The sequence below is a fragment of the Pseudohongiella sp. genome, assembly GCF_040877505.1.
Lineage (GTDB): Bacteria > Pseudomonadota > Gammaproteobacteria > Pseudomonadales > Pseudohongiellaceae > Pseudohongiella.
Window position 1 is genome coordinate 197,802 of record NZ_JBBDNQ010000006.1, and the last position, 57,671, is coordinate 255,472.

The window sequence follows — 57,671 nt, forward strand, 5'->3', positions numbered from 1 at the left end:
TCAGTGGTCCGGGCGTGCGTGTATTTAGTGATATTCATTAGTTGATAATAATTCTTCAAATCAGCGTGTTGCGCATAAAAATTCAAGTAATGCCTTCTGTGCATGAAGGCGGTTTTCAGCTTCGTCCCACACCACGCTGTCGCCGGCGTCCAGGACCGCAGCGCTGACTTCTTCGCCGCGGTGTGCCGGCAGGCAGTGCATAAACAGTGCGTCTGATTTTGCTTGTGCCATCAGCTCAGTGGTCACTTCGTAACCAGTGAATTTCTGAATGCGAAGTCTGCGTTCTTCTTCCTGGCCCATGGACGCCCAGACATCTGTTGCCACCAGGCTGGCACCGGCCACTGCTGCCGCCGGATCGCGCACGATACGCACCCGGTCTTTGTTGGCCTGCAACATGTGATCATCCGGATCAAATCCTTCAGGGCAGGCAATCACAAGCTCAAAATCGAACTGGCGCGCTGCGTTGATGTAGGATTGGCACATATTGTGGCCATCACCGACCCAGGCTACCGTGTGGCCGGCGATATCCCCGCGATGCTCAAAAAATGTCTGCATGTCAGCCAGCAGCTGACAGGGATGAAAATCGTCAGTCAACGAGTTGATCACTGGCACTTTTGAGTGGCTGGCAAAAAGCTCGAGTTTGGCGTGTTCGAAGGTGCGAATGGTAATCACATCGACCATGCGCGACAGAACTTTAGCGCTGTCCTCTATGCTCTCGCCGCGTCCCAACTGGGTGTCAGACGGGGACAGGAACAATGCGCTGCCGCCGAGTTGATTCATGGCGACCTCAAAAGAGACGCGCGTGCGTGTTGATGATTTCTCAAAAATCATCGCCAGCGTTTTGTTTTTCAGGGTTTCTTCACGCAGCGCAGGACTCTTTTTCAAGGCGATAGCACGGTGAATGATGTCGCGGAGTTCGACCGGGCTGAGATCCAGCAAGGTCAAAAAATGTCGTGTTGCCATAGCAGTACTGGTTTCCCGGAGAACGTGTTACCGGTTGCATGCAACCGGTAACAGGCCGAGACTGGGTTTGTATTGAGGGCTCAGTGCTCAGCAAAAATTAAAAAGGGCAGCACCTGCTACCCTCTGACCAAGCCCGCTATCTTATATTACTTTACCGGATGCGGGCAATTATCGGATAACGGGCGCTAATGATGTAGAATATGCCATCTTTTCCCCAGGGGCGATGGCACCCTGACATTCAGCAGCACTTTGAACAGTACAGGTAGATATATGAGTAACGAACAGTCGAGCATTGAACAAACTATTCGCGATCAGATCAGCGCCAACAGCATCCTTCTTTACATGAAAGGCTCGCCAGACCAGCCACAGTGTGGTTTCTCCGCCCAAGTAGTGCAGTGCCTGATGGGTTGTGGCAAGCGCTTTGCCTATGTTGATATCCTGGCAAATCCGGAGATTCGCTCAACACTGCCGGTGATCGCCAACTGGCCAACGTTCCCGCAGCTCTGGATAGACGGTGAACTGGTGGGCGGCTGCGACATCATCACGGACCTGCACAACAAGGGCGAACTGAAACCCCTGATTGATGCAGCAGGCGCCGACGCTCCCACTGACAGCTGACACACGGCGTCCCGATCAACGAAGTGGCCAGCCGCCCAGTTTTTGCCACTTGTTGACAATGCCACAGAACAACTGCGCAGTTTTTTCCGCATCGTATTTGGCCGAATGCGCCTCATTGCCATCAAACTCGATGCCGGCGACCTCACAGGCCCTGGCCAGCACCGTCTGGCCATAGGCCAGCCCGCTCAACGTGGCGGTGTCAAAACTGGAGAAGGGGTGGAACGGATTGCGCTTCAGATCATGCCGGGCCACGGCCGCATTAATGAAACCATGATCAAAATGAGCATTGTGCGCGACCAGAATCGCTCGTTTACAACCATTCGCCTTCATGGCTGAACGAATCACTTTGAACAGATCCTGAAACACATCACGTTCGCCACGTGCCACCCGCAACGGGTGCCAGGGATCGATGCCGGTGAATTTCAGCGCAGCATCCTCTATGTTCGAGCCCTGAAACGGGACCACGCGGTGGAAATAGGTCTGTTCCACATCCAGGATGGATTTTTCATCCATGCCCAGAATGACGGCGGCAATTTCCAGTATCGCGTCGGTTTTGGCGTTAAAACCACCACATTCGATATCAACCACAACCGGCAGGTAACCGCGGAAGCGGGATGCCAACAAACTTTCTGTCACATCGTCATCATCATAATCGTACATCAGGCAGTCACCCCTTTGATCCGCCAGTGAATTTGTTCGCCGGCGCGCAAGGGCACCAGAGTACTGTCGCCAAGCGGATAGTGTGCGGGAACATTCCAGCTCTCGCGCTGCAGCGTAACGGTATCGGTATTACGCGGCAGGCCGTAAAAATCCGGTCCATGAAAAGAGGCAAAACCTTCCAGTTTATCCAGCGCACCGGCCTGGTCAAAGGCCTCGGCGTAGAGCTCCAGCGCGGCATGGGCGCTGAAGCAGCCAGCGCAACCACAGGCGGTTTCCTTGTCAGGCCGGGCGTGGGGTGCGGAATCGGTTCCCAGAAAGAATTTTTTATTGCCGCTGGTGGCTGCTGCGATCAGCGCGTTTTGATGAGTGTTGCGTTTGAGCACCGGCAGGCAATAAAGATGTGGCCGAACACCGCCCACCAGCAGGTGGTTGCGATTGTACAGCAGGTGCTGCGGTGTGATGGTGGCAGCAACATTGTCGCCCGCTTCGCGCACAAAGTCGGCCGCATCGGCGGTAGTGATATGCTCGAGCACAATTTTCAGCGTCGGGAACCTTTGGCATAAAGGAGCCAGCGTTTTGTCGATGAACATTTTTTCGCGATCGAATATGTCAACCTGGCTGTCTGTCACTTCACCGTGCAGCAAAAGCGGCATACCCAGTTCGGCCAGAGTCTCCAGCGCGGGGTAGGCGTTTTCGATGGCGGTAACACCGCTGTCAGAGTTGGTCGTAGCGCCTGCCGGATAGTATTTGACTGCCCGGACATGCCCGGATTCCCAGGCCTGCCGTATCTCTTCCGGTGCCAGGGTGTCAGTCAGATACAAAGTCATCAGTGGTTCAAAATCCAGCCCTGGCGGCAGTGCTGCAAGAATACGCTGCCGATAGGCAAGAGCCGCCTGGGTGCTGGTGACGGGTGGTTTCAGGTTGGGCATGACGATGGCGCGGCGGAAGGTCCCGGCAGTGTGTGCCACCAGATGCGCCAGCACCTCGCCATCGCGCAGGTGCAGGTGCCAGTCATCGGGTCTTGTCAGGGTCAGCGTGTTTGTTGTTTCGGGGCGGGCAGTCATGGGGCAGGCATACCTGTTCGGATTGATACGTCAGCGTCCCTGTTGGCAACGCCTGAGATGTCTTGTGCTGGTAAAGTTTGCTGACAAGTGGCCGATCAATATAGGTGACGAGCTCTCATCAAACGACGGAATTCATATCCAGCGAATGAAAACACGGTGTAAGTTTACCTTATCTTGGCTCTTGATGCTCTCTGTGACTTTTGTGACGTCAACGGCGTCAGCAGGCACAGTTTCATCCTATTATGCCGATATTGATGTCGCGGGCTGGCAGGCAGACTCGTCCGTCTTTGAGTGTCTGCTGGTACAACAGATACCGGGCCTGGGTCAGGCCGTGTTTTACCATCAGGCCGGTGACCCGCTCAGTTTTTATCTGCAGACACCCAATACCCCCATGCAGGCAGGTCGTGCCTTGCTGACATCCCAGCCACCGGTCTGGCGCCAGGAGCTGGAGGTACGGGACCTGGGGTATGTTGATGTCGCAATCAGCCAGCAGCCGGTCACACTGGACGCTCAGCGCAGTCGCCTGCTCATGGCGGAGCTTGACCGGGGCATGGTGCCGACGCTGATGCGCCGCGCCTGGTTTAATGATCAGGAGTCGATTCACGTCGGGCTGTCGCCGGTGCATTTCAGTGACGCCTACGCGGAATATCATCAATGCATCGCCGGGTTGTTGCCGGTCAACTTTGCCCAGATAGAACGTTCCACCGTGTTCTGGCAGCCCAATCAGCGAGAACTGACTGACGACATGAAAGCCCAGCTTGATGACATCATCACCTACACTCAGGCCGATCCGCGGGTCTCCGGTTTTGAAGTCAATGGTTTCACGGATGGCGCAGGCAACCCGCGGGAGAATTTCGAGCTATCCAGAATCAGAGCTTTCGCTGTGCACCAGTACCTGGTGGAAAATGGCATCAACGAGGACATGCTCAATACCCGTTTCTTTGGTTCTGCACCCCAGTTCCGCATTGTCGAGCAGGAACGCTCGGCTGCTGATCGCGACCGTAACCGACGGGTCACGATTCGCCTGCTGCGGGACTGAGCGCCTTCCTCAATTTCTGATCCAGTCAACATGACATAACGCTACCTGTCGAATTTACAGGGCGGAACGAGTACAATAACCGCCTTTTTACAGACTCGCAGACAGGAGCAAACATGTCGGGCATCAATAAAGTTGTGCTGGCCTATTCCGGCGGCCTGGATACATCAGTGATTGCGAAATGGCTGATGGAAACCTACCAGTGTGAAGTTGTGACCTTTACCGCTGATCTCGGGCAGGGCGAGGAACTTGAACCGGCGCGCGCCAAAGCCAAAGCCATGGGTATCAAGGAGATCTACATTGAAGATCTGCGCGAAGAATTTGTGCGCGATTTTGTTAATCCCATGTTCCGTGCCAATGCTCTGTACGAAGGCGAGTATCTGCTGGGTACCTCCATTGCCCGTCCGCTGATCGCCAAGCGACTGGTTGAGATAGCCACTGAAACCGGCGCTGATGCCATCTCCCACGGCGCCACCGGCAAAGGCAATGATCAGGTGCGCTTTGAGCTGGGTGCATATGCCCTGAAACCAGGTATTCACGTCATCGCTCCCTGGCGGGAATGGGATCTGAATTCGCGTGACAAGCTGCTGGCCTATTGTGAACAGCACGGCATCCAGGTGGAGAAAAAACGGGGTACCAAATCGCCGTACTCCATGGATGCCAACCTGCTGCACATTTCCTATGAAGGTGACATTCTGGAAAATCCGGGTGCCGAGCCGGAAGAAGACATGTGGTTATGGTCGGTGTCGCCGGAGGCGGCGCCTGATACTCCTACCTATATCGAGCTGACGTACGAAAAGGGCGATATCGTTGCTATCGACGGTGAGAAAATGTCACCGGCAACCGTGCTGGCATACCTGAATAAAGTGGGCGGGGCCAATGGTATCGGCCGCGCCGATATTGTCGAGAACCGTTATGTGGGCATGAAGTCGCGTGGCTGTTATGAAACTCCCGGCGGCACCATCATGTTGAAGGGGCACCGGGCTATCGAGTCAGTGACACTGGATCGCGAACTGGCGCACCTCAAGGACGAACTGATGCCGCGTTATGCCTCGCTGGTATATAACGGCTACTGGTTCTCGCCGGAGCGCAAAGCGCTGCAGACACTGATCGATTATTCCCAGCAGTATGTCAATGGCACGGTCCGCCTTAAATTGTACAAGGGCGGTGTCGCTGTGGTTGGTCGGGAATCGGCTGACTCGCTGTTTGATGCCAGCATTGCAACCTTCGAAGATGATGCCGGCGCGTACGATCAGGCCGATGCCGGCGGATTCATCAAACTCAACGCTTTGCGTTTGAGGATTGCTGCCAACAAAGGTCGCAAGATCTGAGGTGTTGCATGCTGGTTGGATGATAGGTGGATGATAAGTGGTTGATGAGCGCGTGATGAGCGGACGGGTTCGCTGATGGAACACCAGATGATGAACATGTTTGCGGTGCCGTTGTATCGGGCATCGCTGGGCAGAGCGTTCACCGGTGAAGAGATGCAGTTCTTCAAAGCCGAGCTCAGCGATCCGGTGCTTGCCATCACAAATCATGCGTCAAAGAACAAGAAGGTGCTCGACGCCGCCCCGATGCAGGCCATCCGGGCGGTATTGCAGGCGCACCTGGATCAGTTTTTCAAAATCACGTTCAATACCTCCAATAATGTGTCCCTTCAGGTCACCCAGTCCTGGCTGACGCGCTCTCAGCAGGGGGATTCGCATCATACCCACACACATCCCAACAGTGTGGTCAGTGGTGTGCTGTATATCAACCTGGCCCCTAAAGACGGCATCAATTTTTATCGCAACGAAGACAATATCTGGTACGAATTGATCAGGCAGGAAGACAGCTATTACAACGCTTTTCGTTACTTTATCCAGACCGGTATCGGCGACATCATACTGTTTCCATCCAATGTCAGGCATGGTGTTAACGAAGTCACGGAAAACATTGATCGGGTCAGCTTGTCCTTCAATACGTTTTTCTCGGGCGAGTTGGGCCGAGAAGAGTTCTCCAATCAACTGAATATCCGCCTGGCTTAAGCATTCCGTATGGATGCGCCTGTGGTGCAATTGATGGTCAATTGACTTGAATTGGTGTCCCGCCGATGACAGCCCGCTTCAGGCTATCTTGAACCGTCCAGCCTGCTCAGCCGCTGCCTGGTCTGCTCGGTCAGTAATCCCACCGTGTTCATGTTCAGCATCAGTTGACGGAACAGGTCGTGGCGGGATTCCGGTTGCTGAATACGGCTTTGCCGCAGGTGGTAACGCAATTCCCTGACGCTCCAGTCAAATCTCTCGGCAATTCTCGTGTAGATGTTCATCGCGTTGCCCAGTCGCAACACATGATCAACCACAAAATCACTGCGCGCCTGCAGTTCGTCGGCACTGAGTGTTGACAGGTGCCGACGCAGTATCTCGGTGCCAAATTTGACGTGCCGTGCTTCGTCTGCGCTGATGAAGTCGATGGCATAGGCCAGCACAGGCACCAGGGTGGCGCGGCGAATGTCCTGCAGGCGCGCCAGCGCCAGGCTTTCGATCAGTATCTGGCAGGCAATAAACTTGTAGTCCCAGCGCGGGTCGTTGACCATGATTTTTATCAGGTCAGCAACCGCATCGCTGGGTGGCTCGACGTTGCCGACGACCTCCAGCAGGTAGCGGGAAAAGAACTCCACATGGCGTGCTTCATCCGATACCTGGGAGCTGGCGAACAGTTTTGCTTCCACATCGGGCATGCACGACACCAGTTGCGATGAAACCAGCAGCGCGCCTTGTTCGCCATGCAGTATGTCGCTGATTTCAAGCGCATGCCGGTACCAACTGGTGCTGATTTTCTGCTGTGGCGGCAGGGCATCATATGGGGCAAACCCGGACAACGGTTCGAACTGACGGCGACTGGGCGGCAGGGATTTATCTACCAAAGCCTCCCATGGTGCCTCGCTGGTTTTCCAGACTTTGTTTTTTGCCAGCTCGTAGAGGCTGTGCACACGGGTTTTGTTTTCGTCATAGTCCCAGCGAATATGGCCGTGCAATTGCGTATCTATGGTACTTAAAGTTGAGGTGTTCATGACATCGGTTCCTTGATGAGGGCAGTGGCGCCATAGTCCCTGGGCCATTCCTGTGTGTTTGGACATTACTGAACATGTGAGTATGAAATTCCGAAGACGGTTTATACCAGTAAAAGGGGTTGCAGTGCGCGCTTTGGCAGTCGTGGTCACAGGGTATATTTACAGCTTGTGCGCTGGATCACAGATTTTATTGTCTGTACCAAATTGCAGAGTAGGGTCCTGTCTCAGCAACTAAAGTGATTGTGATCTTGATACAAACCTGTAAATCATTACGTCAGATATTGGTAATACCATGGATGGTACCTTGCTAGACCTGCTCGAAGAAAAAGTGACGGCTGCGCCGGACAAGCCTCTGTACTCGTTCCTGGACAGGGATCTGGTTGTCAGCACTTCACTGAGCTATCGTGATGTCCATAGCCGGGCGAGAAGGTTTGCCCGGACGCTGCAATACCATCATTGTGCCGGAAAACCCGTCTTGCTCTACTGTCCGCACGGACCGGAATTTCTGATCGGCTTTTTTGCCTGCGTCCTTGCCGGAACCTGGGCAGTTCCGGTGGCACGACATCGGGCCAGGTCTCAGGTTGGCCTGGCGGCGCTGTGCAGAGTCAGCGGTGCAACCACTATCATCAGTACGTCCGCCCGGGCAAGCAGCCTGTCCCGGGCTCTGGCGGGGACAGAAATCATGATGCTGTCCGTCGACCAGGACTGTGTGGCGGCAGAAGACTATCGACGCCCGGCAATTACCCCCACTGATATCGCCTTCATTCAGTTTACCTCAGGCTCAACATCGTCACCCAGGGGCGTGGTGATCAGCCATGCCAATGTCATGCATAACGCTGACCAGATACGTCAGGCATTTGCCACCACTGCCGATGATGTCGGAGTGACATGGTTGCCGTTTCATCATGATATGGGTTTGATCGGCCATGTTATCCAGCCCCTGTTTGCGGGCATACACAACTACTTCCTTAACCCGATGGATTTTTTGGCCAGACCTGCTCGCTGGCTGCAGGCGATTTCCGACTTTGGCGGCACCATCAGTGGAGGGCCCGATTTTGCATTTGCCCTGGCCACGGACAAAGTATCCGAGCATGAACTGACGGGTCTGACGCTGGCCAAATGGCGTCTGGCCTATAGTGGTGCGGAGAAGATCAGGCCTGAAACCCTGGCCCGGTTCGCGCATAAATTTTCAGCAACCGGTTTTGCCAGTGATTCATGGTTTCCCTGTTACGGTCTCGCAGAGTCAACCTTGTTTGTCACCGGTCAGTTCGGTGTGGAGGCCTGCAGACCCTCCGGGCCGCAACGCTGTCGCTCATCTGTGTGCGTCGGTAAACCCGTGGCAGACACATCGGTCATGATCAAGCATCCGGGCAGTGAAGATAATGTTGTCGACGGCAATGCAGGCGAGGTGTGTATCAGCTCTCCTTCTGTGGCGGTCGGCTATTTCAATGACAAAGTTGCCAGCAAAAAAACGTTCAGAACCTTAACGGACAATGGCCGTCACTATGTTCGAACCGGTGACTGTGGCTTTATGCGTGACCAGAGACTGTATCTGCTGGGCCGCTACAAAAACGTCATCAAGCGCAGGGGTTGCAGCTATCACGCCGAAGACATCGAGGCCGCCCTCAAGATCGGTCTGGGTGAGTGGGGAATACAATTATGTGCCGCCTTTGCAGTCGACGTTGATGACACCGAAAGACTGGTGTTGCTGCTTGAACAAGGCCGCAGGCTGACTAGCACCGAAAAAAAACCACATCGGCAATTAACTGAAACGGCAGCGGCATTGATCGTTGATCAGTTCGGTATTGCCCCTGACGATATCCAGATTGTGGCGGCCAATACCCTGCCGCTTACCAGCAGTGGAAAAATTCAACGGCATGCCTGCGTTGATTTTTATCAGCAGAGAACCAAAAAAGCGGACAGGTTGCAAAAAACAGAGGTGAGTGATGACGGACTGCAAGCTTGATGTCTGGCACCAGGTATCACATAAAATATTCCGTGCTCAGGGCGGCGAAGGTACACCACCGTTGATACCGGCAGAAAGAGCGTTGGCCGAGATGGGTCTGGACTCGTTGAAGTTGATTGAAATTGTGTATGAACTGGAAACATTTTACCAGCTTGATGTTGATGAAGAGTTGTTGGCTGAGCTGGAGAATATAGAGGATCTGATCATGATGTTCACCAGTGCGCTTGCCGCCAGGGATGGGGCAGGTAAACAAAAATGTTGAGTATGATCCGGACCAGCAATGACTCGATTGATACCCGTTTGCAGGCGGTCCGCGAAGCATGCAATCACGGTGATATTGCGACGGGAGTCAGAATGCTGTGTGCAGCGTTTGAACGAGTTCTGGCCTCACGTAGCGTAAGCATGTCCTGGCAGACGCTGACTGCAAACCCCATACCTGTACACTGGTTGGGGTTTGTGCGCACAGAATCCGGGTTGAAACTGCGCTTGCTCAGCGACGATTTTTCCAGTGAAGAATGCAGGTTGATGATTGACTATGTCGCCGGGTTTAATGCCGGGTTGCCTCGATTGACCATTGCTGAGCGCATGGAGGTGTGGGCACGGCGTTGCACCGAACGCAGCATGCGAATTGATGCTGATTTGTCGACAAAAAGACGGCAAATCTGGCTGCTGACAATTGTCCGCTTTTGGTTGTCGTCGCGCCAGGCCAGCGCTGACAGTCAATTCTCCGGTCAGTTAATAGTGCTGGGATATCTGTTACATGAGCCGCAGACGCAGGTAAGAACGATATGCCGGCAACAATTGTTCTGGTTCCATTTCAACTTTGCCAGGCGCTTGCTGCACCTGGACAACCGACCCGAGAGTGAGTGTTACCTGCAAAAATTTGATTGGCCAGATCGAAATGACTACTGCCGGCTGATAGCCAACAATACTGATTCCCGGGTTCTGGCAAGCATTCATATGGGCGATTTTTTTGGTGCCTTCAGGGTCCTGTCTGCATCGTCGGACCCAGGGCGCTGTGCCATTTCCCTGCGCAGGGATATGACGGACAATCATGGCATGCAGAATTTTTCTGCTGACCGTATCTCGCATCGTGTTATCTACCACGAGCAACAGCAGCCTGCCACTATTGTCAGTGCTTTACGGCGAGGCCAGCACACGCTGGCGATACTCTTCGATTTGCGCGAAGACTTTGGCAGTACGGTCACGGTCAATTTTTTCGGGCACCGTGCACGCTTTGTTAAAGGCCCTGCGCAACTGGCGATTCTTGGTCGCAGTAATATCATCCCGTTTGTCACCTTCGAAAGTAGGGGCAGGAATCGTATATTGATGGCGCCGGTGATCGAAACCCGGATGCAGCCGGGCGAAAGCCTGCAGCATGCCACCGTCAGAATTACGCAAAAACTGGCCGAGCTGGCAGAAAACTGGATTCGACAATGGCCCGAACAGTGGAAGTACTTGCCTTTGTTGCCAGCCTATCTGGAAGCGGAGCGCTGAGATGAGCACACCACTGTTTCGCCCGGAAGTGTTTGCTGCGCAACAAGGCTCAGGCTTTGGGCAAGCCGTATTCTATCAACCCCTGTCTGTCAAACTGATGGTTTTGGTTATGTTGGTCCTGTTTGCCTGCTTTGTGGCGTTTGCGGCCAGCGCGAACATAAAACAGACGGAGCGTGTCAGGGGTTATCTGACTTCAGCGGGAGGCGAAGTCAAGATCTATGGTAGTCGAACCGGGGTGCTGGCGGAGGTTCTGGTTAGTGAAGGCGAATTTGTTGAAGCCGGCACCGTTCTGGCTGTCGCGACAGACGCCCAGTTTGATCATCAGGGGCAGCAGGCGATGGCTACAGTCATGCAGCAGATTGATATCCAGTTGCAACAGCTGGCGCGCCGTAAAACCGTGCTCGCGTCCCGGTTCGAGGCGCAGGAAAAACAGATTCGCCAGCAACTGGTCGGCCTGCGCGACGCGCTGAATCTGTTAAAACAGGAACAGCAAATTCTTCTGCGCCGTGTGGTCCTTGCCGAACAGGATTACAACGCCAGTCAGCAGTTGTTGGCGGTCAAAACCATTTCCGAGCATGAGCACAGACAGGTCTCGTCGGCGCTCTATCTGTTGCAACAACAAGCCACGGCCGGGGAACTTGCCATTGCCAGACATTTGCAAACAATCGAGCAGGCCGAACAGCAGCTTGCACAGCAACCGTTGCTGGCCCGGGAGGAGCGGCTGGTTCTGGAAAACACCGTGTCGCAGTTACTGGCTCAGCGTCATGAAGTGCAGGCTCAGAGCAGATTCACGATCACAGCAACGCGCGATGGCATTGTGAGTAACTTTGTCATGCGCAGCGGCGATGTTATTGATCCGGGTGAACCAGTGTTGACCTTGCTGCATGCTGACAGGGAGCTTGAGGCCTGGCTGTATTTGCCCTCGCGTGCACTGGCGAATGTGCGTCCGGGCATTGCTGTCATGATTTCCTATGACGCGTATCCGTATCAAACCTATGGTAGCTTCCCGGCACGAATAGTCAGTGTTGCCGAATCGGTCATGGATCCCCGGGAATTCCTGTTCCCGGTTGACGTGCGCGAGCCGGTTTATCTGGCCAGAGCCCGCGTCGCTGATCAGAGCCTCAGCGAAAATAAGAGCCTCAGCGAAAATAAGAGCCTCAGCGAGAATAAGAGCCTCAGCAAGAATATGAGCCTCAGCGCTACCAGCAGCCTCAGCGAGGACAAGGCCATTGCCGCGAATGCAAGCTCCGGCAGGCAATTCAGGCCGGGCATGCAATTTTCGGCTGACATCGTGACCGGAGAACAAACCGTCCTGCAAAAGCTGATCTCGCCTATGAGTGATCTGGGCAGGCGCCTGTGATCAGTTCACTGTTTGGCAGGCAAAATACCCTGCCTCTGATTCTGCAGGCCGAGCGAGCAGAATGTGGACTGGCCTGCATTGCCATGATCTCCGGTTATTTCGGCCAGAAGACCGATTTGAACAGTTTAAGGCGTGATTATCCTGTATCGGCCCGTGGCGCAAGTCTGGCTGATGTCATGGCAACTGCGCAAAGCCTGCAGATCAGCCCAAGACCACTGAAGCTGGATCTTGATGATTTGCGAAACCTGCAAGTTCCGGCGATATTGCACTGGGACATGACACATTTTGTTGTGCTGAAACGCGTCAGTCGCAAAGGTGTGGTGATACATGATCCGGCGATCGGTGTGCGCAGCTATACTCTCGCGGAGTGCAGCCGACATTTTACCGGCGTTGCTCTGGAGGTGACGCCCGGCCTAGAGTTTGTTGCGCAAACCCGGACGTTGCAATCCCGCCTGACGGATTTGTTTCGCAAGTATCCCGGTTTCTACCTGGCTGTCGGTCAATTGTTTGTGTTGTCGCTGTTTCTGCAGCTTGCGTCGATTGGCAGCGCTTTCTATATGCAGCTGGTCATTGATGAGGGTCTGGCGAAGCAGGATCGTGACATAGTTGGTGTGTTGGCGATCGGATTTTTCCTGCTGGCATTGAGTAACGTTGCCATGACCTTTGCGCGTTCGACCGTGCAACTATATTTTTCCAACCAGCTCGGCTTTCAAATGGCAGGTAATGTGTTCAATCATTTGCTGAGTCTGCCCGTCGATTATTTTGCCAAACGCCATGTCGGTGACCTGGTGTCACGCTTTGGTTCGATTCGCGAAATCCGGCGCATTATCACTGAAGATCTGATCACCGTCGTTCTTGATGGGGCTTTTGCCCTGATAACACTGGCAGTGATGTTCTATTTCAGCCCGTTGCTGGCGTTTGTCGTGCTCGGTTTTGTCGGATTGGTCACGGTGTTGAAGCTGGGGTTGATCCCCAGAATTCAGACTATGCAGGAACAGATCATTGTCGCCGAAGCGAAGACCAGCACAAGCCTGATGGAGAATATGCGGACCATAGAAATAATAAAATTCTATTGTCGCGAACTTCAGCGGTTGACCTTATGGCGTAACCTGTACGCTGAACAGATCAATACCCAGGTCGCTTTGAGCCGTTTTACCATCAACCTTGATGCGATTTATGGATTGCTGTTCGCACTGGAGAATATCCTGGTGATTTATCTGGCCGCAATGCTGGTGCTTGATGGTGAAATCACCCTGGGTTTTCTCACTGCGTTTATCGCATTAAAAGGCAATTTTTCCACCTCGATACGCTCGTTCGTGGAAAAGGTGGTACAGATACGACTGGTAAAATTGCAACTCGAGCGGGTATCGGATATCAGTTGTGCAGAGAAAGAGGTTGAGTCGTTGAATCTGCCGGTCATTCGCAAACCGGTGGAGGGAACGTTGAGCCTGGCGCAAGTAAGTTATACGTATCCGGGCACTGACAGCGAAACGCTGAGCGATATCAGTGTCGATCTGCAGCCCGGTGAGATGCTTGCCATTGCCGGGCCGTCAGGTTCAGGCAAATCAACCCTGATGAAAATCATGGCAGGGCTGTTACCCGCCCAGCGTGGAGTCGTCAGCGTAAACGGTACAGACATCAGGCAGGTGGGGCTGCGCCAGTTTCGTGACTGTTGTGCGGGCGTGCTGCAAGGTGATCAGTTGCTCTCCGGCACCATCATGGACAATATTACGCTGTTCGCAGGCGATGTTGATTACGACAGAGTGGAGCAGGCAGCGGCGATGGCTCACATTGATGACTTTGTCAGCCACCTGCCAATGGGGTATAACAGTCTGATCGGTGATATGGGGTCAATCATGTCTGCCGGTCAGGGACAGCGGATCTTGCTGGCACGGGCATTTTACAAGCCGGCGCGATTTCTTTTTCTTGACGAAGCAACGGCGAATCTGGATCCTGCTACCGAAGCGGCGATACTGGAGCAGTTACGTAAACTGGATGCCAGCATCGTGTTTGTGACTCACAGGCCGGCGCCGCTGGAAATGGCAGATCGTGTGATTCGTCTGACGGCTGCGTGAAAAATCACCATCAGAAAATAATGAGACTAGTGTGGAAAAAAATTCAGAAAAAATGACAATTCGTCCGGCCGTGATCAATGATGTGCCGGTCATACTGGCGTTCGTACGTGAGCTGGCGATTTATGAAAAGCTGTTGCATGAAGTTGTTGCAACCGAGGCCTTGTTTACCGACTACCTGTTTGGCGACAGACCGGTTGCCGAGGTGATCATCGCCGAGTGGGAGCACAAACCTGTCGGATTTGCTTTGTTCTTCCCCAATTTCTCTACATTTCTGGGCCGCCCCGGCATCTACCTGGAAGATCTGTTTGTGCTCACGGAGATGCGCGGGAAAGGTATTGGCAAAGCGATGCTGACCTATCTGGCGCATCTGACCCGTCAGCGTCAGGGCGGTCGGCTGGAGTGGTCGGTGCTGGACTGGAATGAACCCGCCATCAGGTTCTACCGTTCCATCGGCGCCGTTGCCATGGATGACTGGACGGTGCAGCGCCTGACGGGTGACGCGCTTGAAGCCCTGGCCGCTCAGCATAAAGGCTGATGGTATTGACCGCTTGACTGGGATACGATGGGTTGCGCGTGCTGACCAACAGTCGGGCACTGATCAAGTGGCTGTTGAAACAGCATATCGGAAATGGATTGTGACGGAGAGTACAACATGCGTGGAAATATCGGGGCAATAAAATCAATGATGTTTGTCGGCCTGTTCAGTGTCGGCGTGGCCGGTCTGGCTGCATTCACACCGGGTGGTCAGGCCACTGCTCAGACCAGCACCGGCGAGAGCACCATGCCGATGCCGGAATTTACCATCTATCACCTGGAAGGTCGGCGATCCGAACGTCTGGTATGGATGATGGAAGAGCTGGGGCTGCCGTACAACCTTGCTTTTGAACGCGGCGACCTGATGGCGTCCATGGCGGCCATTCGTGCCATCAACCCGGGCATGCCGGTGGCGCCGACAGTGACCTATGGGAATCAGGTGCTGGTCGAATCAGGTGCCATCATGGAAATGATTCTGGCACGCCATGGTGATGGCCAGCTGGTGCCGCCGCTGGATTCGCCTGATTTCGCGACCCACCTGATGTGGATGCATTATTCGGAAGGGTCACTGGCCGCACGTGCGATTGCGGATTACCGGGTCTGGCAGATACAGCCACCGACACAACGCTCGCCGCTCGTTGACTCCGAACAGGTGGTGCAATTTGCTGAAGATTTCCTGACTGACAAACCCTGGTTCGGTGGCGCTGACTTTTCGGCTGCCGACATCATGATGTTATTTCCACTGAATTTTGCTTTCCAGCTGAACATTGTTGATGCCGGATTGTTCCCGCAAACTACCGCGTGGATGGAAAAAGTTCAGGCCCGGCCGGCCTATCAACGCATGCTGGAAAAGGCGCGGCCAGATGGCATGGTGGGCTCTCTGCCAGCGCTGCCGGCACACGCACCGTCAGGACCGCGCAACCGCTGACCGGCAGGAAGCCCGTTACCGGCTGAACCAGCCTCAGTCTACCGGGGTTTTCTGCCGGTATTCGCATAAATCGTAGATCACGCAGGCCGCGCAACGCGGCTTGCGTGCGATGCAGATATACCTGCCGTGCAGAATCAACCAGTGGTGCGCATCCAGCAGATAGTCTGCAGGCACCAGGCGCATCAGTCTTTTCTCCACTTCCAGCACGTTCTTGCCAGGTGCGATACCGGTGCGGTTGGCGACCCTGAAAATGTGAGTGTCTACGGCCATCGCGGCCTGCCGGAAGGCGGTGTTGAGTACAACATTGGCAGTCTTGCGGCCAACTCCGGGCAATGCCTCAAGCGCCTCACGGGTGTCCGGTACCACGGAGTTGTGTTGTTCAACCAGGGCGGCGCAGGTTTTGATAATGTTTTCGGCCTTGGTGTTGAACAGGCCGATTGTCTTGATGTAAGTTTTCAGACCATCCACGCCCAGTGCCAGAATCGCCTCCGGTGTGTTCGCGATCGGGTAGAGTTTTCGTGTGGCCTTGTTGACACCGACGTCGGTGGCCTGCGCAGAAAGAATGACGGCGATCAACAATTCGAAGGTGGAGCTGTATTCCAGCTCAGTTACCGGATTGGGGTTCTCCGTGTGCAGCCGCCGGAAGATCTCCAGGCGTTTTTCTCTGTTCATGAAATTTTACCTGTCACACGTACACGTATGGACGGATCAACCTGGTCAGCGTCCGGTTCACGTTGGTGGCGACCACTCAGCAGTCTGTACCCGGCTGTCAGCAAACCGGCCATGATGAAACCAAGAGGCACCAGGAGCCATAAAAGCTCGCCCGTAAAAATGCTCATTCTGTCTGCTCCGGCGTGCCTGGTTTGTTGTCAGCCTGCAATGCGGCTTTGCGCGCTCGCGTTCGCGCAACCGCGGCTGCAATTTCCGCCTGGATCTGCGCCTGGGTTTTGCCTGCCACCGATGTAGCGGCATTAGTCTTGGCCGGGTCATGTCGTGAAACGGATTCGCCATCGGCCAGGGCTTTGGTTTTGCTTTGAAGTTTCTGCAATTTGCGCTCCTGCAGCGCCAGAGCATCATGTTGGCTGCGTGCCTGGTGGCGTTCAAAGCGTTGCTGCCAGTGTGCAGAGTCGGCGTCAGTATACGCCTGTCCCTGTCCCTGTCCCTGTCCCTGTCCCTGTCCCTGCCCTTGGGCTTCGGGCAGCGACACCATATCGATGCAATCGACAGGGCAGGGCTCAACACAAAGATCGCAACCTGTGCAGTCCCGCACGATAACCGTATGCATGCGTTTGGGGGCTCCCACGATGGCGTCCACCGGACAGGCCTGGATGCATTTGGTACAGCCGATACACTCATGCTCGCGGATAAAGGCAACCTTGCGTTCGGATTCGACACCGTGGCGCGGATCCAGTGGCAGTAACGGTTGCTCCAGCAGGTTTGCCAGCCGCCGGATGGTGTTGGCACCGCCAGGTGGACAGCGGTTGATGGCGGCACCGGTGCTGATGGCCTCCGCATAAGGGCGGCAGCCGGGGTGTCCGCACTGTCCGCACTGCGTTTGTGGCAGCAAAGCGTTGATGCGCTCGATAATATCTGAGCGCTTGCCGGCGGCACTGCCTGTTGCCCTGGAGCGGGTCAGCCGTTTGTACAGGGCCATGCAAACGATGGCCAGTGCGGCGATATAAACCAGCAAAACAACCCAGGCCGCCATCATGAAGCCAGCCCCCGCGCGGGACTGAGTACAATCAGAGCAAGAATGCCTGCGGATATCAGTTCAACAGGCAAGCCCCGCCAGGAACCGGGGACATCGGGAGCGTTCAGATGACGGCGCAGGCCGCCAAAAATTACTACTGATGTAACAATGCCGACGGCCGCGCCGAATACCCAGGCCAGGGTTGGCCAACGCAGAAAATCCGGGCTTGCCAGCAACAGGATACTGGCAAGAATGGTGGCCTCCAGCGCGGCAACCGGCAGCAGCAGGCGCAAGCGTCGATACTGCAGGGTAAAGTGGGTGCGTATCAGAGCAGTGACTGGTAATAACAAAAATCCCGCCGTGACTGCAGGCAGTGCGACACTCAGCCAGGGTGGCAGCGTCATGCCTGCAAATTGGGCTGCGACAGCGAGGACACTCATGCTGAGCAGTGTTGTCATGACCAGCAATCCGGCGGCATTCAGGGCGAACAACATGGCCACACCCGGATTGTGAAGGGGGCTGAACCACGAAGCCGGGCCCGTTATTCGACTGAGACCGACACAGTTGATCAGTGCGATGGTCGCCAGCACTACATAGAATTCATTCACGCGTTGATCGCTTTAAATCAGGTTTGCAGGGTTAGGGCGCAGTTTAGCATGGCCCATGCTTTTGCCCATAACGGCCCTGATCAAGTATCATCTGCACCCCGGTACCCGGCACTGGCAGCCAGTGGGAGAGGGTACGCTGATTTAAAACCTGAACTGACAGACAGAGAATGGCCCCGGAATATGAAAAAATGGCAGTGTATTGTTTGTGGACTGATTTATGACGAAGCCGAAGGCTGGCCTGATGATGGCATCGCACCCGGTACTGCGTGGGAGGATGTGCCCGATGACTGGATGTGCCCTGAGTGCGGCGTCGGTAAAGAAGATTTTGAAATGATTGAACAGCCCTGAGCGCGAAAACAGTCTTGAGCGAATTAACAGCCTTGAGCGAATTAACAGCCTTGAGCTTAGAAACAGCCCTGAGCGGATAAACAGCCCTGAGCGGATAAACAGCCTTGAGCGGATAAACAGCCTTGAGCGCATAAAAGCCCTGGCTTTAAAAAAGGAAACAACACTGTGTCAAACCGTAAAATTCTCGTCACCAGCGCCTTACCATACGCCAATGGCCCCATCCACCTGGGTCACGTGCTGGAGGCGGTGCAGACCGACATCTGGGTGCGTTTTCAGAAATTGCGTGGCGAGGACTGTGTCTATGTCTGCGCTGATGACGCTCACGGCACGGCCATCATGTTGCGCGCTGAGAATGAAGGCATCACCCCCGAGCAGTTGATTGACCGGGTACGTTCCGAACACAAAGCCGACTATGATGGTTTTCTGATCGACTTCGACAATTACCATTCCACACATTCGCAGGAGAACCGGCATTATTCGGAGTCAATCTACAAAGCACTGCGCGCCAATAACAGGATCAATGTCCGCACCATCAAGCAATTGTTTGACCCGGAGAAAGAGCTGTTTCTGGCGGACCGCTTTGTCAAGGGAAGCTGCCCCAAATGCCGAACACCCGATCAATACGGGGACAACTGCGAAGCCTGTGGTGCCACGTACACGCCCGCTGAACTGATTGAACCGTATTCCACTCTGTCGGGTGCGACACCGGTCGAACGCGAATCCGAGCATTACTTCTTCCGCTTGCCGGAATTCACCGACATGCTCAAAGCCTGGACCCGAAGTGGCACTCTGCAGGATCAGGTCGCCAACAAACTCAGCGAATGGCTGGACTCGGGACTGCAGGAATGGGATATCAGCCGCGATGCGCCGTATTTCGGTTTTGAAATCCCGGATGCACCTGGCAAGTACTTCTACGTCTGGCTGGATGCACCTATCGGTTATATGGCCAGTTTTCAGAATCTGTGCGAGCGCAGTGAGTACAATTTTGATGACTATTGGAAGCCTGGTTGTGATACCGAGCTGTACCATTTCATCGGCAAAGACATCATCAATTTTCATGCGCTGTTCTGGCCGGCCATGCTCAGCGATGCCGGCTACCGCACACCAACGGCGGTGTTTGCTCACGGTTTCATGACCGTCAATGGCAAAAAGATGTCCAAATCACGTGGTACATTTATCAATGCCGGGACTTACCTGGCGCATCTGGACCCGGAATACCTGCGTTATTTTCTGGCCTCACGCCTCGGGGCGGGGGTGGATGACCTTGATCTGAGCTTCGACGAATTCAGCCAAAAAGTGAATGCCGACCTGGTTGGCAAGGTGGTCAATATCGCCAGCCGCTGCGCCGGCTTCATTGCCCGTGGCTTCGACGGGAAACTGTCAGAGCAACCGTCAAACCCGGCATTGCTTGCTGAATGTCAGAGCGCTGCCAGCGACATCGCCAGTGCCTTCGAGCAGCGTGAATTCAGCAAGGCTGTGCGCCAGATCATGGCATTGGCCGACAAGGGCAACCAGTATATTGCTGAGCAGCAGCCCTGGGTACTGGCGAAACAGAATCCGCAAGACCCGGCAGTGCAGGCGATCTGCACAACAGGTATCAATCTGTTTCGTCTGTTGATGATCTACCTGAAACCGGTATTGCCGGCGATGGCGAACAAGGCGGAAACCTTTCTGAATGCAGAGGTATCGAGCTGGGCGGATGTTGACCGCCTGCTGCTGGGGCACCGGATAAACGCGTTTACGTCGATGATGACACGTGTCGACCCGGCCAGCATCGACGCCCTGCTGGCCGCGAGCCGCGCTGAAGTCAAAGAGGCGGTGAACAGCCCTGAGCGAGGAAACAGCCCTGAGCGAGGAAACAGCCCTGAGCCGATAAACAGCCCTGAGCCCATCGCCAACGAACCCATTGCCGACGAGATCGAGTTTGCTGACTTCGTCAAGGTTGACCTCCGGGTGGCTCTCATATCAGCAGCGGCCTACGTAGACGGCGCCGACAAACTTCTGCAACTGACCCTGGACCTTGGTCCTGGTCAGGATGGCAGCCCCGTTCAGCGCAACGTCTTCTCCGGTATTCGTTCCGCCTACAAACCAGCGGACCTGGAAGGGCGACTCACCGTGGTGGTGGCAAACCTCAAGCCACGCAAGATGAAATTCGGGCTTTCTGAGGGTATGGTGCTGGCGGCCGGTCCCGGAGGCGCCGATATCTGGCTGCTCAGCCCTGATCAAGGGGCACAACCGGGAATGCGTATTTTATAAAAGCATTTGACGCCGGAGCGATTTTTCGGGTTTACTCGGTCAACGGTCCGGTACACATAATATAAACGACAAGGGGATATCTGATGGCTGCAGCAGACTCTGCCGCAATCGCGACGCGGCAATCTCTGTCTGCGGCGCTGGTTTTTTGCTGGCTGCTCCTGGTCAGCAGCGCAGCCAGTGCACAGATCAGCGAAGAAATCCGTGAAATAGAAAGCTCTATTGTTAAAATTTATACAACGGCTGCTGCGCCCGACTACTTTACCCCATGGCGCCTGTTGACACCCTCGCAAAGCAGTGGCTCCGGCGCTGTCGTAGACGGGCAGCGTATTCTTACCAATGCCCATGTGGTTGCCAATGCCAGCTACGTTCAGGTGCAAAAGCACAACGACCCGCAGCGTTATCAGGCAAGCGTGCGGTTTGTTTCACACGCGTCCGATCTTGCCCTGCTTGAGGTTGAAGATCCGGCATTTTTCGATGACACACCAGCGCTTGCTATCGGCGACTTGCCGGAGCCCAACACGGAGGTATTTGTGTTTGGTTATCCGGTTGGTGGGCGCACCCTGAGTGTCACCAAAGGCATTTTGTCCCGGGTAGAGCAACAGGTCTATGCACATTCTGGTGAATACCTGCTGGCCGGTCAGATCGACGCGGCAATAAACCCGGGCAACAGTGGCGGGCCGGTGATCGTTGACGGCAAAATCACAGGCGTGGTCATGCAATCGGCGGCCGGCGGGCGCACTGAGGCGCTGGGCTATTTTGTGCCCCCTGATATATTGCGTCACATGCTGACGGACGCCCGCGATGGCCGCTACGATGGTTTTCCCGATCTGGGCTTCCGCAGCCAGGATCTTGAAAGTCCCGCCGCCAAGGCCGCTTATGGCCTGCAGGAGGACCAGAGCGGGGTGCTGGTGATCAAGGTGTTCAGCAATTCGCCGGCCGATGGCATTCTGCAGGAGAATGATGTGGTACTGAGCATTGACGGAGTGGCTATCGCCGGAGACAGCACCATCAGCCTGAGCCGTACACTGCAGACAAATTACAAACACGCGATCGATCTCAAACAGATTGGTGAAGACGTCGAGCTGACGCTGTCACGTCATGGTGAGGTGCGCACGGTCACGCTGACCGCGCAACGGCGGCAGGAAAACTACAGCCTGGTCCGGGCGGAGGAATTCGACGCACTGCCTGAATACTACATTTACGGTGGTATCCTGTTTGTGCCGCTGAACATGAACCTGATCAAGCGCTGGGGTGCCGACTGGACGCGCAGTGCTCCGGTAAATCTGCTGCATGCGCGCAGTCAATGGAGTTCACCAGAGCGTCGGGAAATGGTGGTGGCGCTGCAGGTACTGGCGGCCGACGTGAACCTGGGTTATCACGATGTCCGGAACTGGATTGTAGATACCATCAATGGCGAGCCGGTGCGCGATTTTTATGATTTTGTCCGACAACTGCGTGATAACAACGATGAGTTCGTGGTGTTTCGTAGCGATTCCGGTTTTCAGCTGGTCGTAGATCATGACGAAGCGATCACCAGCGAAGGCGATATTCTGCAGCGCTACCGGATTCCGGCAAGCTACTCCGAGGGGCTGTTCGACGAACCCCGGCTGGTAGCACAGTAACGGCTTTTTGTATCTCCCCTATAGTGAACTGAGGCGCAATCCATCGTATGATTGCGCCTGGTTTTTTTTTGAGGCAGGACACAGTATGAGTATCAAGTCTGACCGATGGATTCGTGAAATGGCGCAGAAACACGGCATGATTGAGCCGTTCGAGCCGGGCCAGGTGCGTTATATAGACGGCAACAAGGTTATCTCGTATGGCACCTCCAGCTACGGTTACGATGTTCGTTGCGCGTCAGAATTCAAGATTTTCACCAATGTACACACGACCAGTGTGGTGGATCCGAAAAATTTTGATGAAAGCAGCTTTGTCAGCATCGATGAACCTTACTGCATCATTCCGCCGAATTCCTTTGCGCTGGCCAGAACCGTGGAATATTTCCGCATACCCAGTGATGTGTTGACGGTCTGCCTGGGCAAATCCACCTATGCCCGCTGCGGTATCATTGTCAACGTTACGCCACTGGAACCGGAGTGGGAAGGGCATGTAACGCTTGAGTTCTCCAACACCACGACTTTGCCTGCCAAGATATACGCCAATGAAGGTGTGGCGCAGATGCTTTTCTACCAGTCAGACGAGCAGTGCGAGGTCACTTACAAACAGCGTGGTGGCAAATACATGGGGCAGACCGGCGTTACTACGCCCAGGGTTTGACTGTTCGTCAATCTGCCCGTCAATCTGCTCGTCTTCTGCATCAAGCCCGCGTCAATGAATCGTCCTGCCTCCTGTTGGCGCGGTCAAATATTTGACCTTGCCGTCGATTAAAATACATAACCCGTTGATATTTATATTTATAAATAGATGGCATAGACATTGCTTTCTCAATCCTGATACCAGATTAAACATAATCAACAGGATCAGGCATCAATGGCGCTCTCCAGACTACAATCCGTTCAACAGATTTCCGATGCTCAGCGTGACCATCACGGGGCCAAGGCCCTTGAGCTGGCATTCAAGGCGTTCAATGAGATATCCGGTGAGCTGTCACATAGCTACCAGGTCCTCGAAAACCGGGTTCTTGACCTGACCCGTGAGCTGGAAGCCGCCAATGCGCAACGATTGCGCGAGTTATCGGAAAAAGAGCGTATAGCCCGTCGCCTGCAGAATTTACTGCAGCTGTTACCCGGCGGTGTACTGGTGCTCAACGGCAAGGGCGTGGTCTCCGAGTGCAACGCCGCTGCCGTGGCCCTGCTGGGTGAACCACTGACGGGTTTACCCTGGGTCAATATTATTCGCGACCGCTTTGCACCGCGCAGTGACGATGGTCATGAAATATCCCTGGGCAATGGCAAGCGCGTCAGTTTGTTGTCGCGTTCGCTTGAGGAAGAGCCCGGCCAGATTATCCTGATAACCGACCAGACTGAAACCCGTCGCTTACAACAGCATCTGAGCCGCCATCAACGTCTGCTGGAAATGGGCAAGATGGTCTCGTCACTGGCACATCAGATCCGCACGCCGCTGTCAGCAGCAATGCTTTACGCGGGCAACCTGTCTGCGTCGGCGGACGGTGATCAGGGCCGTAACGTGCGCACGCATGAGCGGTTGATGTCGAGATTGCACAACATGGAGCGACAGGTGCGCGACATGCTGATTTTTGCCCGTGGTGAAGCCATTCTGGATGAAACACTGCCAGTCCATCAGATTCTCGACGAGGCGCGCGTGGCGGCGGATGTCATGCTGTGCCCCGATTCCAGACACGATGCGCTCAGCTGCGAGTGGGTCAATTCTCTCGCTGAGTGCCAGTTGTCATGCAATAAGGAATCGTTGATTGGCGCCTTATTGAATCTGCTGGAAAACGCTATCCAGAATGCGGGCAGCACCGTGCAGCTGCAGGTCAGAGCAGACCGTGCCGATGAGCAGGGCCTGATCCGTCTCTACGTGCAGGATAATGGTCCGGGTATCGATCCTGCTGTTATAGATCAGGTGACTGAAGCCTTCTATACCACGCGGGCACAAGGTACCGGGCTGGGGCTCGCGGTGGCTCAGGTTGTGGCGCGTGCCCATGGTGGCAGTTTTTTTATTGAAAATATTGCGGATAGCCATTCCGATTCCGACAACACCGGCGTACGGGCGGGATTTATTCTGCCCTGTGTTCACGACACAAACCGCGCCTCGGCAACAGGGAGCAGCAAATGAGCAAGGCGAGTATTCTGGTAGTGGAAGATAACTGGGACCTGCGTCAGGCCCTGAGTGATACGCTTGAGTATGCGGGTTACCAGGTCCAGACCACCGAATCGGGGGAGTCGGCATTGCAGATGCTGACACAATCGCGTGTTGACATGGTGGTGTCCGATATCAATATGGATGGCATGGACGGCCATGAATTGCTACAGCAGCTGCGCGCCAGGTTTCCGGTTATGCCGGTGGTACTGATCACCGCATTTGGCAGCATAGGCAGTTCGGTTCGTGCCATGAGAGAAGGGGCGGTTGACTATCTGCTGAAACCCTTCAAGCCGGAACAGCTGCTGGCTACCGTGGAAAAGTATCTGACCCAGAAAGTTGCGGGGCACTCGGAACCCATCGCTATCGAACCCTCCAGCCAGCAATTGCTGGGGCTGGCGAAGAAGGTGGCGCAGTCGGATGCGACCGTGCTGATCTCGGGCGAAAGCGGCACAGGCAAGGAAGTGCTGGCACAATACATTCATCAGCAATCAAAGCGTGCCAATGGTCCCTTTATTGCCATCAACTGTGCTGCGATCCCTGAAAACATGCTGGAAGCCACCTTGTTTGGTCATGAAAAGGGCTCGTTCACCGGTGCTTACCAAAGCAGTCCCGGCAAATTCGAGCAAGCCGAAGGTGGCACCATACTGCTTGATGAAATTTCGGAAATGGATATCGGCTTGCAGGCCAAGATTCTGCGGGTTCTGCAGGAGCGCGAAGTTGAGCGGCTGGGTAGTCGCAAGACCCTGCAGCTTGATGTGCGAGTGATCGCTACGACCAACCGGGATTTGCGAGCATGCGTGCGAGATGGCCGTTTCCGTGAGGATCTGTTCTACCGATTGAGTGTTTTTCCGTTGGCCTGGCAGCCATTGCGGCAGCGCCGTCAGGATATTGTGCCGCTGGCAGAACGTCTGCTGCAACAACATGCTGCGCGCATGGGGCGGGGAGTGACGACGCTGGACCAGCGTGCGAAACATGATCTGATGGCTTACGACTGGCCCGGCAATGTGCGGGAGCTGGACAATGTTCTGCAGCGGGCGCTGATAATTCAGGACGGCAACGTGATTTCCGCTGCCAGCCTTGCGCTGGTACCGGATCATGACGCTGCTGAACTGATGCCGGTTGCCACTGGGCAAAATGCTGAGTCACTGTCTCTGCACAATGACCAGCCTGAATTCTGGTCGGCAGGCAGTGATAAAGACAATCAGGTACTGGGCAACGATCTTAAACAGCGCGAGTTCGAGATTATTCTGCAGACCTTGAAAAAGCAGCGGGGACGGCGCAAGGAGACCGCTGAAGAACTGGGTGTAAGCGCGCGAACGCTGCGCTACAAACTGGCCCGCATGAGAGACTCGGGCATCAATATTGATTCGCTGGTTAGCGCATAAAAAAACGGAGAGACGCGAATGAATGGTGTAACCGATCGAGTAGATATCAATCAGTTGTTGACCCAGATGCGGGATATTCGAGGGCAGATGCAAACCCCCTCGATGCAGGCCCCGGACCTGAGCAATGCCGTCAACGAGGGGCGTGGCGTCGACGGCACCCAATCTTCAGAGCGGGTCGGATTCTCTGACATGCTCAAGCAGGCGGTGGATTCGGTCAATGAGACACAGATGCAGTCAAGCTCCCTGCAACGCGCATTTGAAATGGGTGATCCGGAAGTTGATATCACGCAGGTCATGATCCAGATGCAGAAGGCCAGTGTTTCATTTGAAGCCATGACACAAGTTCGCAACCGCCTGGTCAGTGCGTACCAGGACATCATGAATATGCCTATCTGATTGTCGGCAACGGGCACAATACACTAGCAGGGTAAGAACATGGCAACAGCAGATTCGGCGCAATCACAAAATGCACTGGTGCCCACAGAGGGCGCTCAAGGCTCTGCTTACAGCAGCAATTTCATGAAGGGTTTCAACAGCCTCAACCTGGTTCGGCAGGCCGGTTTGATGCTCGCGCTGGCCGCCAGTATTGCGCTGGGTTTCTCCGTAGTGCTGTGGTCACAGAAAGAGAGTTACCAGCCGCTGTATCCGAGCATGCAGGGTTTTGATACGGCAGCTCTGGTGCAGGTGATGGACACAGCCAGCATTCCTTATCGCATTGATCCGGCGTCCGGTGTGTTGTTGGTGCCCTCAGATTCGGTGGACTCGGTGCGCCTGCAGGTTGCCAGCGCCGGCGTCACGCGTGATAACGGTTATGGTTACGAATTTCTGGACCAGGAACAGAGCCTGGGCACCAGTCAGTTTATGGAGGAAAACCGGTATAAGCGCAGTATGGAAGGCGAGTTGCAACGCACTATTACCAGCTTCCGCCATGTTCAATCTGCACGCGTACATCTGGCCACGCCGGAGCGTTCGGTATTTGTACGCAACAGTCGCAAACCGACAGCGTCGGTTTTTCTGGCCTTGCATTCAGGACGTCAGCTATCTGATATTCAGGTGCAGGCTATTGCCAACCTGGTTGCCTCCAGTGTGCCGGAGATGATGCCCGAGGACGTCACCGTTGTTGATCAGATGGGCAATCTGTTGTCCCGCACCGGCGAAAATACCGAAATGATGATGGCAGCTGAGCAGTTTGCGTATGTACGTCGATACGAGGAAACGCTGGTCGGGCGGATCAATCGTATTCTGCATCCCTTGCTGGGGGCGGGCAGATTTACCGCCGAAGTTGCGGCTGATGTTGATTTCACCCGTACCGAACAGGCTGCGGAAACCTACAACCCGGAAGCCTCGGTTGTACGCAGCGAGCAGTCATTGAATGAGCGTCGGTCGACGGGTGATGTGATTGCGGGAATTCCGGGGGCGCTGTCCAATCAACCGCCGGGGGCGGCAACGGCACCGGAAACACTGGAGGGTGTCGAGGGTGAGGAAGCCGTCGCGGAGCCGGACAATATCCGATCGCAGGAAACCCGTAACTACGAAGTCGACAGGACCATCAGCTATACCAACTACGACCCGGTTTCCGTGCGTCGGTTGTCAGTGGCCGTTGTTATCGATGAACCTACCGGCGAGGCTGCACAGAGCTGGACTGCTGAGGATATGGAGCGTATCAGCGCGCTGGTGCGTGATGCAGTGGGGTATAGCGTTGAGCGTGGTGACAGTGTGACGGTTATCAACAAAGCGTTTGCGCAGTCTGAAGAAATGGCGGGTGTTGCCATGCCGTTCTGGCAGGCATCATGGTTTGCCCCCGCCCTGCGCCAGGCTGCTGCCGCGCTGTTTTTACTGATACTGGTGTTTGGCGTCCTGATGCCATCGCTTAAGCGCCTGACAGTTGCCGGTGGCGCCGGCCGCGCGGGCGCCAGCGATGCTTCAAGTGAACTCGGATATGCCGATATCAAGGCAGAGCACAAAATGAAAGAAGACTCGGTGACCCTGAGCGGGGGCGATGATATTCTACTGGCGGGGCCTGCCGAGAGTTACGAGCGGCAGCTGGGCGCAATCAAGGGCCTGGTGGCGGAAGATCCTGCGCGTGCAGCGCAAGTGGTAAAAAACTGGATTTCTAACGATGGCTGAGAATAACGCAATGGAGAATTCGGCCCGCAATGTCAGCTCGCTGGAGCGTGCGGCAATCCTGCTGATGAGTATGGGGGAAAAAGACGCCGCTGAAGTCCTGAAACAGATGGGACCGAAAGAAGTGCAGAAAGTCGGTGCTGCGATGTCCGCTCTCAAGTCGGTATCCCAGGATACCGTGTCTTCAGTGTTGAACCTGTTTTTGGCTGAATGCGGCGCCCAGAGTGGCCTGGGCGTGGGATCAGAAAACTACATTCGTAATATGCTGACCGAAGCGCTCGGTGAGGAGCGCGCGCGCGGCTTTCTCGACCGGATTCTGCTGGGTGGCTCAAGTTCCGGCATTAACAGCCTGAAGTGGATGGATCCGCGCTCGGTGGCCGATGTCATCCGTCAGGAACATCCACAGATTCAGGCCGTTGTGCTTAGCTACCTGGAACCGGATCAATCAGCCAATATTCTGGGCAATTTTCCGGAGAAAGTCCGACTGGAAATCATGATGCGTATCGCTGCACTGGAAAGCGTGCAACCGGAGGCCCTGAAAGAGCTCAACCTGATTCTGGAAAAACAGTTCTCAGGCAAAGGCTCAAACCCGTCGACATCCATCGGCGGACGCAAAACGGCCGCGGAAATCATGAATAACCTTGACGGTGCAGTTGAACAGGAGTTGATGCAGTCAATCAAGGATGTTGATGAAGACCTCGGTAATCAGATTCAGGATCTGATGTTCGTCTTCGACAACCTGCGCGAAGTCGAAGACCGGGGCATTCAGGCGCTGTTGCGCGAAGTGTCTTCCGAGGTGCTGATTCTGGCATTGAAGGGCGCAGACGATTATCTGAAAGAAAAATTCTTTGCCAACATGTCCAAACGTGCGGCGGAATTGCTGCGCGACGATCTCGAGGCCAAGGGTCCGGTACGAATCGTTGAAGTTGAAGCTGCACAGAAAGAAATTCTGGTCGTGGCGCGCCGAATGGCGGATGCCGGTGAGATACAGCTTGGTGGTGGCGGTGAGGCCATGATCTGATGAGGACAGCATGATGCAGCGGCATATTTTTGACGGGACCACCCGTGTCAGTCAGAAAAATCTGGAAGAGCTCCCGGTCATGCGCTGGATGCCGCCAACCATCAGTGCCGGCGGGAAACTGATTCAGGCCGAACCGCGCCCGGATTCGCCGTTGCGTCAGGCTGTCGAGCAGACGACGGCGCGCAGCGATGAGACCGGAGCAGCGCCCGCACAGACCAAAGACTCAACATCCACAGCAGACAGCATGCAGGCCTACGAACAGGCCCGTGAAGAGGGTCTGCTGTCAGGTCGTCAGGAAGGTCTGCAAAAAGGCCTGGAGGAAGGCCGCCGACAGGGTCACGAGCGCGGGCTGCAGCAAGGCCTGGAAGAGGGCAGGAAACAGGGCAGCGACAAAGGCTACCGGGAAGGTACGCAGAAAGCCGAAGCCGAGCTGCGACAGGCATTAAAGACATTAAACGGCATGATGACCCAGCTAAGTCACGCCATCAATGAACAGGATTACCAACTGGAAAAAGCGCTGCTGGACCTGAGTCGCGAAATCGCACGCAACGTGGTTCAACGCGAATTACTGATAGACAGCAGTCATATCATGAAAATTGTCAGGCAGGCACTGGCAACATTGCCGCCGAGCCGGGACAACGTCCGTATCCTGATCAATCCCGCAGATCAGCCGCTGGTGCAGCAGGCTGCCGATGAAGGCGGCGAAAACTGGCGTGTGGTGGCGAATCAGCACATTGACCGTGGTGGTTGTCGGGTGGAAACTGATCAAAGTGCGGTTGATTTTACGACCGGCGAGCGCTTTGCCCAGGTTATTGAGCAGATTGTTCAGCGTCAGTTTGCCGACGACGATACCGCAACGGATGTGCCGGCCGGTGAAGCATTTGAAGAGGCCCCCGAACCAGTGGTCAAGGCACCGCGTGAGACGCAGAAAGCTGCCGCGAAACGCAGTCTCGCTGAAGAGGCAGCGGCGCTGGCCGACGATGATGCGGGCAGCGATGCAAATCAACAACCTCCGACAGAAGACAAACCATGACAGCCCGACAGAGCCTTGCACAACGGCTGCGCCGCTATCAGCCGACAAAACACCTGACAGTCAGTCCCGTTATCGTGGGCAAGTTGACACGTGTTGTGGGATTAACGCTGGAAGCAGTCGGTTGTAATGTGTCGCTGGGTAGCCGCTGCCTGGTCAGCCACAGTAGTGGCAAGGAAATCGAGGCAGAGGTTGTTGGTTTTGACGGGCCACGTATCTTCCTGATGCCATTGTACAGTGTGGAAGGCTTGCAGCCTGGCGCGCGCGTGGTGCCTGCGCCCAGCGTACAGCGGCTCTGGGTGGGCGACGGTTTGCTGGGCAGGGTGCTGAATGGTTTCGGCGAACCTATCGACGGCAAAGGTCCGGTTTCGATACAGAGTTGCAGTGAAGCAAAACCCGTGCGAGCGATCAATCCCCTGAAACGACAGCCGATACGTGAGACTCTGGACGTAGGCATTACTGCGATAAACGGGTTGCTGACGGTGGGCCGGGGACAACGTATCGGTTTGTTTGCCGGCAGCGGTGTCGGTAAAAGTGTGTTGCTGGGGATGATGACACGGTTCACTGAAGCTGACGTGATCGTGGTCGGCCTGATCGGGGAGCGTGGCCGCGAGGTTAAAGAATTCATTGATGAGATTCTGGCCGAAGAAGGTCTGGCCAGATCAGTGGTTGTGGCGTCGCCGGCTGACGATTCGCCTTTGATGCGTTTGCGCGCGGCCATGATTACGACCCGCATCGCGGAGGGGTTTCGTGACCAGGGCAAAGATGTATTGATGCTGATGGATTCGTTGACGCGTTATGCCATGGCGCAACGTGAAATCGCATTGGCAATCGGAGAACCTCCCGCAACCAAAGGCTACCCGCCATCGGTATTCGCACGCATTCCGCAATTGGTGGAGCGTGCCGGCAACGCCGACAGCGGCGAGGGTACCATTACGGCATTTTATACAGTCCTGACCGAAGGTGATGATCAGCAGGATCCGGTTGCCGATTCGGCGCGAGCAATTCTCGATGGGCACATCGTATTGTCGCGGACATTGGCCGAGCAGGGCCATTATCCGGCTATTGATATCGAAGCGTCCATCAGTCGTGTGATGCCGGCAGTAGTCAGTGCCGACCACCTGGCCAAAGCCCAGTTGTTTAAACGGGTGTATTCGCGTTATCAGCAGAATCGTGATCTGATCAGCGTTGGTGCCTACACCACGGGAGCAGACAAGGATATTGACTTTGCCATCGAACGAATGCCGCACCTGCGTCAATTTTTGCAGCAGGGATTGACCGAGAATGTTGGCATGATCGACGCTGTACAGCGTTTGGGTAAAGCTATCTCACCCGCCCCGGGGCGTTCACTTCCGGGGGCAGGCACCGGCGCTGCAGGCCCTGGCAATGTTACTCAACTGCAACCGCGAACGACCCTGGGTGGCAGTGACAGACCCGGTCAGCCTGACAAGCAATCAGGCAATGCCTCTTGAATCGCGTCAAGCGTATGCAGCCGGTACTGCGTCTGGCCGGGCTCGAGGCAGACAAGGCGGGTCGGGCATTGGCCATGATGCAGCAGCGTGTTCAGGCTGAGGAAAACAAGTTGTCCCAGTTGTACGCCTATCAACAGGAATACAGGAATCAGATGCAGGTGTCCGGTCAGGCGGGCATGACGGTCGACCGCTTGCGGCTGTTTGATGGTTTCCATCAGCAACTGGATCGCGCAATCAACCACCAGCGAGAACTTATTGAGCACATGCAAAAGGATCAGGAGCGGGTACGCGAGCACTGGCGCAAACTTGATATCCGCCACAAGAGCCTGGAGAAAATGCTCGAACGGCTACAGCGTGATGCTGATGTTCAAACGGCACGGAATGAGCAACGCAATCATGATGAGTTTGCCCGTCGTCGCTCGTCTGACTCCGGCTGGTCCTGATGCTGCTCCAACCCCCCTCCGTGCTCGCGCGTATACGCATCGACGCTGCCCCTGATCAATCTGGCAGGTTTCTTGCTAAGTCCCTTACTGAGTAGATTGTAAAGCCACCGTTCATTGCCGTGTGGGTACTGACTTGTGGCAATCAAGCAGAGGGATGGGACATGTTGGTAACTGTTGATTTGATGTCAATTGTTGGCGCCGCATCGCCGGCGGCGAAGACGCGTGGGGCTGGTGACTCCGATGCCGGGGCATTGGGCTCCTGGCTGCTTGCCGCAGATGCCAGTTCAGCATCGTCTGATGGCAAGGATATGATAAACAAGCTTTTTATGTCCTACGCCAGTGATGGCAAGGCCGACCCTGAAGGCCGCTTTGCCGCGGATTTGAGAGCCCTGTTAAGCGCTCACGGGGTGTCGTTACCCCCAGAACAGTCGCTGTTGTCACTGCCGTCAGGTGCTGCGGTGCCAGAGCTGGACGGCGCCCTGGGCGAGCAATTGGGGTGGAGCGTTGATGAGCTGCTGCAGATGTCTCCGGGTGCACTGGCGAGCGGAAATAGTTTGCCTCTGGATGACCAAAGCTTGCCGTCCGCGCTGAGTAACTGGCTGGCGGCGCTGTCGATGCCGGCGGGGGAATCCCCGGCGGGTGTTGCAGAGGGCCTGACTCCGGCTAACAGTTCCGTCGCGCAATTGCTGGGTGGCAGCGGCACGCCTGGCCAGCCTGGTAAGCCAGGCGGGGCACTGACACCGGCAGGCGGACCGATCGTTGAATCAACAGCGCTTGGTGGCGCCCTTGTTCAAGGCGCTGCCCTAAGTGCTTTGTCACCACCCGTCGGTGGAGCGCCTGTGCCGGGAATGATGGCCGCAGCAAAAGGTGATTCAGTTGCGGCGCTGGCGACTGATGTCAGCATGAATGCGCCCGATCCGGACGCAGAACACGATGCCTTGATGCTCCGGTCCCCGGTGCCCGCAGACACAAACCGACAGACCTCGGAAACAGCACTGGCGAGCCTGCCGGGCAGTCAGAAAGTTGCGTCAGAAGTAGCCAATGTCAGCGCTTTTCGCTCAATTCAATTCAATCAATCGGGCAGCGCCACTGATGATGGTCAACCCATGTCGGCTGACATATTAAAGACCAGTGCGCCACTGGAACGTAATCAGGCGATAGCCAGCCAACTGAGCGCATCGTTGTTGTCGGGCATCAGTGCTGAAAACCCGGCAAGCCCGAATGCCGTTTCAGGTCAGGCTGCCAACGCGGCTCTGAATGCAGCCACGGCTGACGATGGCACTTTGTTTAACAGAGCTGATCAACGAATGTTTGCCACCGAAAACGCGCAGCAGGCGCAATCACAGGCGGCCCAGCAGTCAGCCACCCGGACTGCCGATGGCCTGCCCAGATTCACCATGGATACCGCCTTTGGGCAGCAAGGCTGGTCAGACAGCCTGGGCAGACAACTATTGGTGATGAGCAGTCAGGGCATCACTTCTGCGCAGATCCGCCTGGATCCGCCAGAACTCGGTAGTTTGACGGTCAAGATTCAGATGTCTGCCGATCAACAGACCAACGTCAGTTTTGTCAGTCAACACGCCACAGTGCGGGAAGCGCTGGAGCAGCAGCTTAGCCGCCTGCAGGATTTGTTCCGGGATCAGGGGCTGAATTTGCAGGATGTGTCAGTGTCTGATCAGTCGCCACAACAACGCGAAGATGAGGCCAATGGGCAACAAAATCAGGGCACGGGCTCTGGCTCAGAGTCAGGCGAACAGGAAACAAGCGCCAGCGAGCCGGTGCTGGTGCGTTCCGAATCCCTGATCGATTTCTACGCCTGAACTCTCTCGCCCTGTGATACACGCATCGGGATAGCGTCAAACACTCGTCTGATCCGTCTCGCCAATTTTGTTCGTAGCGTCACTAAATTGGCGAGTGTCTTTTTTTCTAATCGCTATATAATTGATTAGTAATAAGATACCGTCTTATTTAGAGAGTGGCACAAGCTTTGCTTCTGTCACAATGACATGGTGAAATATTTCAACCCGTGCGGTTGAGGTCAGGAACGTTTTGTATGGCGGATGATGACGAGGTAGTTGCCGTTGCAGGCAGCAAAAAGTGGCTTTTCATTGGCGTGATCGCCATTGTTGTATTGGCCGCTGTTGGCGGCGGAGCCTGGTTTTTTCTGATGAATGGCAATGCAGAACCGGCGGCAGATCTCGCCGAAACTGCTGTGCCGGCGCGAGATCCGGTGCAATATCTTGAGTTGACGCCAGCGTTTATTGTTAATTTTCCGCACCAGGGTCGGCAGCGCTTCATGCAGGCAACGGTTACTGTCATGGCCCGCGATGCTGCTGCCCTGAACGCAGTGGTTCAGCACATGCCGGTTATTCGCCACAACCTCATCAACTTGTTGAGCGCGCAGTTGATCCTGGTGTTTGAAGACCCTGCAGGCATTGAGCGATTGCGCCAAATGGCTACCGACGAGGTCAATCAGGTATTGCAGCGCGAGATTGGCAGGGAAGGCATAGAACAACTGTTGTTTACCAACTTTGTTATGCAATAGGAAACTGGAGACGCATTGATGCAGGATTTGTTATCACAAGACGAAATTGATGCCCTGTTGCATGGCGTTGATGATGGTGCTGTTGATACTGATTTGGATGATGATCCTACGCAGGTACGTTCCTATGACCTGACCAGCCAGGACCGGATAGTGCGCGGGCGGATGCCGACACTGGAGATGATCAACGAACGCTTTGCCCGCTATACCCGGATCAGCCTGTTCAATCTTCTGCGCAGAACTGCTGACGTATCGCTGGGCGGCGTGCAGATCACCAAATTTGGCGAGTACCTGCATACACTTTATGTACCTACCAGTCTTAATCTGGTGAAATTCAGGCCTCTGCGTGGCACTGCTTTGATTGTACTTGATGCAAAACTGGTCTTTAAGCTGGTTGATAACTATTTTGGCGGCGACGGTCGGCACGCAAAAATTGAAGGGCGTGAGTTTACACCAACCGAGTTGCGTGTAGTGCAAATGGTGCTGCACCAGATATTCACGGATCTGGGTGAAGCCTGGCGTAATGTGTACAAACTGGAATTCGATCATTTGCGCTCGGAAGTGAATCCGTCAATGGCAAATATTGTCAGCCCTAGCGAAGTGGTTGTGGTCAGCAGCTTCCATATCGAACTGGACGGAGGTGGTGGCGATATCCACGTGACCCAGCCGTATTCAATGATCGAACCGATTCGCGACCTGCTTGATGCCGGTATGCAGAGCGACGTGGACGAGCACGACGAGCGCTGGGGTACAGCGCTCAAAGAACAGATCAAAGATGCCAGCGTTGAGTTCAGTTGCCATTTGTTTGATAGAAAAATTTCATTGCGTGATGTGGTTGATCTGGAGGCCGGTGATGTCATCCCGGTCGAGATGCCAGAGACAGTTGTGCTGAAAGCGAACGGGATTCCCATGTTTGAAACCCGATTGGGAACGTCCAATGGCAACCTGGCGTTGCGTATCGAAGGTGTGCATCGCGAGCGCGAGGCATAAATGAATCGAAAACATAACAACAGCTGCGGAGGCGAACACGGTGAGTAAAGACGATCAGGCAATGGCCGACGAATGGGCGGCTGCAATGGAAGAAGACAAGCAGCCGGGCAAGGACGTTGCAGACAGTGGCAAAGGTGAAGGCAGAGGTGAGGGTAAGGCTGGCTCCCCGGACCTTGATGTTATTCTTGATATTCCGGTCCGAATCTCAATGGAGGTCGGCAGTACGGCGATCACCATCCGAAACCTGCTGCAGCTGAACCAGGGCTCGGTGATAGAACTTGATCGCCTGGCCGGAGAGCCGCTGGATGTGCTGGTGAATGGCACGCTGATTGCCCATGGTGAAGTTGTTGTGGTCAACGATAAATTCGGTATCAGAATGACAGATGTAATCAGTCCGTCTGAGCGGATCAAAAAGCTTCGCTAATCACAGCGCGTACCTGAATCAGATTAATTTTGGCACAGACAGCGTTTATTGAAACGCCGGGAAACAGGACATGGCTGAATCATCTGCCACCGCCGATGCGGCAAGGCAAGGCGCAGAAAGTGCCGCTGGTCAGGGCGCCATCTTTGCCGGTGGCTCGGATGCCATGCTGCAGACTGCGATCTGGCTGCTGGTTATTGTTGGTCTGATTCTGCTGCTGGCCTGGGCGGTGCGACGGTTTACCAATATCGGGCCAAGAAGCGTGGGTGGCATGCGTGTGCTCAGCGCACTGCCGGTTGGCAATCGTGAGCGTATCGCACTTGTGCAGGTTGGTGACAAACAATTATTGATAGGCGTGGCGCCCGGGCATGTCAGCACATTGCACGTGTTTGATGAAAATGTTCTGGAAGCACCGACCGCCAGGAAAACACCCTGATGCAGCGCTCCATATTCTTTTGTTTGCTGGTGTTCAGCCAGTTCTTTCTGCTTGCCCCTGCGGTTGCCCAACAGGATGCTGATCAAACCACCACTGAAAACGCTGCTGGAACCACCACCATTGAAGATGCCCTGTTGGGTGGTGACAACCTGAGTAGTGGCATACCGGCCATGTCGGTGACCACCGATGCCGATGGCAATCAGCGATACACGGTAACCATTCAGATCCTTGCCATCATGACAGCGCTGACCTTGCTGCCAGCGCTGGCAATGATGATGACGTCTTTTACCCGGATTATTGTGGTGTTTGCCATTTTGCGGCAGGCGCTGGGTTTGCAACAGACCCCGTCCAACCAGATTCTGCTGGGATTGGCCCTGTTCTTGTCCATATTCATCATGACGCCGGTGTTTCAGCAGGTTAATCAGAACGCACTGCAACCGTATATCAATGAAGAAATCAGTGTGCAGGAAGCGCTGGCACAAGCTGAGGGCCCGTTCCGCACGTTTATGGCGGCACAAACCCGGGAGTCTGATCTGCAGTTGTTTCTCGATCTGGCTGATACCGGGCCGGTCAATGGCATTGAAGATGTCCCCATGACGGTGTTGATACCTGCATTTGTCACCAGTGAACTGAAAACCGCGTTTCAGATTGGTTTTCTGCTATTCATACCGTTTCTGGTCATCGACCTTGTGGTGGCCAGTGTACTGATGGCCATGGGCATGATGATGTTGTCACCTATCATCATCTCACTGCCGTTCAAGATCATGTTGTTTGTGCTGGTGGACGGCTGGGCCATGATTATTGGTACGCTGGCCATGAGTTTCGGAGTCTGACGCCTATGACACCTGATGTGGCCGTAAATATCTGGCGCGAAGCCATGTGGCTGATAGTGCTGCTGGTTGCTGTAATCGTCATGCCAAGTCTGTTAGTCGGTCTGGTCATCAGCACCTTTCAGGCGGCTACCCAGATCAACGAACAGACACTGAGTTTTTTGCCAAGATTGCTGATTACCCTGGTTGTTATCATCGTAACCGGTCCGTGGCTGCTGCGACGCATCATGGAGTTCACCGAGCGACTGGTACTCAGCATACCCACGTTGGTCGGGTAGGGATTGTGCCTGAATTTACCGATGCAGAAATAGGCGCCCTGGTAGGCAGTTTTTTGTGGCCGATGTTTCGTATCATGGGCTTCTTTCTTGCTGCGCCAGTACTGGGTTCGGACTTTGTTCCGGTGCGGGTACGGCTGATCCTGGCGGTCGCGGTTTCGATACTGGTGGCACCTACATTGCCCCCGGTACCCGCGTTCGACGGTTTGTCATTGACAGTCATGATCATTGTTCTGCAACAGATTCTGATCGGTGTTGCGCTGGGCTTCTTTCTGCAGATGCTGTTTCAGATATTTGTATTGCTGGGGCAGATGATCGCCATGCAGATGGGACTTGGTTTTGCGTCCATGGTGGATCCGGCGAACGGCGTAAATGTTGCGATTGTCAGTACATTTTATCTGATGTTCGTGACGGTGTTGTTCATTTCATTTGACGGGCATCTGGTCATGATCGAAGTGATTGCCGACAGCTTTGTACAGGTACCTATTGCCACCACGGGCCTGGATGTTGATGTCTACTATCAACTGATCAGTACCATAAGCTGGGTTTTTTCCAGCGCGGTATTGCTGTCTTTACCGGCATTGACGGCATTGCTGATGACCAATTTTGCGTTCGGCATCATGACGCGGGCTGCACCACAGATGAATATCTTTGCCCTGGGTTTCCCGGTTGCTCTGATGTTCGGCTTGTTTGTCATCTGGTTAAGCATGGGCTTTTTTCTGGATGCGGCCGTAGGCATCTTTAACGAAATGTTTATTCGCCTGCGAGCCTTGCTGGAATAACCCGCACCCTCTCTTTTTACGACAGCAACAGAGACAGAACAAACCATGGCAGAACAGGATTCTTCGGCGGAAAAAACCCAGGAACCCACCTCGAAACGCCTTGAGAAAGCGAAGGAGGAGGGGGATACCGTCCGCTCGCGCGAACTCAATACAATGGCCATTCTCATCGCCGGTTCGGCTGCCTTGCTGATGTTCGGTGGGCTCATGATTCAGTCCCTGGCGGGCCTTATGGCGCACAATTTTGTTCTGGAGCGTGAACAGGTATTGGACACTGCCGCCATGCTCAGCCACCTTAATGTGTCGGCGATGCAGGGTCTGCGCTCTCTGTTGCCGGTGTTTGGTGTGTTATTGGTGGCGGCAGTGCTGGGTCCTATTGGCCTGGGTGGCTGGAACATGAGCATGAAGGCGGTGATGCCCAAGGCCAGCCGCATGAACCCGTTTTCCGGGCTTAAGCGGATGTTTGGCCCCAAGGCCTTGATGGAGTTGGCCAAGGCGGCAGCCAAGGTCGTGGTTGTTGCCGCCATTGCACTGGTTATCATGGCATTCAACTGGGAGCGTATTCTGGGCATCATGGCCGAGCCGTTGCTACCGGCCATGGGACATAGCCTGATCATTCTTGGCTGGTCGGTGCTGGCCATGTCCTGTGCCATGATTCTGATCACGATTGTTGATATTCCGTTTCAGATTCAGTCCCATACCCAGAAACTTCGTATGACGTTTCAGGAGGTCAAGGATGAGATGAAAGACACGGATGGTAAACCCGAGGTCAAGCAGCGTATCAGACAGTTGCAGTATCAGATGACACAAAACCGGATGCTGTCAAACCTGCCTAAAGCCGATGTGGTCGTGACCAACCCGCAGCACTACGCAGTCGCCCTGAAATACCAACAGGGGGCCAGCACCGCGCCGGTCATGATCGGCAAAGGCGCCGACTTTATGGCCTTGCGTATCAGGGAAGTGGCAAAAGAGCACGATATCCCGATCGTGGAATCGCCGACTCTGGCGCGCGCCATTTATTACAATACCGATCTGGACGAAGAAATACCCGAAGGCCTGTATAAAGCAGTGGCGCAAGTGCTTGCCTATGTATTCCAGCTTCGTCAATACCGGCACAAAGGCGGGCGCCGTCCGGTGCTGGCGGATAACCTTCCGGTACCAGAAGATCTGCAACACGATTGATGGGCCTACGATAAAGCCAACGGCAATTATTTTCCGCCGGACGGCAAAAAATATTCCTGCTCCGGCAAAATGAGCACGACTTTTGCAACACCCTCCTGGTAGGACATAAAAGGCTGCAGATTCGACTTGATCAGCTGTTAAAGCGTCAAGATTTTGGACAAAGCGCCTGTTCACTGACGGCATTCGATTGTCAGTGACGTTGACCTCGCTGAATTTTGGCTACCACACCAGGTTGGTATGTAATTTATGATGAATTTAGGTGGCAATCTGAACAGAGCTACGCTGGCGACCAATGCCCGTAATCTGACAGAAGGTAATCTCGGGATACCGATATTGCTGCTGGTGATTCTGGCAATGATGACGTTGCCTATTCCACCGATTCTGCTTGATGTATTTTTCACCTTTAATATCACTCTCGCCCTGGTTGTGTTGTGTGTTGCAGTTTATGCAATGCGGCCACTGGATTTTGCTGTTTTCCCGACCATCCTGCTGGTTGCCACCTTGCTGCGTCTGGCGTTGAATGTGGCCTCCACGCGTGTGGTTCTGCTCAATGGGCATGAAGGAGGCGCAGCGGCGGGCAGGGTTATCGAATCGTTCGGTGAGGTGGTGATCGGCGGCAACTACGCGGTTGGTCTGATCGTGTTCCTGATTCTGATCATCATCAACTTTGTTGTGGTGACCAAAGGTGCCGGTCGAATCGCCGAGGTCAGCGCCCGTTTCACTCTGGATGCGATGCCCGGTAAGCAGATGGCAGTCGATGCCGATCTGAACGCCGGCATTATTGATCAGGAGTCAGCGCGCACCCGGCGCCAGGATATTACTCAGGAGGCTGATTTTTATGGCGCCATGGATGGTGCCAGCAAATTTGTCAAAGGTGATGCCATTGCCGGTATCCTGATCCTGGTGATCAATATGGTGGGCGGTCTTGCCATAGGCATGATGCAACATGGCCTTGATTTTACCACTGCGACTGAACGTTATGCCTTGCTCACCATCGGTGATGGTCTGGTCGCCCAGATTCCGGCACTGGTGCTGTCTACTGCCGCAGCCATCATGGTGACCCGCAACAACAACGCGGAGATGATGGGCTCGCAGGTTATCAGTCAGATGTTTGCCACCCCTCGTTCGCTGGGTATCGCAGCGATGGTTCTGTTTGTCATGGGTATCGTGCCGGGAATGCCACATCTGGCGTTTCTGTCGCTGGCCCTGCTGGCGGCGGCTGGCTCGGTAACCATCTACTTGCGGCAACAGCGGGAAGCCACTGCCGTGGATGATGCAGCCACTGCGGACAAAACGGCGCAGGAAGAAAAAACCGCAACCGAGCAACAGGAGCTGGGCTGGGGTGACGTGACGCCGGTTGATGTGGTTGGCCTGGAAGTCGGGTACCGGCTGATACCGTTGGTGGACAAGAACCAGGGCGGACAATTGCTTGCCCGCATTAAGGGTATCCGCAAAAAACTGTCGCAGGAACTCGGTTTTCTGGTGCCTTCGGTTCATATTCGCGACAACCTGGATTTGCAGCCCAATGAGTACCGCATCAATTTGATGGGCGTCAACATCGGCGGCGCAGAGATTCACCCGGAACGCGAAATGGCGATCAATCCGGGTCAGGTCTATGGTAAGGCTCAGGGCATAGCCACCAAGGATCCGGCGTTTGGCCTGGATGCGTTGTGGATAGAGTCCGCCCAGCGCGACCAGGTGCAATCTCTGGGGTACACGGTGGTCGATGCCAGCACGGTGGTTGCAACCCACATGAATACTCTGTTGCACAAACATGCGCACGAATTGCTGGGCCACGACGAAGTTCATGAACTGTTGGGCATTCTGGGCAAATCATCCAAGAAACTGGCTGAGGAACTGCCCAGCCAGATCAATGGCAATATTTTGCGCAAGGTGCTGCAAAATCTGCTGCAGGAAGGTATTCCCGTCAAAGATATGCGCAGTATCGGCGAAGCATTGGCGTCTGCTGCGGGCAGGAGTCAAGATCCCGTCGCTCTGACTGCCGCTGTGCGTGTCGCGTTGTCCCGCGTCATCGTCCAGGGCATCTATGGAAACAAGGCTGAATTGCCCGTTATCACCCTGGATCCAACACTGGAACAGATATTGCTTAAAGCAGTACAACAAGGCACGCAGCAGCAGGATGGCGGTTTTGTCGACGACAGCGTGGTTATTGAGCCTGGTATTGCCGAGCGCCTGCAACAGTCGCTAATGCAGGCGGCACAACGGCAGGAAATTGCCGGTAACCCGGCAGTCCTGCTGGTGGGAGCACCCTTGAGGTCGTTACTGAGTCGTTTTGTCAGGTTTACCCTGTCCGGTGTCAAGGTTCTGTCCTATCAGGAAATACCGGACAACAAGAAAATTACGATTGTAGCAACGATTGGTCAGTGATGATCGTTGATCGGAATAACAGCAAAAATGTGATGTGAGGAGCAACAATGCAGCTTAAAAAGATCCTGGCCAAAGATATGCGCCAAGCACTGCTTCAGGTGCGTGAGGAACTGGGCGATGACGCTGCCATTTTGTCAACGCGCAGTCTGGCAACCGGTGGGGTTGAGGTTATCGCGACACTAAGCCCGGCCCCGGTGATGAAAAAGGAGTCTGCTGCGCCGGCACCTTTGCCGACAGTCAGCAAGGCAGAGATGGGCGCTATGCGCAATGAACTCCACAGTATCAGGACCTTGCTGCAGCAACGACTCAACGGTCTGGGCTGGGAACAGTTCAGCAGTCAGTCGCCCTTGCAGGCAGTCATCTGGGAGCGTCTGTCGGCAATGGGTGTGCCCGGCTTCCTCAGCCGTCAATTGTTAAGTACAGTCAAGCCGGGCAAAACCCTGGACCAGGTCTGGAAGCAGGTGCTGGGCAGTCTGGTCAAAGCTCTGCCCGTGCTGGATCATGACCCGATCGAGCAAGGTGGTGTATTTGCCTTTCTCGGGCCGACCGGTGCCGGCAAAACCACTACCATTGCCAAGCTGGCGACCCGTTATGTCTTGCAGCATGGCGCTCAGGATGTTGCGCTGGTGACGACAGACAGCTTTCGCCTCGCCGCTCATGAGCAGTTGCGAACCCTGGGGCGAATTCTGGGCGTGAACGTGAGGATTGTGGATAATCAGCACTCGCTGGACGAAACGCTGGACAGTCTGGGGCATAAACAGCTGGTTCTGGTCGATACCGCCGGTTTGCCGTCGCACCATCCAGAGCAGCAGCGGCAGTTGAATTTGTTGCGCGATCAGCCTCAGGTCAACAAGTGGCTGGTGTTGCCGGCGACCAGTCAGGCGCAGGTTTTGCGCGCTTCCTGGAAAACCTGTTCGACTGCGAATGTTTCTGCGTGTATTCTCACTCATCTGGATGAGGCATGTGTGCTCGGTGAAGCCCTGGCTTTGACAATAGAGCGCGATTTGCCTGTCGTTTATGAAACCTTCGGTCAGGCGATTCCTGATGATATCGCTCTGGCGCAGGCACAGTCGCTGGTCAAGCGCGCAGTAGCGCTGGGTCGGCAGCAAGCGTCGGTGCCGGTGGAAAAGGAACGGCTGATGACCGAATACGGTAGTCGGTCACCGGCAGAGCTGCGCGTTGCAGGTCTGAATTAGCGGTAAACCGGCATTGGCCGGATACAGACAGTTGGGGAGAGAACAGGGGATGCATCCCATTCAAGTGCTTGCGGTAACCGGCGGTAAAGGTGGCGTGGGCAAAACCAGTATATCGGTCAACCTCAGCCTGGCATTGGCACAGCTGGACAAACGGGTTGTGCTGATGGACGCCGATCTCGGTCTGGCAAACGTCGATATTCTGCTGGGCATCAAAGCCCAGCGCACCATTGCCGATGTCTTGTCAGGTGAGTGCGAATTGCGTGACATCATGGTGGCGTCGCACGGTATCAACGTCATACCGGCTTCATCTGGCGTGCAGTCTCTGGTCACCATGGGGCCCAGTCAGCATGCGGGCATTGTGCACGCATTCAGTGAGCTGGCTGACGAACTTGATGTTCTGGTCATTGATACCGCTGCCGGTATTTCAGATTCAGTTGTCAGCTTTGTCCGTGCTGCGCAGGAAGTATTGGTCGTGGTCTGTGACGAACCTTCGTCGATGACCGATGCCTACGCCCTGATCAAGCTCCTGCATCGCGACTGCCAGCTACAGGACTTCAGAATTGTGGCCAATATGACGCGGTCCCCGGATGAAGGGAAGAATATGTTCAACCGGTTTGCGGGTGTTGCGGGCCGGTTTCTGGATGTAAATCTGCGTTATGCGGGCGACATACCTTATGATGAAACCTTGCGTAAAGCTGTGCAGCGGCAACGGCCAACACTTGATGCCTATCCGGGCAGCAAGGCCGCGGGCGCTTACAGACGGCTGGCGAAAGAGGTCAGCCAGTGGCCGGTAAGAACCGAAGCCACCGGGCAGATGGAGTTTTTTGTCGAGCGACTCGTGCAGGGCATGTCCTGAACAGGACACAACGGGGATGTTTATGACAGCATCAACAGGTGCCTCATTGTACCAGGACGTGCAAACAGACAGCATGAACGATCTGGTCGTTCAGCATGCGCCGCTGGTGAAGCGGATTGCCCATCATTTGCTGATGCGCATGCCTTCCAGCGTGCAACTGGATGACCTGATTCAGTCCGGCATGATCGGTTTACTGGAGGCGGCGCGCAAATATGATGTATCCAAAGGCGCCAGCTTTGAAACCTATGCCGGGATTCGCATACGCGGTGCCATGCTTGACGAAATTCGCCGGGGAGACTGGGCGCCGCGTTCCGTCCACCGCAAGTCCCGCGAAGTTGCAGCCGCCGTTAAATCTGTTGAGATGCGTTCCGGCAGCGATGCCAAGGATCATGAGGTCGCCGAAGAACTCGGTATCGACCTGGAAACCTACTACACCATCTTGCAGGATGCATCGGGCAGTCGTCTGTTCAGCTTTGATGATTTGACAGAAGGTGGCGATGATTCAGCGCTGGAGAGTGCGTCCGGTGAGATTTCCGGCCCGGCTGACGAAATTCAGGACGATGATTTCCGCGCGCATCTGGCAGAGGCCATCGAAGGCCTGCCGGAGCGTGAAAAGCTCGTATTGGCGCTTTATTACGATGAGGAACTCAACCTGAAAGAGATTGGCGAAGTGCTGGGTGTCAGCGAGTCACGCATCAGTCAGATACACAGCCAGGCCGCATTGCGCTTACGTTCCCGGCTGCAGGACTGGCGCTGAGTCCAGCTCGCAGCGCCCACAACAAGCGCTCACATTGGGCTATAATGCTCACCATCTGAATTTATTTCCTGATTTCAGCTAAATTTTTTCACCTTTCAAGCGATAACCTGCTAGGGAGATACCGTGCCGGGTGGCGCACATCCCCAGTATGAGCACATGACGTGGAGGCGGCTTTGGACAAGAACATGAAAATTCTCATTGTTGATGATTTCTCAACAATGCGTCGGATTATCAAGAATCTGTTGCGGGATCTGGGGTTTACCAACACCGCTGAGGCAGATGACGGTAGTTCCGCCTTGCCGATGCTGGAAAACGGCCAATTCGATTTTCTTATTACGGACTGGAATATGCCGGGCATGACCGGTATCGATCTGCTTAAGGCCTGCCGAGCGAGCGAAAAGCTGAAAACGCTGCCGATTCTGATGGTGACGGCAGAGGCAAAGAGAGACCAGATTATCGCAGCGGCGCAGGCCGGTGTGAATGGATATGTGGTCAAGCCTTTCACGGCAGCGGCACTGCAGGAAAAGATCGAAAAGATCTTTGAACGCATCGACGCTAATCGCTGAAAGGAAAATCCTATGGCAGACAACAAGAAAAACGGTTTGGGCAAGGCCAGCACGACCGGATCAGATGCTGACACTGCGGCGCTTGCTGCGGCGGGAGCAAAGAGCTTTACCGATGCCTTGCTCGCTCGCAAGCAGGCATTGCTGGAGGCCCTGCAGAGCGATGACATGGTGGCGGCTGCGGATCTTATCCACCAGATAAACCATGCTCGCGACGAAACGCTGTATTTTGAGGTTGGTCGTCTGACCCGGGCGTTGCACAACGCGCTACGCGATTTTCATCTGGAAATCGGCCTGCAGAACAATGCCGAGGTCAAGCACGAGCTCTCGGAGATGGTGGATGCGCGCAGCCGCCTGAACTACGTCATTGCCATGACCGAAGATGCAGCCAACCAGACGATGGATCGTGTTGACGAGGCGGCACCGATGGTGCAAAAGCTGGTGGACGAGAGTGAAGCCATCCACCGGGAGTGGCAGTCCTTTCTGGCTCAGGGGAACACGGTAAATGACGATTCAAATCCCTTGTTCCAGCGTATCGAGCAGCTGCTGCAGCGGATCAGTGGCGACGGGCAGGGTATTCATACCAGGCTGACCGATATCCTGATGGCTCAGGGTTACCAGGATCTGAGCGGGCAGGTGATCAAACGGGTTATCGAACTGGTCAGTGACGTTGAACAAAGCCTGGTGCGTCTGGTCAAGCTGGCGAGCAATGTTGAAGAAGTCGCTGGCATTAAATCCGAAGACAGCGAGCACAAGGCTGTACGTGATGAGAAACAACGCATTCGCGCCGAAGGGCCGCAAATCAACCAGCAGAACAATCAGGACGTGGTGTCAGGCCAGGATGATGTGGATGATTTATTGTCCAGCCTTGGTTTTTGACTCACGCAACAGCCCGAGGCTGATGAACGTGACTCGGAGAGGAACAGTGACATGAGTTTTTTTGATGACGAAGAGATTCTGGAAGATTTTCTGGTCGAGGCCGGTGAAATTCTGGAACAGCTGTCTGAGCAACTTGTGCAGCTGGAGAAACAACCAGACGACAAAAACCTGTTGAACGCCATTTTCCGTGGTTTTCACACTGTGAAAGGTGGCGCTGGCTTCCTGCAGCTGACCCCCATGGTGGATTGCTGCCATGTCACCGAGAACCTGTTCGACAACCTGCGCAATGGCAAGCGCCAGGTTACATCCGAATTGATGGATATCGTGTTGCAGGCACTTGATGCCGTCAACAACATGTTTGCCCAGATCAAAGAGCGACTCCCGCCAGAGCCTGCCGCTGATGAGTTGTTGCAGGCCTTGCAAGTGTTGGCCAATGGCGATGATCTTGCTGCCAGCGATGTTGTTGCGGCGGACCGTGAGTCAGCTGATGCAGCCGTTGTTGCGAGTCCTGCCGGCAGCAGTGACGACATGACGGACGATGAATTTGACCAGCTGCTGGCGGCACTGGACTCGGCCGATTTTGAAACCGAAGCGGAAAATCGTGCAACCGCGTCAGAGGCGTCCGCTGCCACTGCTGAAGACGAAATCACAGACGACGAATTCGAATCTCTGCTCGACCAGCTCCAGGGCACCCCGAACAAAGAGCCCTCAGCGAATAAAGAGCCTTCAGCAAATAAGGAGCCCTCAGCCAGTAAAGAGCCCTCAGCCAACAAAGAGCCTTCAGCGGAAAAAGAGCCCTCTACCAGCAAAGACCCCGGCAGCGACGAAATTACCGATGATGAATTCGAGGCTCTGCTCGATCAGCTGCACAACGGCAAAAACGCAGACGCCGAACCCGAGCCGAAACCGCCTGCCGCACCCGCAGCAAAATCAGCACCGATACTGAAAGCGGTGCCAGATTCTCCGCCACGGCAGCCGCCGGCGCCGGAGGCGAGACCTGCCGCACCGGATCATGCCCCGGTAGCTGAAACGACAGTGCGTGTTGATACGCGTCGGCTTGACGACATCATGAATATGGTTGGCGAACTGGTTCTGGTCAGAAACCGTCTCGTTCGTATTGGCTCGAATGCTGCTGATGAGATGTTGTCCAAGGCCGTGGCCAATCTCGATCTGGTGACTGCGGACCTGCAGACCTCGGTGATGAAAACCCGTATGCAGCCGATCAAAAAAGTGTTCGGCCGATTTCCACGGGTAGTAAGAGACCTGGCGCGAAGCCTACAAAAAGATGTTGTGCTTGAGTTGCACGGCGAGGAAACCGACCTCGACAAGAATCTGGTGGAGGCACTGGCTGACCCTCTTGTGCACCTGGTCAGAAACGCCGTGGATCATGGTGTGGAGCTGCCCGAGAAGCGACTGGCTGCCGGTAAACCCCGTCAGGGTACTATCCTGCTGGCTGCGGAGCAGGAAGGTGACCATATCCTGTTGACCATCAGTGATGATGGCAACGGCATGGATCCGGATATGTTGCGTAGAAAAGCCGTTGAAAAGGGCATTATGGACAAGGATGCGGCTGATCGACTGAGCAACAGTGAGTGTTTTGATCTGATTTTTGCTCCCGGCTTTTCTACTAAAACTGAAGTTTCGGATGTATCCGGTCGTGGCGTCGGCATGGACGTTGTGAAAACCAAAATAACGCAATTGAACGGATCGGTGTCAATCGACTCAAATCCGGGCAAGGGCACACGTATCGAAATCAAGGTGCCATTGACGCTGGCCATTATGCCGACCTTGATGATCCTGGTAGGCGAGCAGGCTTTTGCCTTGCCCCTGGCCAGTGTCAGTGAAATTTTTAATCTCGACCTCAATGGTACCCACGTGGTTGATGGTCAGCAGGTCGTTACGGTCAGAGACAAAGCTTTGCCCCTGTTCCATTTGCGCCGCTGGCTGACCCATGATGGTTCGCAGAGCGAAGGCAAACAGAAAACTGATGCCAATGTTGTGATAGTCAGCGTTGGCGCGCAACGCGTTGGTTTTGTTGTTGATACTCTGATCGGCCAGGAGGAAGTTGTTATCAAACCCCTTGGGCGGATGCTGCATGGCACGCCAGGCATGGCCGGTGCAACCATAACCGGTGATGGCCGCATCGCCGTAATTCTGGATGTGCCCGGTCTGCTTAAACGCTATGCCGCATAAGCTGCAGGGAATTCTCATATTGAACGTTCAGTACGCCATCAACAGCGCCGACAGGTAAGATAGACCATGACAATAAAGGTATTGGTGGTAGATGACTCGGGTTTTTTCCGGCGCCGCCTGACAGAACTGATAAATGCAGACACCAGGCTTCAGGTCATTGGTACTGCCAGCAATGGCCAGGAAGCCATCGATGAGGCCAGTCGTCTGCGTCCCGATGTCATCACCATGGACTATGAAATGCCGGTGATGGACGGCATCACATCGTTGCGGGAAATTCATCGCAAACTGGCTATTCCCGTGCTGATGTTTTCATCGCTGACCTATGAAGGTGCCCGGGTTACACTGGATGCGCTGGAGGCAGGTGCTGTTGACTACCTGCCCAAGAATTTCGAGGAAATTTCACGGCACCCGGACGAAATTCAAAAGATACTGTGTGATCGCATCATCCTGGTGTCCAGCAGCCGGACGTCAATTCATACATCAGGCACAACATCGGCCCCGGTCAAAGCGCCGGAACCACCGCCCGCTGCGACTCGCCGCACCAGTCAACGGGCGACTCAGCTGGTTGTTATCGGCGCTTCCACCGGTGGTCCGATGGCACTGCAGGAAGTGCTGACACGCTTGCCGGCCAACTTTCGTTTGCCCATACTGCTGGTACAGCATATGCCGGGGACGTTTACCAAGGCCTTTGCTGAACGCCTGGACCGTATCTGTCAGATCAGTGTCAGTGAGGCTAAAGATGGCGATACTCTACAGGCCGGGCACGCATATCTTGCTCCCGGGGGCAAACAGATGCTGCTGGATGGCCGCTCCCCGATGCGTATTCGCATCATTGATGGTGATCAGCGACTGAACTACAAACCATCGCTGGATGTCACCTTCGGATCAGTGGCGCGTGACCTGGGTGGCCGGGTATTGGGGGTCGTGCTGACGGGCATGGGATCGGATGGCCGCGATGGGGCACGTTTGCTTAAAGCGGAAGGGGCCACGATCTGGGCGCAGGATGAAGCCAGTTGCGTGATCTACGGGATGCCTATGGCAGTAGCCAAGGCAGGGCTGGTTGATGAGGTGTTGGACCTGCGTCGTGTCGCGCCGCGACTATGCGAAGAAATCAATTAACAGAAAAGCCTGCGTAAAGCAGCGAGGCCTGGTGACATGAGAGTCTGGTCGGTAGCCAATCAGAAGGGTGGTGTTGGTAAAACAACAACAACTGTTGCCCTTGGCTGCCTGCTTGCCGGGCAGGGCAAGCGCGTACTGATGCTTGATCTGGATCCGCAAGGTTCGCTGGGCAGCTATTTCGGGCATTCGGCAGAATCGGCTACACGCAGCAGTTTCGACTGGTTTGCTGGTGCTGGCACGCTGGATGACCCGAAACTTGATGCGAGCATTCACTCGACTGACGCCGACAGACTGTTTCTGGTACCCGGCAGTACCGCTCTGGCTACGCTGGAGCGTAATGCTGTATCCCAGGAAGGCATGGGACTGGCGGTGTCACGGGCCCTGACGCGCCTGTGGGATCGTTTTGATTATGTCATCATTGACAGTCCACCGACACTGGGCGTGCTGCTGGTAAATGCACTTGCCGCCTCCGAGCAGGTGATCGTGCCCGTACAGACAGAATTTCTGGCTATCAAGGGCGTTGAAAGGATGTTGAACACCCTCCAGATGATCAACCGTTCGCGCCGTCATCCCTTGCCGTATCTCCTGGTCCCGACACTGTTTGATCGCCGGACGCAGGCCGGTGTCAGCAGTTTCCGGCATATGCGCCGAACCTGGCCTGATCAGGTCTGGAACTCGGCAATACCGGTTGATACCCGATTACGTGATGCCAGTGCCCGCGGTGTCACGCCGTTGGCGCTGGATCCGGGCAGTCGGGGCATACAGGCCTATGGTTCGCTGCTTAAAACCTTGCTGAAAACTCATTCGGCGCCGACTTCGCCGAGTACAGGAGAGTTGGCTCATGGTTAATGCTTACACATCGCTGCCAGCCACACGAACTGCCGTCTCGCCCGGCGTGGTGCAAGACTATCTGGATGTGCTGCTTCGCGACGTACTGCCCGATGATGTTCCAGCCGCGGAGCCGGAGATCGAATGGGCTTCAGATTGTGTGCCCGAGGAACCCGGGACCCTGGCGGCAGCGCCGCTTTTGCGCGAGGCGGTGGATGACGAAACAGTGGCTCAGGCTGATATGCCGACCCCTGTCGCAGCGGTGGCAGAAACACCGGCACAGGCTGTTGACCAGCGTCGGGCGCAGATGCCGTGGGCAGATAAACCGTTTGCCAGCCTGTTGTTTGACGTGATGGGGCTGAAACTTGCCGCGCCTCTGCATGAACTGGGCGGCATCATGCCATTGGATGACAAGTTGCAACCCATGGCGGCGCAGGCAGACTGGTTCATGGGGCTGATACGCTGGAACGGACGAACCATCCGGGTTGTTGATACGGCGCGTTTTGTCATGCCTGAGCGCGTCGGGTCCGGGCAGCAGGCAGACTATCAAAGTGTGGTTGTGCTTGGTGACAGTCATTGGGCGCTTGCTGTCAATAATGCCGATCAGTCGGTCAATCTGCAGCCTGCTGACGTTCGTTGGCGGCAAACCATGGGCAAACGGCCCTGGCTTGCAGGCACAGTACTGGATCGTTTGTGCGCGTTGCTGGATGTTGATGTGCTGGTGGGGCTGCTGGACGCGAGTGATACTGCGCGACAGGTCAAGGCTGATCTGGCCAAAGAGAATGGATGACAAATCAGGCAATCGCATTAAATATGTAATCAATTGATGGCACAGAAACTGCATCTGACCCTGACAATGCAGGGTCAGTCTCCTTAAACGTTAATATTTTGACGCTTATGAAATACGACACGAGTAACCGAGGAAACCATGGCTGAGTTAAAAATGCAGGAAAACGATCAGGTACTGCAGTGGGTAACATTCCAGCTGGAGAATGAAACCTATGGCGTTGATGTTATGGTTGTCAAGGAAGTACTGAAATTTCAGGATATTGCGCCTGTACCCGGTGCGCCGGATTATGTCATGGGTATTATCAATATTCGGGGCACGGTGATTTCAGTGATAAACACACGTTGCCGCTTTGGTTTGCCTGACCGCGAACCTGACGACAATACCCGTATCGTCATTATCGAAATCGGTCAGCACATCGTTGGCATCGTGGTAGACAGCGTTGCGGAAGTTGTCTATCTGAAGCGCTCGGAAATCGAGACGCCACCACAAGTAAACAAAGATGATTCGGCCCGTTTTATTCAGGGTGTCTGTCACCGCGATGATCAGTTGCTGATTCTGGTCGAGCTTGACAAGTTGCTCAGCGAAGAAGAGCTGGCCGAACTCGACCATTGATTGTAACCATGATTGGAGTCTGACAATGACTATGAGCTCGCCATTGCTGCTGGTATTGTTTATGGGGCTGGCCCTGGGTTTGTTGGCAACACTGGCTTGTGTACAGATGGCTACGATACGCAAGATCACCCGGTTGCATCAGGCGCTGACGGATGCCTCCGCGCGTCAGGAGGCACTGCAACGAACCAACGGTGATGCTGTGCTGAAACTGGGCATCAACATGCAGGCCCTGGAGCAACGAGTGACCCTGACGACACGACGTCAGCAGGAGCTGGAGAACAAGGATGCCGGCAGTCTGACTTACGATCAGGCCAGCAAGCTTATCCAGATGGGCGCTGCGCCCGAAGATCTGGTCAAAACCTGTGGTCTCTCCCAGGCTGAAGCCAAGCTGGTTTCCCTGATGGCCGCGCGCGGTGTTGGCAGACCTTCCTGAAACTGTCCTCCGTAAGAGGATTTTCTGACATTTTGCGGGTATAATCGGCGCTCAATTTAAGCCGTCGAGAGCTATCGCCATATCGCCCGCCATATGACTTCTGACAACTCCCAGAGATCGACTATTGCCGATGCGACATCGGACGCCGACGCCCTGTTAAGGGTGCATTCCCTGTACTGTGAGCGCGACGAGCGAATACTATTTTCCGATCTGACGTTCTCGCTTGCAGCCGGGCAGCTTATGCAGGTGCTGGGCAGCAATGGCAGCGGAAAAACCACCCTGTTACGTATCATTTGCGGCCTGAACGATAGCTTTGAAGGTGACATTTACTGGCGCGGAGCGCTGGTCCGGGACCAGCGCGAAAGCTTTCTTGCCTCCTTGCTTTACATTGGGCACCGCGTCGGTGTGAACCGGATTCTGACACCCCGGGAGAATCTGCGCTGGAGCGCTTCCCTGCATACGCCCGTTGACGACAGTCGCATAAACGCCGCACTGGCACGGGTCGGTCTCAAGGCTTATGAAGATATACCGTGCCGTAACCTCTCGGCAGGGCAGAATCAGCGGGTCTCCCTGGCACGGTTGCTGATCAGCCCGGCAACACTGTGGATTCTGGACGAGCCGTTTACCACGCTGGATGTGTATGGCGTCCGCGAGCTGGAATTGCTGCTGGCAGAGCATGTGGCTCACGGAGGTTCCGCTCTGGTAACCACGCATCATCGCCTCAATGTGCCCTGTGCTGTGGAGCGTCTCAACCTGGACGGTGTGGAGCAACCCTCATGAACGCATCCTCACTGCCCGAAGTGAGCACCTGGGGGGCGTTTTTGGCGACCCTGAAACGGGATTTGCTGGTTGCCTTCAAGCGCCGCAATGATCTGCTCAACCCCATCATGTTTTTTCTGATTGTGGTAACGCTGTTTCCCCTGGGTGTGAGCCCCGACCCTCTGGAATTGACCCGGATATCAGCCGGCGTGGTCTGGGTGTCAGCTTTGCTGGCATCCATGCTGTCGCTGGATAACCTGTATCGCGCTGACTACGAAGATGGCTCGCTAGAGCAATTGTTATTGTCTCCCCAACCGCTGTTTTTCCTGGTGCTGGCTAAAAATATTGCGCACTGGCTGATCAGTGGCTTACCCGTTGTGGTGCTGTCGCCATTGCTGGCTTATATGTTGTATCTGCCTGGCGAAGCCTACTGGACTCTGGTGCTGACCTTGTTGATCGGTACGCCCGTGCTCAGTCTGTTTGGTTCAATCGGGGTGGCGCTGACGGTCGGGCTGGGCAGCCGTGGATTGATATTGGCGGTCATTGTTTTGCCGTTGACCATGCCGGTGCTTATAATCGGCGCCAAAGCGGTGACCGATGTCATGTTCGGTCTGCCCGTGGGCAGTCATTTTGCACTATTAGGCGCAATCCTGGCGGTGGCATTAAGTGTTGGACCGCTGGCTTCGGCTGCCGCATTGCGTATCAGCGTCAACTGACCGGGCAGCATCAGGCAACGGCGTTACAAAGCGTAACAGGGGGGCTATCAGTCCCGTGTTATATTCTGATAATCAGTGGCTTAGCGTTGACCGGCAAGGGCTTCGAGAAGACTGCGGCTATAAGAGAAGCGATCAACTATGTGGGTATGGTTTGCAAAATTGGGCTCGCCACGCTGGTTCTACGAACTGTCCAGCAAATGGCTGCCGTGGCTGTATGCCGCCATGGCCTTGCTGATGCTGGTGGGGCTGACCTGGGCATTGTTGTTTGTGCCTGAAGATTACCAGCAGGGTCACACCATCCGTATCATGTATGTTCACGTGCCAGTGGCCAGTATTTCCCTGGCCTGTTTCCCACTGATGGCGATCGCGGGGGCCATTACGTTGGTGTGGAAGATGAAGCTGGCGGACATGGTGGCCAAATGTGTAGCCCCCATCGGATTGTGGTTTACCGCTCTGGCGCTGGCAACAGGCGGGATCTGGGGCGAGCCGATCTGGGGCACCTGGTGGGCCTGGGACGCACGGCTGACATCGATGCTGATACAGTTTTTCCTGTTTGTTGGTGTCATCGCTTTGCGTTCAGCCATTGAGAGCCCGGACGCAGCGGCGAAAGCCTGCGCCGTGCTCGCCATTGTCGGCGCCATCAATGTGCCTATCATCAAATACTCGGTAGAGTGGTGGAATACGCTGCATCAGCCGGCCAGCAGGATTTCCATGGACGCCATGGGGCCAAACCCGCCAGAGATCTGGGTGCCGCTGTTGATTATGATTGCCGGGGTTTACCTGCTGTTTGTCATTTCGCTGATATTACGTACCCGCAATGAAATTCTGATACGCGAACGCCGGTCGCAATGGGTGTCTGAACTGGTGGCGCGAAGCCAGGGCTGACGTTTTACCCGTATGAAGCTGCGGCAACCGCATGCCAATTTTTTGGGAGTTTTACACGATGCCAACAGTTCAGTTTTCCAGTTTTGGCGAGTTTCTGCAGATGGGTGCCTACAGCTTTCATGTGTGGGCTGTTTACCTGCTGTTTGCCGTGTTTGTCGGTTATAATCTGGTGCTGCCCGGCCTTCAGCGGCAGCAATTTATCCGCCAGCAAAAGCGCAGGGCCGCACGCGATGCCGAACTGGCCGCTCAGGCTGCCAGCCGTCGCCCGGCCAACACAGACAGGAGTGCACAATGAAACCGCACCGCAAAAAAACACTCGGCATCGTTATTTTTATAGCGGTCGGCCTGAGTACTGCCATTGGTTTGTCTTTGTATGCGCTAAGCTCCAATATCGATCTGTTTTTCACGCCAACCCAGGTTGCCGCAGGTGAGGTTATGCCGGGTCAGCGCATCCGTGTGGGCGGCATGGTCAAGGAAGGCTCGGTGCAACACAGCAATGAAGCGTTACAGGTCAATTTTATCGCCACTGACTATGCCCACGACGTCAATGTGCAGTACAACGGCATTCTGCCCGATTTGTTTCGTGAAGGGCAGGGCATAGTAGTCGAGGGCAGTATCAATCCGGCTGGACAGTTTGTGGCATCGCGCGTGCTGGCCAAACATGACGAGAACTACATGTCTGTGGAAGTCAAAGAGGCGATGGATGCCGCCGAAAGGCAACGTGTCATGGGTCAGCCCCCGGTTGAAAGCGCGACGCAGGATCAGGAGGGCTTTAAATGATCCCGGAGCTCGGTAATTTCTCCCTGATCCTGGCATTCTGCCTGAGCATACTGCTGGCTGTGATACCCATGGTCGGTGCGGCCCGCGACAACCTGTTGTGGATGAAATTGGGGCGGCCACTGACCGCGGGTATTTTTGTCTTCCTGAGCATCAGCCTGATCATTCTTGGTTACAGTTTTGTCACCGATGATTTCTCGGTCGCCTTTGTTGCCAATCATTCCAACTCCGCGCTGCCCATTCAATACAAGATCACCGCGGTCTGGGGCGGTCACGAAGGATCGTTTCTGTTCTGGACCTGGATGCTGTCAGCCTGGATGCTGGCAGTTACCGTCTTCAGTAAAGCCATGCCCGAAGATTTTGTCGCCCGGGTATTGGCAGTCATGGGCATGATCTGTGTCGGTTACACTCTGTTCATGCTGGCGACATCCAATCCATTTGATCGGGTATTGCCGCTGCCACCGGCTGATGGCGCGGATCTGAACGCCGCCCTGCAGGACTTTGCTTTTATTATTCATCCCCCGTCGTTGTACATGGGCTATGTTGGTTTTTCGGTGGTGTTTGCTTTTGCCATTGCTGCGCTGATCAGTGGTCGGCTGGATGCTGCGTGGGCGCGTTGGTGCCGACCCTGGGCCAATGCGGCCTGGGCTATCCTGACGCTGGGGCTGTCCCTGGGTTCCTGGTGGGCCTATTATGAATTGGGCTGGGGCGGCTGGTGGGCCTGGGATCCGGTGGAAAACCCGCCTCTGATTACCTGGTTGCTGGGTGCAGCGATGATTCACTCGCTGGCCGCGACCGAAAAACGCGGTGTGTTTAAAAGCTGGACAGTATTACTGGCCATCATGGCATTCGCATCCAGTCTGCTGGGCACGTTCATTACCCGTTCGGGTCTGCTGACATCGGTGCATGCATTTGCGACGGATCCAACGCGTGGTGTTTATATTCTGGGTTTCCTGGGATTTATCATCGGTGGTTCGTTGTTGCTCTATGCCATTCGCGCACCGGCGCTGAAAAGCGAATTCGGTTTTGGTTCCTGGTCACGAGAACTTTTTCTGCTGGCCAATAATATGATTCTGGTTGTCGCCAGCGCCGCCATTCTGTTGGGCACCCTGTACCCGATGGTGTATCAGGCCATCACCGGCGGAGACCTGATTTCGGTGGGACCGCCTTATTTCAACACCATATTTGTGCCCCTGATGGGTATCCTGGTCGTCTTGATGGGGATAGGCCCTGTCAGCCGCTGGAAAAAGACATCCGCCGCTTATTTGCGGCAACAGTTGTCGAAGGTTGCTATTGCAGCGCTTGTGCTCGGGGTAGCGATTCCGGTGGTGCTGACGCTTGAGGTGCCACTTGCTGCAATAGGCACTGCTGTACTGGCTTTGTGGGTGACCTTTGCCATGCTGGGAGACTTGTGGACCAAGTCTGCCAACAAATCGACGCGACTGGCAGGGCTGAAGGGTCTTTCGTTGAGTTACTGGGGCATGCAAGTGGCGCATTTCGGCTTTGTCATGACCATGACTGGCGCCTGCCTGACCAGTATTTACAGCATTGAACGCAGCGTATTATTGCAGGCCGGGCAGAGCGCCGATCTGGGCAACTACACGTTTGTCTTTAATGGCACCGAGCCGGTTCAGGGGCCAAACTATATTGCCGACGAAGCCTCGATTACCGTCATTCGTGATGATGAGCATTTGCTTAATCTGTACCCGCAAAAACGTTTGTATACCGCCAGTGGAACTCCGACGACACAAATGGGCATAGACGGACGTTTTTTCCGCGATCTGTTTGTCTCGCTGGGTGATCCCCGTGCTGGCGGTGCCTGGTCCATGTCCTTGTACGTTAAACCGTTTGTGCGCTGGATCTGGATCGGTACGCTGTTTATTGCGTTGGGGGGCATTCTGGCGGTAACGGATAAACGTTATCGGCGCTACAAGGTCAGGCGCGGCGAAGCTGTCAGTGTTGACGCTGGTAATGCCAGTGTCGGAGCAGCCACCGCACTTGGCAGTGGAGGGCATGGTTCATGAAAAACCTTAAACTATACATACCCGTCATTGGTTTTGTGGTGTTGGCATTGCTGATGTGGCGGGGACTCTATCTGGATTCGCGTACCTTACCCTCAGTCCTGCTCGATCGCCCATTGCCTGATTTTGAATTGAGGGCGCTGGAAACCGGTGACCAACTGGTAACGCGCGAAGATTTACCGGCAGAACCGTTCATTCTCAATATCTGGGGCAGTTACTGCCTGCCGTGTCTGCAGGAAAATCCGATCTTCATGGCTGCCAAAGAAGAAGGTGTGATCCCTATCATAGGGGTGAACTATAAGGACACCGACGCCGCGGCCCGCGAATGGCTGGACGATAATGGTAATCCGTTCAACATGAGTATCATCGATAACAGCGGACGTTACGGCATTGACCTGGGCGTTTACGGGGCACCGGAAACGTTTATTGTTGATGCGCAGGGTGTCATTCGTTACAAACACATCGGTGTCATCGATTACCAGATCTGGGACGACGAGATCATGCCCGTGATTGCTGCGGTGCAGGCCG

58 protein-coding genes and 1 pseudogene (1 of these 59 only partly in view) are annotated in these 57,671 nt (G+C 55.0%); 51 read left to right on the top strand and 8 right to left on the bottom strand.

What is annotated here, in order from left to right; all coding sequences use genetic code 11:
• Positions 1-60 precede the first annotated feature (60 nt).
• Complete coding sequence (gene argF / locus WD071_RS00995) at positions 61-963, bottom strand: ornithine carbamoyltransferase (RefSeq protein ID WP_368046417.1); 903 nt, start codon at positions 961-963, stop codon at positions 61-63.
• Between the two features lie 270 nt (positions 964-1,233).
• On the opposite strand from argF, the gene grxD reads away from it, so the two are divergent.
• Positions 1,234-1,581: a Grx4 family monothiol glutaredoxin gene (gene grxD, locus WD071_RS01000; protein ID WP_368046419.1), complete on the top strand. Its 348-nt coding sequence runs from the start codon at positions 1,234-1,236 to the stop codon at positions 1,579-1,581.
• A 15-nt stretch (positions 1,582-1,596) separates the two neighbouring features.
• Here the strand turns inward: grxD and rnt are convergent, their stop codons facing one another.
• Together rnt and pyrC are read right to left on the bottom strand one after the other, a co-directional pair.
• Positions 1,597-2,241, bottom strand: coding sequence for a ribonuclease T (gene rnt, locus WD071_RS01005; RefSeq protein ID WP_368046420.1), 645 nt, complete (start codon positions 2,239-2,241; stop codon positions 1,597-1,599).
• Positions 2,241-3,305, bottom strand: coding sequence for a dihydroorotase (gene pyrC, locus WD071_RS01010; protein WP_368046421.1), 1,065 nt, complete (start codon positions 3,303-3,305; stop codon positions 2,241-2,243). Before pyrC ends, rnt begins: the two co-directional genes overlap by 1 nt.
• A 193-nt stretch (positions 3,306-3,498) precedes the next feature.
• On the opposite strand from pyrC, the gene WD071_RS01015 reads away from it, so the two are divergent.
• The 3 genes from WD071_RS01015 to WD071_RS01025 all read left to right on the top strand — a co-directional run bounded on the left by WD071_RS01015 (position 3,499) and on the right by WD071_RS01025 (position 6,368).
• Positions 3,499-4,344 (top strand): OmpA family protein, encoded by an 846-nt coding sequence (locus WD071_RS01015; RefSeq protein WP_368046422.1) that lies wholly within the window; start codon positions 3,499-3,501, stop codon positions 4,342-4,344.
• Positions 4,345-4,457: 113 nt separating this feature from the next.
• Positions 4,458-5,672, top strand: a complete 1,215-nt coding sequence (locus WD071_RS01020) for an argininosuccinate synthase (RefSeq protein WP_368046423.1) — start codon at positions 4,458-4,460, stop codon at positions 5,670-5,672.
• 87 nt (positions 5,673-5,759) lie between these two features.
• Positions 5,760-6,368, top strand: a complete 609-nt coding sequence (locus WD071_RS01025; protein WP_368046424.1) for a putative 2OG-Fe(II) oxygenase — start codon at positions 5,760-5,762, stop codon at positions 6,366-6,368.
• 83 nt (positions 6,369-6,451) lie between these two features.
• Here WD071_RS01025 and WD071_RS01030 read toward each other — a convergent pair whose 3' ends face one another.
• Positions 6,452-7,393: a ferritin-like domain-containing protein gene (locus WD071_RS01030; protein WP_368046425.1), complete on the bottom strand. Its 942-nt coding sequence runs from the start codon at positions 7,391-7,393 to the stop codon at positions 6,452-6,454.
• Positions 7,394-7,697: 304 nt separating this feature from the next.
• Here WD071_RS01030 and WD071_RS01035 point away from each other — a divergent pair, with 304 nt between their 5' ends.
• The 7 genes from WD071_RS01035 to WD071_RS01065 all read left to right on the top strand — a co-directional run bounded on the left by WD071_RS01035 (position 7,698) and on the right by WD071_RS01065 (position 15,753).
• Entirely contained in the window at positions 7,698-9,359 is a 1,662-nt protein-coding gene (locus WD071_RS01035) for a fatty acyl-AMP ligase (RefSeq protein ID WP_368046426.1), read from the top strand.
• The gene (locus WD071_RS01040; RefSeq protein ID WP_368046427.1) at positions 9,340-9,621 is read left to right on the top strand and encodes an acyl carrier protein; all 282 of its coding nucleotides are present in this window, start codon (positions 9,340-9,342) and stop codon (positions 9,619-9,621) included. Before WD071_RS01035 ends, WD071_RS01040 begins: the two co-directional genes overlap by 20 nt.
• The gene (locus WD071_RS01045; RefSeq protein WP_368046428.1) at positions 9,615-10,856 is read left to right on the top strand and encodes a hypothetical protein; all 1,242 of its coding nucleotides are present in this window, start codon (positions 9,615-9,617) and stop codon (positions 10,854-10,856) included. Before WD071_RS01040 ends, WD071_RS01045 begins: the two co-directional genes overlap by 7 nt.
• A 1-nt stretch (position 10,857) precedes the next feature.
• Complete coding sequence (locus WD071_RS01050) at positions 10,858-12,216, top strand: HlyD family secretion protein (RefSeq protein ID WP_368046429.1); 1,359 nt, start codon at positions 10,858-10,860, stop codon at positions 12,214-12,216.
• A complete protein-coding gene (locus WD071_RS01055; protein WP_368046430.1) occupies positions 12,213-14,291 on the top strand; it encodes a peptidase domain-containing ABC transporter in 2,079 nt (692 codons plus the stop codon). Before WD071_RS01050 ends, WD071_RS01055 begins: the two co-directional genes overlap by 4 nt.
• A gap of 52 nt (positions 14,292-14,343) precedes the next feature.
• Positions 14,344-14,826: an N-acetyltransferase family protein gene (locus WD071_RS01060; protein ID WP_368046682.1), complete on the top strand. Its 483-nt coding sequence runs from the start codon at positions 14,344-14,346 to the stop codon at positions 14,824-14,826.
• Between the two features lie 117 nt (positions 14,827-14,943).
• Positions 14,944-15,753: a glutathione S-transferase family protein gene (locus WD071_RS01065; protein ID WP_368046431.1), complete on the top strand. Its 810-nt coding sequence runs from the start codon at positions 14,944-14,946 to the stop codon at positions 15,751-15,753.
• A 33-nt stretch (positions 15,754-15,786) separates the two neighbouring features.
• Here the strand turns inward: WD071_RS01065 and nth are convergent, their stop codons facing one another.
• From nth to WD071_RS01085, 4 genes are read right to left on the bottom strand one after another with little or no spacing between them, the layout of a single operon-like run.
• The gene (gene nth / locus WD071_RS01070; protein ID WP_368046432.1) at positions 15,787-16,425 is read right to left on the bottom strand and encodes an endonuclease III; all 639 of its coding nucleotides are present in this window, start codon (positions 16,423-16,425) and stop codon (positions 15,787-15,789) included.
• Positions 16,422-16,592, bottom strand: a complete 171-nt coding sequence (locus tag WD071_RS01075; protein WP_368046433.1) for a hypothetical protein — start codon at positions 16,590-16,592, stop codon at positions 16,422-16,424. The genes nth and WD071_RS01075 overlap by 4 nt, the downstream gene beginning before the upstream one ends.
• On the bottom strand, positions 16,589-17,464 hold the full coding sequence (gene rsxB, locus WD071_RS01080; protein ID WP_368046434.1) for an electron transport complex subunit RsxB: 876 nt from the start codon (positions 17,462-17,464) through the stop codon (positions 16,589-16,591). Before rsxB ends, WD071_RS01075 begins: the two co-directional genes overlap by 4 nt.
• Positions 17,461-18,051 (bottom strand): Rnf-Nqr domain containing protein, encoded by a 591-nt coding sequence (locus tag WD071_RS01085; protein ID WP_368046435.1) that lies wholly within the window; start codon positions 18,049-18,051, stop codon positions 17,461-17,463. The genes rsxB and WD071_RS01085 overlap by 4 nt, the downstream gene beginning before the upstream one ends.
• Before the next feature lie 180 nt (positions 18,052-18,231).
• Here WD071_RS01085 and rubA point away from each other — a divergent pair, with 180 nt between their 5' ends.
• The 40 genes and pseudogenes from rubA to WD071_RS01285 all read left to right on the top strand — a co-directional run.
• A complete protein-coding gene (gene rubA / locus WD071_RS01090; RefSeq protein ID WP_368046436.1) occupies positions 18,232-18,399 on the top strand; it encodes a rubredoxin RubA in 168 nt (55 codons plus the stop codon).
• Positions 18,400-18,564: 165 nt separating this feature from the next.
• Complete coding sequence (gene metG / locus WD071_RS01095) at positions 18,565-20,655, top strand: methionine--tRNA ligase (protein ID WP_368046437.1); 2,091 nt, start codon at positions 18,565-18,567, stop codon at positions 20,653-20,655.
• An 83-nt stretch (positions 20,656-20,738) separates the two neighbouring features.
• Positions 20,739-22,277 (top strand): S1C family serine protease, encoded by a 1,539-nt coding sequence (locus WD071_RS01100; protein ID WP_368046438.1) that lies wholly within the window; start codon positions 20,739-20,741, stop codon positions 22,275-22,277.
• A gap of 85 nt (positions 22,278-22,362) precedes the next feature.
• Positions 22,363-22,932, top strand: a complete 570-nt coding sequence (gene dcd / locus WD071_RS01105; protein WP_070115668.1) for a dCTP deaminase — start codon at positions 22,363-22,365, stop codon at positions 22,930-22,932.
• A gap of 213 nt (positions 22,933-23,145) precedes the next feature.
• Positions 23,146-24,414, top strand: a complete 1,269-nt coding sequence (locus WD071_RS01110) for a PAS domain-containing sensor histidine kinase (protein ID WP_368046439.1) — start codon at positions 23,146-23,148, stop codon at positions 24,412-24,414.
• Positions 24,411-25,826, top strand: a complete 1,416-nt coding sequence (locus WD071_RS01115; RefSeq protein ID WP_368046440.1) for a sigma-54-dependent transcriptional regulator — start codon at positions 24,411-24,413, stop codon at positions 25,824-25,826. Before WD071_RS01110 ends, WD071_RS01115 begins: the two co-directional genes overlap by 4 nt.
• Before the next feature lie 18 nt (positions 25,827-25,844).
• A complete protein-coding gene (gene fliE / locus WD071_RS01120; RefSeq protein WP_368046441.1) occupies positions 25,845-26,222 on the top strand; it encodes a flagellar hook-basal body complex protein FliE in 378 nt (125 codons plus the stop codon).
• 39 nt (positions 26,223-26,261) lie between these two features.
• On the top strand, positions 26,262-27,953 hold the full coding sequence (fliF, locus tag WD071_RS01125) for a flagellar basal-body MS-ring/collar protein FliF (RefSeq protein ID WP_368046442.1): 1,692 nt from the start codon (positions 26,262-26,264) through the stop codon (positions 27,951-27,953).
• A complete protein-coding gene (gene fliG / locus WD071_RS01130) occupies positions 27,946-28,971 on the top strand; it encodes a flagellar motor switch protein FliG (RefSeq protein WP_368046444.1) in 1,026 nt (341 codons plus the stop codon). Before fliF ends, fliG begins: the two co-directional genes overlap by 8 nt.
• A gap of 10 nt (positions 28,972-28,981) precedes the next feature.
• Positions 28,982-30,004 carry a flagellar assembly protein FliH gene (locus WD071_RS01135; RefSeq protein ID WP_368046445.1) on the top strand — a complete coding sequence of 341 codons (1,023 nt, stop codon included), beginning with the start codon at positions 28,982-28,984 and terminating at the stop codon, positions 30,002-30,004.
• Positions 30,001-31,317 (top strand): annotated as a pseudogene (fliI, locus tag WD071_RS01140) (flagellar protein export ATPase FliI); the annotation flags it as partial. The gene WD071_RS01135 and the pseudogene fliI, both read left to right, overlap by 4 nt.
• A 152-nt stretch (positions 31,318-31,469) precedes the next feature.
• Positions 31,470-31,916, top strand: a complete 447-nt coding sequence (gene fliJ, locus WD071_RS01145; RefSeq protein WP_368046446.1) for a flagellar export protein FliJ — start codon at positions 31,470-31,472, stop codon at positions 31,914-31,916.
• 161 nt (positions 31,917-32,077) lie between these two features.
• Positions 32,078-33,736 carry a flagellar hook-length control protein FliK gene (locus WD071_RS01150; protein ID WP_368046447.1) on the top strand — a complete coding sequence of 553 codons (1,659 nt, stop codon included), beginning with the start codon at positions 32,078-32,080 and terminating at the stop codon, positions 33,734-33,736.
• 233 nt (positions 33,737-33,969) lie between these two features.
• Positions 33,970-34,461, top strand: a complete 492-nt coding sequence (locus WD071_RS01155; protein WP_368046448.1) for a flagellar basal body-associated FliL family protein — start codon at positions 33,970-33,972, stop codon at positions 34,459-34,461.
• Between the two features lie 18 nt (positions 34,462-34,479).
• Positions 34,480-35,448 (top strand): flagellar motor switch protein FliM, encoded by a 969-nt coding sequence (gene fliM / locus WD071_RS01160; RefSeq protein ID WP_368046449.1) that lies wholly within the window; start codon positions 34,480-34,482, stop codon positions 35,446-35,448.
• A gap of 61 nt (positions 35,449-35,509) precedes the next feature.
• Positions 35,510-35,872 carry a flagellar motor switch protein FliN gene (gene fliN / locus WD071_RS01165; RefSeq protein WP_368046683.1) on the top strand — a complete coding sequence of 121 codons (363 nt, stop codon included), beginning with the start codon at positions 35,510-35,512 and terminating at the stop codon, positions 35,870-35,872.
• A 70-nt stretch (positions 35,873-35,942) separates the two neighbouring features.
• A complete protein-coding gene (gene fliO / locus WD071_RS01170; protein WP_368046450.1) occupies positions 35,943-36,305 on the top strand; it encodes a flagellar biosynthetic protein FliO in 363 nt (120 codons plus the stop codon).
• The gene (gene fliP, locus WD071_RS01175) at positions 36,305-37,138 is read left to right on the top strand and encodes a flagellar type III secretion system pore protein FliP (protein ID WP_368046451.1); all 834 of its coding nucleotides are present in this window, start codon (positions 36,305-36,307) and stop codon (positions 37,136-37,138) included. Before fliO ends, fliP begins: the two co-directional genes overlap by 1 nt.
• A gap of 5 nt (positions 37,139-37,143) precedes the next feature.
• Positions 37,144-37,413: a flagellar biosynthesis protein FliQ gene (gene fliQ, locus WD071_RS01180; RefSeq protein ID WP_368046452.1), complete on the top strand. Its 270-nt coding sequence runs from the start codon at positions 37,144-37,146 to the stop codon at positions 37,411-37,413.
• Between the two features lie 5 nt (positions 37,414-37,418).
• On the top strand, positions 37,419-38,192 hold the full coding sequence (gene fliR / locus WD071_RS01185) for a flagellar biosynthetic protein FliR (protein ID WP_368046453.1): 774 nt from the start codon (positions 37,419-37,421) through the stop codon (positions 38,190-38,192).
• A 45-nt stretch (positions 38,193-38,237) separates the two neighbouring features.
• Positions 38,238-39,371, top strand: a complete 1,134-nt coding sequence (gene flhB, locus WD071_RS01190) for a flagellar biosynthesis protein FlhB (RefSeq protein WP_368046454.1) — start codon at positions 38,238-38,240, stop codon at positions 39,369-39,371.
• A gap of 249 nt (positions 39,372-39,620) precedes the next feature.
• The gene (gene flhA / locus WD071_RS01195) at positions 39,621-41,759 is read left to right on the top strand and encodes a flagellar biosynthesis protein FlhA (protein WP_368046684.1); all 2,139 of its coding nucleotides are present in this window, start codon (positions 39,621-39,623) and stop codon (positions 41,757-41,759) included.
• Between the two features lie 47 nt (positions 41,760-41,806).
• On the top strand, positions 41,807-42,955 hold the full coding sequence (gene flhF, locus WD071_RS01200) for a flagellar biosynthesis protein FlhF (RefSeq protein WP_368046455.1): 1,149 nt from the start codon (positions 41,807-41,809) through the stop codon (positions 42,953-42,955).
• A 49-nt stretch (positions 42,956-43,004) separates the two neighbouring features.
• On the top strand, positions 43,005-43,811 hold the full coding sequence (locus tag WD071_RS01205; protein ID WP_368046456.1) for a MinD/ParA family protein: 807 nt from the start codon (positions 43,005-43,007) through the stop codon (positions 43,809-43,811).
• Positions 43,812-43,833: 22 nt separating this feature from the next.
• On the top strand, positions 43,834-44,568 hold the full coding sequence (locus WD071_RS01210) for an RNA polymerase sigma factor FliA (protein WP_368046457.1): 735 nt from the start codon (positions 43,834-43,836) through the stop codon (positions 44,566-44,568).
• Positions 44,569-44,753: 185 nt separating this feature from the next.
• Positions 44,754-45,134 (top strand): chemotaxis response regulator CheY, encoded by a 381-nt coding sequence (locus WD071_RS01215; RefSeq protein WP_368046458.1) that lies wholly within the window; start codon positions 44,754-44,756, stop codon positions 45,132-45,134.
• Between the two features lie 12 nt (positions 45,135-45,146).
• A complete protein-coding gene (locus WD071_RS01220) occupies positions 45,147-46,010 on the top strand; it encodes a protein phosphatase CheZ (protein ID WP_368046459.1) in 864 nt (287 codons plus the stop codon).
• Positions 46,011-46,061: 51 nt separating this feature from the next.
• Positions 46,062-48,203, top strand: a complete 2,142-nt coding sequence (locus tag WD071_RS01225; protein ID WP_368046460.1) for a chemotaxis protein CheW — start codon at positions 46,062-46,064, stop codon at positions 48,201-48,203.
• 66 nt (positions 48,204-48,269) lie between these two features.
• Positions 48,270-49,322, top strand: coding sequence for a chemotaxis response regulator protein-glutamate methylesterase (locus tag WD071_RS01230; protein WP_368046462.1), 1,053 nt, complete (start codon positions 48,270-48,272; stop codon positions 49,320-49,322).
• A gap of 36 nt (positions 49,323-49,358) precedes the next feature.
• Positions 49,359-50,171, top strand: a complete 813-nt coding sequence (locus WD071_RS01235) for a ParA family protein (protein WP_368046463.1) — start codon at positions 49,359-49,361, stop codon at positions 50,169-50,171.
• Complete coding sequence (locus WD071_RS01240; protein WP_368046465.1) at positions 50,164-50,940, top strand: chemotaxis protein CheW; 777 nt, start codon at positions 50,164-50,166, stop codon at positions 50,938-50,940. Before WD071_RS01235 ends, WD071_RS01240 begins: the two co-directional genes overlap by 8 nt.
• 138 nt (positions 50,941-51,078) lie before the next feature.
• On the top strand, positions 51,079-51,552 hold the full coding sequence (locus WD071_RS01245) for a chemotaxis protein CheW (protein WP_368046467.1): 474 nt from the start codon (positions 51,079-51,081) through the stop codon (positions 51,550-51,552).
• Positions 51,553-51,577: 25 nt separating this feature from the next.
• Positions 51,578-51,985, top strand: coding sequence for a DUF2802 domain-containing protein (locus WD071_RS01250; protein ID WP_368046469.1), 408 nt, complete (start codon positions 51,578-51,580; stop codon positions 51,983-51,985).
• Between the two features lie 93 nt (positions 51,986-52,078).
• Positions 52,079-52,765 (top strand): cytochrome c biogenesis heme-transporting ATPase CcmA, encoded by a 687-nt coding sequence (gene ccmA, locus WD071_RS01255; RefSeq protein WP_368046470.1) that lies wholly within the window; start codon positions 52,079-52,081, stop codon positions 52,763-52,765.
• Complete coding sequence (gene ccmB, locus WD071_RS01260) at positions 52,762-53,460, top strand: heme exporter protein CcmB (RefSeq protein WP_368046471.1); 699 nt, start codon at positions 52,762-52,764, stop codon at positions 53,458-53,460. The genes ccmA and ccmB overlap by 4 nt, the downstream gene beginning before the upstream one ends.
• A gap of 138 nt (positions 53,461-53,598) precedes the next feature.
• On the top strand, positions 53,599-54,345 hold the full coding sequence (gene ccmC, locus WD071_RS01265; protein ID WP_368046472.1) for a heme ABC transporter permease CcmC: 747 nt from the start codon (positions 53,599-53,601) through the stop codon (positions 54,343-54,345).
• Positions 54,346-54,403: 58 nt separating this feature from the next.
• Entirely contained in the window at positions 54,404-54,640 is a 237-nt protein-coding gene (gene ccmD / locus WD071_RS01270) for a heme exporter protein CcmD (RefSeq protein ID WP_368046473.1), read from the top strand.
• Positions 54,637-55,125, top strand: a complete 489-nt coding sequence (ccmE, locus tag WD071_RS01275; RefSeq protein ID WP_368046474.1) for a cytochrome c maturation protein CcmE — start codon at positions 54,637-54,639, stop codon at positions 55,123-55,125. The genes ccmD and ccmE overlap by 4 nt, the downstream gene beginning before the upstream one ends.
• Entirely contained in the window at positions 55,122-57,146 is a 2,025-nt protein-coding gene (locus WD071_RS01280; RefSeq protein ID WP_368046475.1) for a heme lyase CcmF/NrfE family subunit, read from the top strand. The genes ccmE and WD071_RS01280 overlap by 4 nt, the downstream gene beginning before the upstream one ends.
• Positions 57,143-57,671 carry the 5' portion of a DsbE family thiol:disulfide interchange protein gene (locus tag WD071_RS01285; protein ID WP_368046476.1) on the top strand. 14 nt of this gene lie beyond the right edge of the window, so only the first 529 of its 543 coding nucleotides appear in the window; it begins with the start codon at positions 57,143-57,145; the stop codon falls past the right edge of the window. The genes WD071_RS01280 and WD071_RS01285 overlap by 4 nt, the downstream gene beginning before the upstream one ends.

Coding starts and splice junctions, on each gene's coding strand:
- WD071_RS01155 (WP_368046448.1), top strand. CDS start 33,970: ATGGCGGATGATGACGAGGTAGTTGCCGTTGCAGGCAGCAAAAAGTGG.
- flhB (WP_368046454.1), top strand. CDS start 38,238: ATGGCAGAACAGGATTCTTCGGCGGAAAAAACCCAGGAACCCACCTCG.
- WD071_RS01110 (WP_368046439.1), top strand. CDS start 23,146: ATGGCGCTCTCCAGACTACAATCCGTTCAACAGATTTCCGATGCTCAG.
- ccmB (WP_368046471.1), top strand. CDS start 52,762: ATGAACGCATCCTCACTGCCCGAAGTGAGCACCTGGGGGGCGTTTTTG.
- rnt (WP_368046420.1), bottom strand. CDS start 2,241: ATGTACGATTATGATGATGACGATGTGACAGAAAGTTTGTTGGCATCC.
- WD071_RS01280 (WP_368046475.1), top strand. CDS start 55,122: ATGATCCCGGAGCTCGGTAATTTCTCCCTGATCCTGGCATTCTGCCTG.
- WD071_RS01230 (WP_368046462.1), top strand. CDS start 48,270: ATGACAATAAAGGTATTGGTGGTAGATGACTCGGGTTTTTTCCGGCGC.
- WD071_RS01135 (WP_368046445.1), top strand. CDS start 28,982: ATGATGCAGCGGCATATTTTTGACGGGACCACCCGTGTCAGTCAGAAA.
- fliF (WP_368046442.1), top strand. CDS start 26,262: ATGGCAACAGCAGATTCGGCGCAATCACAAAATGCACTGGTGCCCACA.
- WD071_RS01075 (WP_368046433.1), bottom strand. CDS start 16,592: ATGAGCATTTTTACGGGCGAGCTTTTATGGCTCCTGGTGCCTCTTGGT.
- flhF (WP_368046455.1), top strand. CDS start 41,807: ATGCAGCTTAAAAAGATCCTGGCCAAAGATATGCGCCAAGCACTGCTT.
- rubA (WP_368046436.1), top strand. CDS start 18,232: ATGAAAAAATGGCAGTGTATTGTTTGTGGACTGATTTATGACGAAGCC.
- fliN (WP_368046683.1), top strand. CDS start 35,510: ATGGCCGACGAATGGGCGGCTGCAATGGAAGAAGACAAGCAGCCGGGC.
- ccmC (WP_368046472.1), top strand. CDS start 53,599: ATGTGGGTATGGTTTGCAAAATTGGGCTCGCCACGCTGGTTCTACGAA.
- fliE (WP_368046441.1), top strand. CDS start 25,845: ATGAATGGTGTAACCGATCGAGTAGATATCAATCAGTTGTTGACCCAG.
- dcd (WP_070115668.1), top strand. CDS start 22,363: ATGAGTATCAAGTCTGACCGATGGATTCGTGAAATGGCGCAGAAACAC.
- WD071_RS01050 (WP_368046429.1), top strand. CDS start 10,858: ATGAGCACACCACTGTTTCGCCCGGAAGTGTTTGCTGCGCAACAAGGC.
- WD071_RS01040 (WP_368046427.1), top strand. CDS start 9,340: ATGACGGACTGCAAGCTTGATGTCTGGCACCAGGTATCACATAAAATA.
- fliM (WP_368046449.1), top strand. CDS start 34,480: ATGCAGGATTTGTTATCACAAGACGAAATTGATGCCCTGTTGCATGGC.
- WD071_RS01215 (WP_368046458.1), top strand. CDS start 44,754: ATGAAAATTCTCATTGTTGATGATTTCTCAACAATGCGTCGGATTATC.
- ccmD (WP_368046473.1), top strand. CDS start 54,404: ATGCCAACAGTTCAGTTTTCCAGTTTTGGCGAGTTTCTGCAGATGGGT.
- fliQ (WP_368046452.1), top strand. CDS start 37,144: ATGACACCTGATGTGGCCGTAAATATCTGGCGCGAAGCCATGTGGCTG.
- nth (WP_368046432.1), bottom strand. CDS start 16,425: ATGAACAGAGAAAAACGCCTGGAGATCTTCCGGCGGCTGCACACGGAG.
- WD071_RS01245 (WP_368046467.1), top strand. CDS start 51,079: ATGGCTGAGTTAAAAATGCAGGAAAACGATCAGGTACTGCAGTGGGTA.
- WD071_RS01025 (WP_368046424.1), top strand. CDS start 5,760: ATGATGAACATGTTTGCGGTGCCGTTGTATCGGGCATCGCTGGGCAGA.
- WD071_RS01210 (WP_368046457.1), top strand. CDS start 43,834: ATGACAGCATCAACAGGTGCCTCATTGTACCAGGACGTGCAAACAGAC.
- WD071_RS01235 (WP_368046463.1), top strand. CDS start 49,359: ATGAGAGTCTGGTCGGTAGCCAATCAGAAGGGTGGTGTTGGTAAAACA.
- grxD (WP_368046419.1), top strand. CDS start 1,234: ATGAGTAACGAACAGTCGAGCATTGAACAAACTATTCGCGATCAGATC.
- WD071_RS01020 (WP_368046423.1), top strand. CDS start 4,458: ATGTCGGGCATCAATAAAGTTGTGCTGGCCTATTCCGGCGGCCTGGAT.
- WD071_RS01220 (WP_368046459.1), top strand. CDS start 45,147: ATGGCAGACAACAAGAAAAACGGTTTGGGCAAGGCCAGCACGACCGGA.
- WD071_RS01250 (WP_368046469.1), top strand. CDS start 51,578: ATGACTATGAGCTCGCCATTGCTGCTGGTATTGTTTATGGGGCTGGCC.
- ccmE (WP_368046474.1), top strand. CDS start 54,637: ATGAAACCGCACCGCAAAAAAACACTCGGCATCGTTATTTTTATAGCG.
- WD071_RS01060 (WP_368046682.1), top strand. CDS start 14,344: ATGACAATTCGTCCGGCCGTGATCAATGATGTGCCGGTCATACTGGCG.
- argF (WP_368046417.1), bottom strand. CDS start 963: ATGGCAACACGACATTTTTTGACCTTGCTGGATCTCAGCCCGGTCGAA.
- fliO (WP_368046450.1), top strand. CDS start 35,943: ATGGCTGAATCATCTGCCACCGCCGATGCGGCAAGGCAAGGCGCAGAA.
- fliP (WP_368046451.1), top strand. CDS start 36,305: ATGCAGCGCTCCATATTCTTTTGTTTGCTGGTGTTCAGCCAGTTCTTT.
- pyrC (WP_368046421.1), bottom strand. CDS start 3,305: ATGACTGCCCGCCCCGAAACAACAAACACGCTGACCCTGACAAGACCC.
- WD071_RS01065 (WP_368046431.1), top strand. CDS start 14,944: ATGCGTGGAAATATCGGGGCAATAAAATCAATGATGTTTGTCGGCCTG.
- WD071_RS01150 (WP_368046447.1), top strand. CDS start 32,078: ATGTTGGTAACTGTTGATTTGATGTCAATTGTTGGCGCCGCATCGCCG.
- ccmA (WP_368046470.1), top strand. CDS start 52,079: ATGACTTCTGACAACTCCCAGAGATCGACTATTGCCGATGCGACATCG.
- WD071_RS01240 (WP_368046465.1), top strand. CDS start 50,164: ATGGTTAATGCTTACACATCGCTGCCAGCCACACGAACTGCCGTCTCG.
- rsxB (WP_368046434.1), bottom strand. CDS start 17,464: ATGATGGCGGCCTGGGTTGTTTTGCTGGTTTATATCGCCGCACTGGCC.
- WD071_RS01100 (WP_368046438.1), top strand. CDS start 20,739: ATGGCTGCAGCAGACTCTGCCGCAATCGCGACGCGGCAATCTCTGTCT.
- WD071_RS01115 (WP_368046440.1), top strand. CDS start 24,411: ATGAGCAAGGCGAGTATTCTGGTAGTGGAAGATAACTGGGACCTGCGT.
- flhA (WP_368046684.1), top strand. CDS start 39,621: ATGAATTTAGGTGGCAATCTGAACAGAGCTACGCTGGCGACCAATGCC.
- fliG (WP_368046444.1), top strand. CDS start 27,946: ATGGCTGAGAATAACGCAATGGAGAATTCGGCCCGCAATGTCAGCTCG.
- WD071_RS01205 (WP_368046456.1), top strand. CDS start 43,005: ATGCATCCCATTCAAGTGCTTGCGGTAACCGGCGGTAAAGGTGGCGTG.
- WD071_RS01045 (WP_368046428.1), top strand. CDS start 9,615: ATGTTGAGTATGATCCGGACCAGCAATGACTCGATTGATACCCGTTTG.
- WD071_RS01225 (WP_368046460.1), top strand. CDS start 46,062: ATGAGTTTTTTTGATGACGAAGAGATTCTGGAAGATTTTCTGGTCGAG.
- WD071_RS01030 (WP_368046425.1), bottom strand. CDS start 7,393: ATGAACACCTCAACTTTAAGTACCATAGATACGCAATTGCACGGCCAT.